At 39.2% G+C, this 57,671-nt stretch carries 62 protein-coding genes (2 of these 62 running past the window's edge); 1 reads left to right on the top strand and 61 read right to left on the bottom strand.

Going from position 1 to position 57,671, the window contains the following annotated elements:
- From fliR to FCJ93_RS02210, 54 genes are all read right to left on the bottom strand, one after another.
- Positions 1–569: the 5' portion of a flagellar biosynthetic protein FliR gene (fliR, locus tag FCJ93_RS02475; RefSeq protein ID WP_095308088.1), read on the bottom strand. The gene continues 208 nt to the left of window position 1, outside the view; the window shows 569 of its 777 coding nt (coding positions 1–569); its start codon is at positions 567–569; its stop codon lies off the left edge, out of view.
- Between the two features lie 4 nt (positions 570–573).
- Positions 574–843, bottom strand: a complete 270-nt coding sequence (fliQ, locus tag FCJ93_RS02470; RefSeq protein WP_095308086.1) for a flagellar biosynthesis protein FliQ — start codon at positions 841–843, stop codon at positions 574–576.
- Positions 844–929: 86 nt separating this feature from the next.
- Positions 930–1,595 (bottom strand): flagellar type III secretion system pore protein FliP, encoded by a 666-nt coding sequence (fliP, locus tag FCJ93_RS02465; RefSeq protein ID WP_095308084.1) that lies wholly within the window; start codon positions 1,593–1,595, stop codon positions 930–932.
- Entirely contained in the window at positions 1,592–2,263 is a 672-nt protein-coding gene (locus tag FCJ93_RS02460; RefSeq protein ID WP_095308082.1) for a flagellar biosynthetic protein FliO, read from the bottom strand. The genes fliP and FCJ93_RS02460 overlap by 4 nt, the downstream gene beginning before the upstream one ends.
- Before the next feature lie 73 nt (positions 2,264–2,336).
- The gene (locus FCJ93_RS02455) at positions 2,337–2,699 is read right to left on the bottom strand and encodes a response regulator (RefSeq protein WP_095308081.1); all 363 of its coding nucleotides are present in this window, start codon (positions 2,697–2,699) and stop codon (positions 2,337–2,339) included.
- A 19-nt stretch (positions 2,700–2,718) separates the two neighbouring features.
- On the bottom strand, positions 2,719–3,966 hold the full coding sequence (gene fliY, locus FCJ93_RS02450; protein ID WP_095308079.1) for a flagellar motor switch phosphatase FliY: 1,248 nt from the start codon (positions 3,964–3,966) through the stop codon (positions 2,719–2,721).
- Entirely contained in the window at positions 3,956–4,954 is a 999-nt protein-coding gene (gene fliM, locus FCJ93_RS02445; RefSeq protein WP_137742838.1) for a flagellar motor switch protein FliM, read from the bottom strand. The genes fliY and fliM overlap by 11 nt, the downstream gene beginning before the upstream one ends.
- A gap of 44 nt (positions 4,955–4,998) precedes the next feature.
- Positions 4,999–5,427, bottom strand: a complete 429-nt coding sequence (gene fliL / locus FCJ93_RS02440; protein WP_137742837.1) for a flagellar basal body-associated protein FliL — start codon at positions 5,425–5,427, stop codon at positions 4,999–5,001.
- Positions 5,417–5,638 carry a flagellar FlbD family protein gene (locus tag FCJ93_RS02435; RefSeq protein ID WP_095308074.1) on the bottom strand — a complete coding sequence of 74 codons (222 nt, stop codon included), beginning with the start codon at positions 5,636–5,638 and terminating at the stop codon, positions 5,417–5,419. The genes fliL and FCJ93_RS02435 overlap by 11 nt, the downstream gene beginning before the upstream one ends.
- 54 nt (positions 5,639–5,692) lie before the next feature.
- Positions 5,693–6,916, bottom strand: coding sequence for a flagellar hook protein FlgE (locus FCJ93_RS02430; protein WP_137742836.1), 1,224 nt, complete (start codon positions 6,914–6,916; stop codon positions 5,693–5,695).
- 74 nt (positions 6,917–6,990) lie between these two features.
- Positions 6,991–7,377 carry a TIGR02530 family flagellar biosynthesis protein gene (locus FCJ93_RS02425; protein WP_095308070.1) on the bottom strand — a complete coding sequence of 129 codons (387 nt, stop codon included), beginning with the start codon at positions 7,375–7,377 and terminating at the stop codon, positions 6,991–6,993.
- A gap of 14 nt (positions 7,378–7,391) precedes the next feature.
- Entirely contained in the window at positions 7,392–8,030 is a 639-nt protein-coding gene (gene flgD, locus FCJ93_RS02420) for a flagellar hook assembly protein FlgD (protein WP_095308068.1), read from the bottom strand.
- Positions 8,031–8,043: 13 nt separating this feature from the next.
- Positions 8,044–9,297 (bottom strand): flagellar hook-length control protein FliK, encoded by a 1,254-nt coding sequence (locus tag FCJ93_RS02415; RefSeq protein WP_095308066.1) that lies wholly within the window; start codon positions 9,295–9,297, stop codon positions 8,044–8,046.
- Between the two features lie 27 nt (positions 9,298–9,324).
- Complete coding sequence (locus tag FCJ93_RS02410; RefSeq protein ID WP_095308064.1) at positions 9,325–9,912, bottom strand: MotE family protein; 588 nt, start codon at positions 9,910–9,912, stop codon at positions 9,325–9,327.
- A gap of 8 nt (positions 9,913–9,920) precedes the next feature.
- A complete protein-coding gene (gene fliJ / locus FCJ93_RS02405) occupies positions 9,921–10,364 on the bottom strand; it encodes a flagellar export protein FliJ (protein WP_095308062.1) in 444 nt (147 codons plus the stop codon).
- The gene (fliI, locus tag FCJ93_RS02400) at positions 10,361–11,686 is read right to left on the bottom strand and encodes a flagellar protein export ATPase FliI (RefSeq protein ID WP_095308059.1); all 1,326 of its coding nucleotides are present in this window, start codon (positions 11,684–11,686) and stop codon (positions 10,361–10,363) included. The genes fliJ and fliI overlap by 4 nt, the downstream gene beginning before the upstream one ends.
- Position 11,687: 1 nt before the next feature.
- Complete coding sequence (fliH, locus tag FCJ93_RS02395; RefSeq protein ID WP_235879390.1) at positions 11,688–12,461, bottom strand: flagellar assembly protein FliH; 774 nt, start codon at positions 12,459–12,461, stop codon at positions 11,688–11,690.
- Positions 12,445–13,461, bottom strand: a complete 1,017-nt coding sequence (gene fliG, locus FCJ93_RS02390; protein WP_095308055.1) for a flagellar motor switch protein FliG — start codon at positions 13,459–13,461, stop codon at positions 12,445–12,447. Before fliG ends, fliH begins: the two co-directional genes overlap by 17 nt.
- A 12-nt stretch (positions 13,462–13,473) precedes the next feature.
- A complete protein-coding gene (fliF, locus tag FCJ93_RS02385; RefSeq protein WP_137742834.1) occupies positions 13,474–15,066 on the bottom strand; it encodes a flagellar basal-body MS-ring/collar protein FliF in 1,593 nt (530 codons plus the stop codon).
- A gap of 55 nt (positions 15,067–15,121) precedes the next feature.
- Positions 15,122–15,430: a flagellar hook-basal body complex protein FliE gene (fliE, locus tag FCJ93_RS02380; RefSeq protein WP_095308052.1), complete on the bottom strand. Its 309-nt coding sequence runs from the start codon at positions 15,428–15,430 to the stop codon at positions 15,122–15,124.
- Positions 15,431–15,445: 15 nt separating this feature from the next.
- Complete coding sequence (flgC, locus tag FCJ93_RS02375; protein ID WP_137742833.1) at positions 15,446–15,895, bottom strand: flagellar basal body rod protein FlgC; 450 nt, start codon at positions 15,893–15,895, stop codon at positions 15,446–15,448.
- A 2-nt stretch (positions 15,896–15,897) separates the two neighbouring features.
- Positions 15,898–16,293, bottom strand: a complete 396-nt coding sequence (flgB, locus tag FCJ93_RS02370) for a flagellar basal body rod protein FlgB (protein ID WP_137742832.1) — start codon at positions 16,291–16,293, stop codon at positions 15,898–15,900.
- A 730-nt stretch (positions 16,294–17,023) separates the two neighbouring features.
- Positions 17,024–17,803 carry a GTP-sensing pleiotropic transcriptional regulator CodY gene (codY, locus tag FCJ93_RS02365; protein WP_095308046.1) on the bottom strand — a complete coding sequence of 260 codons (780 nt, stop codon included), beginning with the start codon at positions 17,801–17,803 and terminating at the stop codon, positions 17,024–17,026.
- 138 nt (positions 17,804–17,941) lie between these two features.
- Entirely contained in the window at positions 17,942–19,348 is a 1,407-nt protein-coding gene (hslU, locus tag FCJ93_RS02360) for an HslU--HslV peptidase ATPase subunit (protein ID WP_095308044.1), read from the bottom strand.
- Positions 19,349–19,350: 2 nt separating this feature from the next.
- Positions 19,351–19,902, bottom strand: a complete 552-nt coding sequence (hslV, locus tag FCJ93_RS02355) for an ATP-dependent protease subunit HslV (RefSeq protein ID WP_095308042.1) — start codon at positions 19,900–19,902, stop codon at positions 19,351–19,353.
- A 24-nt stretch (positions 19,903–19,926) separates the two neighbouring features.
- Positions 19,927–20,829, bottom strand: a complete 903-nt coding sequence (xerC, locus tag FCJ93_RS02350) for a tyrosine recombinase XerC (RefSeq protein ID WP_095308040.1) — start codon at positions 20,827–20,829, stop codon at positions 19,927–19,929.
- Between the two features lie 261 nt (positions 20,830–21,090).
- Positions 21,091–23,169, bottom strand: a complete 2,079-nt coding sequence (gene topA, locus FCJ93_RS02345; RefSeq protein WP_137742831.1) for a type I DNA topoisomerase — start codon at positions 23,167–23,169, stop codon at positions 21,091–21,093.
- Between the two features lie 516 nt (positions 23,170–23,685).
- The gene (gene dprA / locus FCJ93_RS02340) at positions 23,686–24,546 is read right to left on the bottom strand and encodes a DNA-processing protein DprA (protein WP_137742830.1); all 861 of its coding nucleotides are present in this window, start codon (positions 24,544–24,546) and stop codon (positions 23,686–23,688) included.
- A gap of 249 nt (positions 24,547–24,795) precedes the next feature.
- A complete protein-coding gene (sucD, locus tag FCJ93_RS02335) occupies positions 24,796–25,698 on the bottom strand; it encodes a succinate--CoA ligase subunit alpha (protein WP_095308034.1) in 903 nt (300 codons plus the stop codon).
- Between the two features lie 113 nt (positions 25,699–25,811).
- Positions 25,812–26,972, bottom strand: coding sequence for an ADP-forming succinate--CoA ligase subunit beta (sucC, locus tag FCJ93_RS02330; protein ID WP_095308032.1), 1,161 nt, complete (start codon positions 26,970–26,972; stop codon positions 25,812–25,814).
- Positions 26,973–27,177: 205 nt separating this feature from the next.
- Positions 27,178–27,498: an EscU/YscU/HrcU family type III secretion system export apparatus switch protein gene (locus FCJ93_RS02325; RefSeq protein WP_095308030.1), complete on the bottom strand. Its 321-nt coding sequence runs from the start codon at positions 27,496–27,498 to the stop codon at positions 27,178–27,180.
- Positions 27,495–29,243: a hypothetical protein gene (locus tag FCJ93_RS02320; protein WP_137742829.1), complete on the bottom strand. Its 1,749-nt coding sequence runs from the start codon at positions 29,241–29,243 to the stop codon at positions 27,495–27,497. Before FCJ93_RS02320 ends, FCJ93_RS02325 begins: the two co-directional genes overlap by 4 nt.
- Before the next feature lie 13 nt (positions 29,244–29,256).
- Positions 29,257–30,027 (bottom strand): ribonuclease HII, encoded by a 771-nt coding sequence (locus FCJ93_RS02315; protein WP_137742828.1) that lies wholly within the window; start codon positions 30,025–30,027, stop codon positions 29,257–29,259.
- Positions 30,028–30,196: 169 nt separating this feature from the next.
- Positions 30,197–31,051, bottom strand: a complete 855-nt coding sequence (gene ylqF / locus FCJ93_RS02310) for a ribosome biogenesis GTPase YlqF (protein WP_137742827.1) — start codon at positions 31,049–31,051, stop codon at positions 30,197–30,199.
- A gap of 57 nt (positions 31,052–31,108) precedes the next feature.
- A complete protein-coding gene (gene lepB / locus FCJ93_RS02305) occupies positions 31,109–31,660 on the bottom strand; it encodes a signal peptidase I (RefSeq protein ID WP_095308022.1) in 552 nt (183 codons plus the stop codon).
- Positions 31,661–32,080: 420 nt separating this feature from the next.
- Positions 32,081–32,425, bottom strand: a complete 345-nt coding sequence (rplS, locus tag FCJ93_RS02300) for a 50S ribosomal protein L19 (protein WP_095308019.1) — start codon at positions 32,423–32,425, stop codon at positions 32,081–32,083.
- 136 nt (positions 32,426–32,561) lie between these two features.
- Entirely contained in the window at positions 32,562–33,302 is a 741-nt protein-coding gene (gene trmD, locus FCJ93_RS02295; RefSeq protein WP_170211193.1) for a tRNA (guanosine(37)-N1)-methyltransferase TrmD, read from the bottom strand.
- Entirely contained in the window at positions 33,302–33,820 is a 519-nt protein-coding gene (rimM, locus tag FCJ93_RS02290) for a ribosome maturation factor RimM (RefSeq protein ID WP_137742825.1), read from the bottom strand. The genes trmD and rimM overlap by 1 nt, the downstream gene beginning before the upstream one ends.
- 12 nt (positions 33,821–33,832) lie before the next feature.
- Positions 33,833–34,219 (bottom strand): YlqD family protein, encoded by a 387-nt coding sequence (locus tag FCJ93_RS02285; RefSeq protein ID WP_095308013.1) that lies wholly within the window; start codon positions 34,217–34,219, stop codon positions 33,833–33,835.
- A 135-nt stretch (positions 34,220–34,354) separates the two neighbouring features.
- Positions 34,355–34,585 carry a KH domain-containing protein gene (locus FCJ93_RS02280; protein WP_095308011.1) on the bottom strand — a complete coding sequence of 77 codons (231 nt, stop codon included), beginning with the start codon at positions 34,583–34,585 and terminating at the stop codon, positions 34,355–34,357.
- 5 nt (positions 34,586–34,590) lie between these two features.
- Entirely contained in the window at positions 34,591–34,863 is a 273-nt protein-coding gene (rpsP, locus tag FCJ93_RS02275) for a 30S ribosomal protein S16 (RefSeq protein WP_095308009.1), read from the bottom strand.
- A gap of 106 nt (positions 34,864–34,969) precedes the next feature.
- The gene (gene ffh / locus FCJ93_RS02270; protein ID WP_095308008.1) at positions 34,970–36,337 is read right to left on the bottom strand and encodes a signal recognition particle protein; all 1,368 of its coding nucleotides are present in this window, start codon (positions 36,335–36,337) and stop codon (positions 34,970–34,972) included.
- 11 nt (positions 36,338–36,348) lie between these two features.
- Positions 36,349–36,681: a putative DNA-binding protein gene (locus FCJ93_RS02265; protein WP_095308006.1), complete on the bottom strand. Its 333-nt coding sequence runs from the start codon at positions 36,679–36,681 to the stop codon at positions 36,349–36,351.
- 241 nt (positions 36,682–36,922) lie between these two features.
- Positions 36,923–37,915, bottom strand: coding sequence for a signal recognition particle-docking protein FtsY (gene ftsY / locus FCJ93_RS02260; RefSeq protein ID WP_095308004.1), 993 nt, complete (start codon positions 37,913–37,915; stop codon positions 36,923–36,925).
- A 29-nt stretch (positions 37,916–37,944) separates the two neighbouring features.
- Entirely contained in the window at positions 37,945–41,511 is a 3,567-nt protein-coding gene (gene smc / locus FCJ93_RS02255) for a chromosome segregation protein SMC (RefSeq protein ID WP_137742824.1), read from the bottom strand.
- Positions 41,512–41,582: 71 nt separating this feature from the next.
- The gene (rnc, locus tag FCJ93_RS02250; protein ID WP_137742823.1) at positions 41,583–42,323 is read right to left on the bottom strand and encodes a ribonuclease III; all 741 of its coding nucleotides are present in this window, start codon (positions 42,321–42,323) and stop codon (positions 41,583–41,585) included.
- A 172-nt stretch (positions 42,324–42,495) separates the two neighbouring features.
- Positions 42,496–42,729 carry an acyl carrier protein gene (gene acpP, locus FCJ93_RS02245; RefSeq protein ID WP_095307998.1) on the bottom strand — a complete coding sequence of 78 codons (234 nt, stop codon included), beginning with the start codon at positions 42,727–42,729 and terminating at the stop codon, positions 42,496–42,498.
- A 216-nt stretch (positions 42,730–42,945) separates the two neighbouring features.
- On the bottom strand, positions 42,946–43,689 hold the full coding sequence (gene fabG / locus FCJ93_RS02240; RefSeq protein ID WP_137742822.1) for a 3-oxoacyl-[acyl-carrier-protein] reductase: 744 nt from the start codon (positions 43,687–43,689) through the stop codon (positions 42,946–42,948).
- Positions 43,686–44,633, bottom strand: a complete 948-nt coding sequence (fabD, locus tag FCJ93_RS02235) for an ACP S-malonyltransferase (RefSeq protein WP_137742821.1) — start codon at positions 44,631–44,633, stop codon at positions 43,686–43,688. The genes fabG and fabD overlap by 4 nt, the downstream gene beginning before the upstream one ends.
- Before the next feature lie 21 nt (positions 44,634–44,654).
- The gene (gene plsX, locus FCJ93_RS02230; RefSeq protein WP_137742820.1) at positions 44,655–45,644 is read right to left on the bottom strand and encodes a phosphate acyltransferase PlsX; all 990 of its coding nucleotides are present in this window, start codon (positions 45,642–45,644) and stop codon (positions 44,655–44,657) included.
- Positions 45,645–45,684: 40 nt separating this feature from the next.
- On the bottom strand, positions 45,685–46,248 hold the full coding sequence (fapR, locus tag FCJ93_RS02225; protein WP_095307990.1) for a transcription factor FapR: 564 nt from the start codon (positions 46,246–46,248) through the stop codon (positions 45,685–45,687).
- A 117-nt stretch (positions 46,249–46,365) separates the two neighbouring features.
- On the bottom strand, positions 46,366–48,420 hold the full coding sequence (gene recG, locus FCJ93_RS02220) for an ATP-dependent DNA helicase RecG (RefSeq protein WP_137742884.1): 2,055 nt from the start codon (positions 48,418–48,420) through the stop codon (positions 46,366–46,368).
- 104 nt (positions 48,421–48,524) lie between these two features.
- Positions 48,525–50,198 carry a DAK2 domain-containing protein gene (locus tag FCJ93_RS02215; RefSeq protein ID WP_137742819.1) on the bottom strand — a complete coding sequence of 558 codons (1,674 nt, stop codon included), beginning with the start codon at positions 50,196–50,198 and terminating at the stop codon, positions 48,525–48,527.
- A 15-nt stretch (positions 50,199–50,213) separates the two neighbouring features.
- Positions 50,214–50,576: an Asp23/Gls24 family envelope stress response protein gene (locus FCJ93_RS02210; RefSeq protein ID WP_095307984.1), complete on the bottom strand. Its 363-nt coding sequence runs from the start codon at positions 50,574–50,576 to the stop codon at positions 50,214–50,216.
- Positions 50,577–51,023: 447 nt separating this feature from the next.
- Between FCJ93_RS02210 and rpmB the strand changes: the two genes are divergently transcribed.
- A complete protein-coding gene (gene rpmB, locus FCJ93_RS02205) occupies positions 51,024–51,212 on the top strand; it encodes a 50S ribosomal protein L28 (RefSeq protein WP_095307982.1) in 189 nt (62 codons plus the stop codon).
- Positions 51,213–51,401: 189 nt separating this feature from the next.
- On the opposite strand, the gene spoVM is transcribed toward rpmB, so the two are convergent.
- From spoVM to rlmN, 7 genes are all read right to left on the bottom strand, one after another.
- Entirely contained in the window at positions 51,402–51,482 is an 81-nt protein-coding gene (gene spoVM / locus FCJ93_RS02200; protein ID WP_017551496.1) for a stage V sporulation protein SpoVM, read from the bottom strand.
- 81 nt (positions 51,483–51,563) lie between these two features.
- Entirely contained in the window at positions 51,564–52,208 is a 645-nt protein-coding gene (locus tag FCJ93_RS02195; protein ID WP_137742818.1) for a thiamine diphosphokinase, read from the bottom strand.
- Positions 52,209–52,270: 62 nt separating this feature from the next.
- Positions 52,271–52,915 carry a ribulose-phosphate 3-epimerase gene (rpe, locus tag FCJ93_RS02190; RefSeq protein ID WP_137742817.1) on the bottom strand — a complete coding sequence of 215 codons (645 nt, stop codon included), beginning with the start codon at positions 52,913–52,915 and terminating at the stop codon, positions 52,271–52,273.
- Between the two features lie 2 nt (positions 52,916–52,917).
- Positions 52,918–53,802 (bottom strand): ribosome small subunit-dependent GTPase A, encoded by an 885-nt coding sequence (gene rsgA / locus FCJ93_RS02185; RefSeq protein ID WP_095307976.1) that lies wholly within the window; start codon positions 53,800–53,802, stop codon positions 52,918–52,920.
- A gap of 101 nt (positions 53,803–53,903) precedes the next feature.
- Positions 53,904–55,898 carry a Stk1 family PASTA domain-containing Ser/Thr kinase gene (pknB, locus tag FCJ93_RS02180; RefSeq protein WP_095307974.1) on the bottom strand — a complete coding sequence of 665 codons (1,995 nt, stop codon included), beginning with the start codon at positions 55,896–55,898 and terminating at the stop codon, positions 53,904–53,906.
- A 5-nt stretch (positions 55,899–55,903) separates the two neighbouring features.
- A complete protein-coding gene (locus tag FCJ93_RS02175) occupies positions 55,904–56,653 on the bottom strand; it encodes a Stp1/IreP family PP2C-type Ser/Thr phosphatase (protein ID WP_095308711.1) in 750 nt (249 codons plus the stop codon).
- Positions 56,654–56,661: 8 nt separating this feature from the next.
- Positions 56,662–57,671 carry the 3' portion of a 23S rRNA (adenine(2503)-C(2))-methyltransferase RlmN gene (rlmN, locus tag FCJ93_RS02170; protein ID WP_095307972.1) on the bottom strand. It continues 76 nt past the right edge of the window, so the window shows 1,010 of its 1,086 coding nt (coding positions 77–1,086); its start codon lies off the right edge, out of view; the stop codon is at positions 56,662–56,664.

Below are 57,671 nucleotides of genomic sequence, written 5' to 3'. Positions count from 1 at the left end.
CTCCCTACAACAGGTATAGCCATTTGTAAAGCAACCATAAACATGGAGCTAAAGGACTTAACCACATACTCAACCATGTTTTCATCCCCAAAAGGAATCCAAGCCTGATCTATAGGAATAAATTGATAACTATAGTACACACCATCAATTAAAAGATGGTGACCGTTTACACTCAGCAAAAAGAGCAGTGTAATAATGTAAAAATACTGTCCTGTTAAAGGGCTTTGTGCACCTGTTTGCGGATCAATGACGTTGGCAATGGCAAATCCCATTTGAAAATCTATAAACCCCCCAGCAATTTGAATAGCAGAAAGGATTAAATAAGCAATAAAGCCAACCAGTATGCCTACGAGCGCTTCTTTCATAATTAGCAAAAAGTAGGCACCATTTATTTCAAACAGCGGTGCTTCTACTGTATAAAACATAATCCAAGCAAGAAAAAAGCCGAGGCCGATTTTATGACTTGCAGGTATTGTTCGGTAAGAAAAAAGAGGCATCATCAAAAAAAATGATGTAACCCTAACAAAAATAAGTAAAAAAGCAGGAAATTCAGGAAGTAAATCTACCATAACATCAGCCTACAAACCTCGTTAAATTAGAAAAAATATCGTTCGCATAAGTAAGCATGCGACTTAACATCCACGGACCGAAGAAAACAATTCCTAGTAAGACAGCGACAATTTTAGGGACAAACGCTAATGTTTGTTCCTGGATTTGCGTCGTAGCTTGAAATACGCTGACGATTAAACCTACTATAAGAGCAAGCAATAGAAGTGGTCCACTAATCAATAGAACAATCCAAATCCCTTGTTCTGCGATTGAAATTACACTTTCTGGAGTCATCCAATTTCACCTTCTTTTTTTGCTTGTACAAATGAATATGATTAAAATGCTTACTTTCAAAGGTGTCAGCTTCTTAAACAAATTATTTAGAAGCTGTCCAATAGAGATTTCACAACTAAATACCAACCGTCTACCAGAACGAATAATAAAATTTTAAAAGGCAGTGAGATCATCACTGGTGGAAGCATCATCATCCCCATTGACATCAACACACTTGCCACGACCATGTCTATCACTAAAAAAGGAATAAAAATCATAAAACCAATTTGAAAAGCTGTCTTAATTTCACTTATCGCGAACGCCGGTATAAGTGTAGTAAGAGGGATATCTTCAATTGACTCCGGCCTTTCAGCCTGTGAATACTCTAAGAACAAAGCAAGATCCTTTTGCCTCGTATGCGCACTCATAAATTCCTTTAATGGCAGCGATGCCCTTTCATATGCTTCATCAAGGGTAATTTCTTCATTAAATAACGGTGTTAAAGCCTGTTGATTCACCTCACTAAAGGTAGGTGCCATAATAAAAAACGTTAAAAATAGAGATAAACCAATGATTACTTGGTTTGGTGGCATTTGCTGAGTGGCAAGCGCCGTTCTGACAAAGGAAAGAACAATCACAATTCTAGTGAATGAAGTCATCAGCACTAGAATACTTGGAGCCAAGGACATCACGGTTAGAAGTAGGATCAGTTTAACTGATGTTGAAACATTAGCAGGATCGCTATTGTTAAAAAATTCCATAAACTCATTCATTTCTCTTCTGACCCTTTCTTCTCCATTTCATCGTACATCTTCTTTCTTTGCTTTGTGATCTGATCTAACTGTGTTTTCAAGTGTGAAGAAAAAGAACGCTTTTCTTTTTCTTGATCCTGTTTTTGAAATGCTTTCGTTCTTTCAATTACCTTTGTCACAATATCGCTTGGACGAGCTAATTGTTCAATTTTGTGATTATGTTCCTCAATAATTTCTCGTGCTTCCTCTTCATCATCAATCTCTTTTAATAGTTGAATGTTTTCCCCCACACCAACTATAAGCAGCCTTTTGCCTACTTTAATAATCTGGACGGAGCGGTTTGAACCAACAGGTGCCCCACCAATATTTTGAATCAATTGCGTATCACGATAACCGTGGCTTTTTTTGTTTATAAACTTTAGTAAAAAATACAGAAGTGCGATCACAAATATGGTGGCCACAATCATTTTCATGAAGTCCCAAATCGTAATTCCCGCTGGGCCGCTTTCATCTACAGCCTCGTTGCTTGGAATCTCCTGTGGTTCAGATTCTTCCTCCACATTTTGTTGTTCTTGTTCAAACATATTTTTCACACTATCGTCTGGTTCTGCCTTAACCTCTGTATGAAATCCGATCACTAATACAACGGAAAGAAGAAGGATTTTGACGGATTGCTGAATTACTCGCAACTGGATGCACCTCTATATTTTGAATTCTAGTAGAGAAAGTATGGCGGCATGAAAGCCGCCCTTTAAATGAACACTATGCCAATGTTTTCGAAATCGCTTCAATAACTCGATCTGCTTGGAACGGTTTTACAATGAAGTCTTTTGCCCCAGCTTGGATAGCATCGATAACCATCGCCTGCTGCCCCATTGCTGAACACATAATTACCTTCGCACTTGGGTTTAATTTCTTAATTTCCTTCAACGCTGTAATTCCATCCATTTCCGGCATCGTGATATCCATCGTTACCAAGTCCGGATTCGTTTCTTGATACTTCTCAAGTGCCTGTGCACCATCAGCAGCTTCACCTACTACTTCAAAACCGTTTTTTGTTAAAATATCTTTAATCATCATCCGCATAAATGCTGCATCATCTACAATTAAAATTTTGTGCGCCATTAATCTTTTCCCCCATTGTTCATCTTAGTTTATTTAGTCGGTCTGTTTGACTAATGATATCTGTTACACGGACCCCAAAGTTTTCATCAATAACAACCACTTCACCCTTTGCGATTAAGCGATTATTTACTAATATGTCAACTGGTTCACCTGCCAGCTTGTCCAATTCAATAATTGATCCAGGAGATAGTTCAAGGATTTCCTTCACAGATCTTTTCGTTCTACCTAGCTCGACTGTTACTTGAAGCGGAATATCAAATAACATATTTAAATTTTTCGCCTCAGATTCTTGAAGCTGATACTGGTCAAAGCTAGAAAACATTGCTGGTTGTACTGTCGGCTGTGGACCGCTTTGATACTGCGCTCCGTAATGCTGTGGACCCGGTTGGTGATGGGCCATAGGCTGTTGCATTGGCGGAATTTGATATCCACCAGGCTGTGAACTTTGTTGTGAAGCTTCACTATACACTGGAGCCGACGCTTGTGCTCCAGCATTTACAGCGGCGCTTGCTGGTTGAGGCTGTTCATTATAGACAGCCGCTTCAGCGCTTGAAGCTGACTCTTCAGTCTTACTGCCAGATGGATTTAACAATTCTGCAACTAGCTCCTTGGCGAAACAGAGCGGTAACAACTGCATAATGCTGGAGTCGATAAGTTCTCCCACTCTCAACCTAAATGAAACCTTGACAAGCATATCATCTTTCGGTATTTTTTCAGTTCCTTCACCATGCTGAATATCCAACATATCAATTGTTGGTGGCGAAATGTCCACTTTTTTACTAAAGATTGTAGACATTGAAGTTGCTGAAGAACCCATCATTTGATTCATTGCCTCTTGAACAGCACTGAGTTGGATTTCTCCCAGTAACTCAGCAGGATTTAATCCATCTCCACCAAGCATTAAATCGGCAATAATGGCAGCATCCTCTTGTTTAACGACAAGTAGATTCGTTCCTGAGAAACCTTCTGTATATTTGACTTGAATCGCTACATAAGGGTGTGGAAACTCATCCTCTAAATCACTCTTTAAAATGACTGAAACGGTTGGTGTCGTAATATCAACTTTTTGATTTAATAATGTGGATAATGCCGTTGCCGAGCTCCCAAAAGAAATATTTCCAATTTCCCCTAAAGCATCTTGCTCCATTACTGTTAAATATTCTTCCACATTAACGTCTTCGTTTTTGGTGCTGTCTAGCTCTACATCATCTGTTCCTTTTAACAAAGCATCTATCTCATCTTGAGAGAGCATATCATCACTCACCATTATCGTCTCCCCCCTTCAATGTCTCTAATATTTGCACTGCAATTTTTTTATTGAGTTTTCCAGCTTGTCCCTTGAATTTTGGAACTTCAGCTATTTTAATCGTTAATGGATTTTCAATCGTTTGTTTTAATTCTATAACATCACCAACATCCATCATCAAGAAATCTTGAATCGTGATCTCGGCATTTCCCAATTCAACCGCAATAGGCAGATTGGCTCTTTTTAGTCGTTTTTCTAAAAGCTCGACTTCCTGAGGCTCTCTATCCTTTTTATCTGTCTGCATCCAATAATGGACAGAAAGCTTTGGTATTATCGGTTCTAAAACAACGTGAGGAATACAAATATTTATCATTCCTGTTGTTTCACCAATCGTGGTGTTAAGCGATATTACAACGACCGTCTCATTCGGTGAAACCATTTGTAAAAACTGAGGATTCACTTCAAAATCAGCCATTATTGGTTCAATCTCAGCGATTGTTTCCCAAGCTTCACGTAAGTATTCCAGAGAACGTTCAAACGTTGTCGTCATAATCTTTGTTTCAATTTCAGTTAAATTCTCAACTTTATTGATGCTGCTACCTTTCCCACCCATCATTCGATCCATCATTGCATAAGCAATGTTAGGATTCACTTCCATCAAGACTCGACCATCTAATGGGGGCACCTCAAATACATTTAAGATCGTCATTTTCGGTATGGAACGAATAAACTCCTCATATGGGATTTGATCAGCAGATGCAACTGAAATTTGAACATAGGTTCTCAATTGAGCGGAGAAAAAAGTTGTTAACAACCTGGCAAAATTTTCATGAATTCTTGTTAAGCTTCGAATCTGGTCTTTAGAAAATCTTAACGCTCTTTTAAAATCGTAAACTTTTACCTTTTTCTCGCTCGTCTCTTTCTTTAGTTCATCAGCATCCATTTCTCCTGTCGAAATGGCAGATAATAATGCATCAATTTCACTTTGTGATAAAACCTCTCCGGACACGAATCCTCACCTCCATTCACTTACATCTCAATTTTGTCGAAAAATTACGGGAGGAGTGATCCGGTGATGTATACTTTCTCCACTTTTCCAGACATCATCAATTCATTTATTTTTTCCTTCAACTCTTCTTCGAGAACTGTTTGCCCTTGTGATCCTTGAATCTCTTCTGAGCTTTTTTCAGATAATGTATGAATGATAATGTTTTTAACTTGAAAATCTCGTTTTTCCAATTCTTCCTTTGCTTTCTTACTGTCAGTTTGAATTTTGAATGAGATACGGATAAAATCATTTCCAGCTAAATTAGTCGTAATTTCTGGAATGTCCACCGAATACTCTAATAACTCATCAATTGTTGGTCCCGCGGTGTTTTCAGCCCCTGTTACCTTTAGAACGACTACAACAGCAACAGCTCCAACAAGAGTAATCGTAATTAGAATAATTAACATTATCATGACAAGCTTATTATTTTTCATGCTCTGGGCCCTCCAACTGTTGAACTCCTAATAGGTTGACAGTTTGATAGAACTTATTCACTAACTGTACGATTTCTTCCTCGGTTTCCTTCACAACATATTTATGACCATTTGACAGGGTAATCGTCGTATCAGGAAAGGATTCAATTGTTTCAATATAAATTGCATTAATGATATAAGGCTTTCCATTTAATCTTGTAACATTTATCACGGTAATATTCAGGACTGAAGACTTCTACCACTTCAGTCCTGTCCCTCCCTTACCCTATCGTTTTAAATTTACAAGCTCCTGCAGTATCTCATCAGATGTTGTAATAATACGCGTATTCGCTTGGAAGCTACGCTGGGCAACGATCATTTCTGTAAATTCCTCTGACAGGTCTACGTTTGACATCTCTAAGGCGCCTGATACCAATGAACCTCTTCCATCACCCGCTGCACCGATATTAGCAGCACCTGAGTTAATGGATTCCTGAAAGAGATTGTTTCCTGCTTTCGTAAGACCTGATGTATTGCTAAATTTAGCTAATGCCAAGCGACCCAGTGTCACAATTTCACCGTTTGAATACACACCGCTAATATCTCCTGATGCCCCGATATTAAAGCTATCCAGCTTTCCTTCTGTATTCCCGTTCGGGTTCACAATTGCTGTTGTCGGTCCAGAATTCATCGTTAAGCCGGCAAAATTAAGGGTAAGAGCTAAATTGTCTACAGTGGTAGCAGCTTGTCCATCGATATCCAAGTTAAAGGTTACTGGTGCTGTTGGATTCGTTAAATTACCATCCGCACCAAAGGTTAGTGTACCATCGCTAGTCGGGGCAGGATTTGCTTTTGGATCCTTATTAATGAAATACTCCCATCCCGTTGCCGTTCTTTTAAAATGAACATCAATGCTATGTGGATTTCCACCATTATCAATCACTCTAATCTGCTGAGTATAAACAGAATCTGTAATCGCATCTGCGGATAAATTCTCTGAAAATACGACATTGCTTGTAATCGTTGCTGGCATGACCGCATTAACATTTACCGCTACATCTCCATAAACATTTGTTAAATTGCCGTTAGCATCATATCGATAAGCTTGTACAGCTAAACCATCCCCATTTACTAGTGTACCGTTATCATCTAAGTAGAAGTTACCTGCTCTTGTATAGTATTGGGCGTTTCCTTGTCTTACAACGAAATAGCCGTCGCCATCAATCCCTACATCTAAAGAACGAGTCGTAGTTTGCAAGCTAGAGCCATCTTGAATCGTATCGATCGTTGCTAAAGTGGAACCGAGTCCTATTTGTTTAGGGTTGGTTCCTCCGCGTAAATCTGTGGCTGCAGAGGCTCCAGCAACCGTTTGACTCAGCATGTCCTTAAATGTTACACGGCTCTTTTTAAAACCATAAGTATTGACATTGGCAATATTATTTCCAATGACATCAAGCTTTGTTTGCGAGTTTTTCAAACCACTAATTCCAGAGTACATTGAACGTAGCATAAATAATTCTCCTTTCAATTAAGCTGCTTCAGTCATTCCGCAGCTTTGGCTTCCTATCTAGGTCCAGCCTTTAATTATTCGAGAACAATTGTTCCATTTATATTGGTGAAAATTTGTGATGTTGCTTCCTGACGATCCATTGCTGTAATGACTGTGTTATTTTTCGCACTGACAATTAATGCAGCTTCATCTAATAAAACTAATGATTCTTTTACTCCCATTTTCTTTGCTTCACTAACCTTTGCTTCAATTTGTTTCCAGCGTCTATCATCAATGTGAATATCCCGCTGCTGCAGTCTTTCCTTTGCATGTTTGCTTAACGTTAGCTTGTTGCTATCAATGATTGCCTGCTGTAAATGCTGGGAAAACACATTCCCACTCATTGATTTCAATTTTTTCGTCTGAACAGTTTGGGGAGTAATCGGTTGAGATTTTATGGGTCTAAAATCAAATTTATCCATCAATCAACCTTCTCCTATTGAATTTTTATCATTTGCGAGGAAGTGATTGTCGTATTACTATCATCATCTAAGTGAAATTGGATTTTTCCATCCTTTATCGACACTGATTTAATCGCGGCTGTTGCTTCTTCTTTGTTGCTACTTAAATAAGTCACTGTTTTACCTATCAGCATACTCGCTTGGATCAGATCGTAATCTTTTGCTATTTGTTCATTAAATTGTGAAATATTACCCGGTTCTAGCTTTGTTCCATCTTCTAAAATAAAGTACACATTGCCTTCCTTAAATTGAAGAGAAACTACTTTCCCCGTTCCTTCTAATATCTTGATTTCACCGTTTGCATTCTCTTCAAGTTTATGCCAAGTAATTTCTTTTCCTATAAATTGCCCATAAGAGATAAGGTTGCTCTCTTCTTGCGCATTTGCAACTTTTTGCATCAGTGAATTCATATTTGTCATTTGCTCCAATGAAGAAAACTGAGCCATCTGAGCAATGAATTCACGATCCTGCATGGGATTTGTTGGATCCTGATTTTGCAACTGGGTAATCAGCAATTTTAAGAAATCGTCTTTTCCCAATGTGTTGGAACCAGTTTTTTTCTGTTCATTTTTATAATTGGAATAGAGTAAAGAAGGTGCAATAGTATTTGACATATTTTTAACCTGCCTATACTTCAGTATTTAAGAGCGCCTCTTCAAAGGAAGTCATAAAAGAAGCCTCTTCTGTCTCGTTTTTGCCTTGCTCCTGTTGTTGTCTGTTTTCCTGTCCATTTTGCTGGGACTGTTGCTCTCGTCCAATAAATCTTTCCTGCTGTTGATTCAGTGCTTGGGAGATTTCAACGCGATCGACTTGAATATTTTGCGTGCCGAATGCCTGTTTTAAGCCATTCAAATGCGTCTCCAATGTTTCCTTCGCCAATTTTGTGGTAGTCATGATTTTTGCCACCAATCCGGCGTCACGTTGAATCAATTCGATTCGCAAAGCTCCTAAATGTTCTGGGTTGAGCTTAATTAAAAGTTTTTGAGTGCCAGCGTTATTGGAAAAATTACTTCTTGCAAGGATATTTTCAAATTGCTTGATTAACTCATTTGCCCCTGTTGGTCGTTCGCCTTGTTGCAAAGACAAAGTGAGTTGCTCAGCTTTTGACACTTGATGATATTGAATCATACCATGAACTGTCTCTGCTTTAGCAGCTAAATTCTTTGATTCAAGCCCCGCTTCACCTGTTTGCTTTGCCAGTGGCTGCTTGCTGTTAAGTTCCTGGGCCACTGCCGAAAATGTTCTAATTATATACTCTTGTCTATTTAATGGCGGTTTATTTTCACTATCTGCAGAAAGGAGAAGTTCAAGTCTTTTTGTAAATTGCTGCAATAGATCTTTCAATTTCCCGTGATCTGCAGACAATTTCTGTTCACCAGCAAGAAGTTCAAACATTTTTACAGTCTTAAGTATTTGAGCCATATCACCGCTTAATGAATTTCGCAACTCCTCTGACGTCATCGCATTCAATTGCCCTAAAACCGCTACTAAGTCCTCGATTCTCATAGCATTGGTCCCAAGAGACGCAACATCAATTCTCTCAGCCAACTGCGCAAGTGATAAATTTGGCAACAATACTTCTTCAATTAACTGAAATAATTCATCTTCGTGATGAACGGAAAGTGATTGATTCAACATGAGCAAACCCTCATCCAAATCAAGTACATCCTCGGTTTGCAAAAAAGCAATCAAATCCAGCAATTCTTCCTTCGAAAAAGATTGTAATAGCTTGTTCGCAGCAGCGGCCGAATCATCTGCCAAATTTGGCTCTTGCAAAAATGTCCCAACAAGTCCTTTAAAGCCAGTGACATTTTTAAAATTGCCTGCTTTCTGCGAAGATGAGGAAGAACTTAATATATTAACAGCTCCGATCTCCATCATTTCACCTCCTTTCGATCAATAAAATTGCTACTCATTAGTTAATAATTCCGTATACTTCGCCGCCTCCTCTGGAGATAAATTCTCCAATATAGCAGCTAAATTATCTGACTTAATATTTGATAAAATTTGCATTGCTTCTTGTTCTTGCATCTGTGAAATAATTGGGGCAGCTTTTTTCGCTGACATCGTTTCATAAGTCTTCACAATATCCTGAAAAGCACGTTTATTTTCTTCTTGAATCGCCAGAAGGTCGTCTATTTGCAGTTGAAGTTGTTCAATTTCTAGTTTATTTCGCTCAATTTCAGTATCTTTTCCTTCTAGCTCCTGCTGCAATTTTTCAATTTGTGCTTCTTTATCTTTAATTATCCCTTCAAGCTCAATGGTATCTGCTTCTAAATCTTCCATCGTTTTGCTTGGCTCCTCTTCCATCATTTGCGATAGAAAAGGGATCTTTTGACTGTATTCCTGAGCTTTTTCAAAAACATTAATGCCGGCAACTGAGAAAACAATTAATAGAACGACAATTAAAAATAATACTGGGATAACTCCGGTGTAAAGAAACCATTGGAATTTATTCGCTTTTTTTTCTTCTACTTCTTCTGCTATTTTTGCCATCAAATCACCTAACTTCCTCGGTTCATATAAAGCTGAATCGAGATATCATCCATTTGTTTATTCTCAATTGTTTTTAAGGAATTGAGGAAATGCTCAAAATCCTTTTCGCGAATTTTTTCAAATTTCTTTACTTCTATATTTTTTTCCATCAGTTTTTCCTGAAATAAATTCATTCGATTTCGGGCATTAATAACCATTTTTTGATAGTGGTTAATTGTCTTTTCTAAATTTCCAATAAATTGCTGGTGATGGCGGATTTCGACAATCGATAGACCGTTCTTAAGCTCTGCAGATTGAAAAGCCTCCAAATCTTCTTTTTTCCGTAATAATTCGTATAACTTTTCAGCGACTTCTTCAAATTTTTTTACTGCATCCTGATAAGTAAAGAGAGCCTCATCTTTCTCCCTTTCCTTCAAGGCTAATACTCTAGCAAACTTATATTGATAAGTCATCGGATATTCTCACCTTTTCCCATTAACTCATATAGAGCATTTAAGCTATCATGAAACGATGCCTTCTCATTCGTTTCCTGTTTTAAAAAGCTAATAATGTCTGGATACAAACGAATAGCTTCATCAATTTGTTTAGATGAACCTTTTTTATAAGCCCCAATATTAATTAGGTCTTCAGAATTAATATAAGTGCTTAAAAGTTCTCTAAGCTTTTCAGCTGATTTACGATGTTCTTCAGGAACAACATTGTTCATAACTCGACTTACACTTTTCAAAACGTTAATGGCAGGATACTGCCCTTTATTAGCCAGCTCTCGATCCAGGACAAAATGTCCATCAAGAATTCCGCGAACTGTATCAGCAATAGGCTCATTCATATCATCACCATCTACTAAAACGGTGTAGAAAGCCGTGATTGAGCCTAACATATTAGTACCGGTTCTTTCCAAAAGCTTTGGAAGTATCGCAAAAACAGATGGTGTATACCCTTTCGTTGTAGGCGGCTCACCAATGGCCAAACCGACTTCTCTCTGCGCCATTGCAACCCTCGTAACTGAATCCATCATCAGCATCACATTCAAACCGCGATCGCGAAAATACTCTGCAATAGCTGTTGCTGTGAATGCCCCTTTAATTCTCATTAATGCTGGTTGGTCAGAAGTGGCCACAATGACGATTGAACGCGCTAAGCCTTCTGGTCCCAGATCTCGTTCAATAAATTCTCGTACCTCGCGACCACGCTCTCCAATAAGTGCAATAACATTTAAATCAGCTTTCGTATTTCTAGCAATCATCCCCAGCAACGTACTCTTTCCGACTCCGCTACCGGCAAAGATCCCCACCCTTTGCCCCGTACCTACTGTTAATAGCGAATCAATCATACGAACACCGACTTCGATAGATTCAGAGATAGGAGGTCGTTTTAATGGATTGGGTGGCTGCTGCTCAGTCAATACAGGGGTCAACCCTTTTGGCAGTTCTTCTTCATCTAGCGGTTTTCCAAGCGAATCAAGAACACTGCCTATTAAACCTGGACCAATCTTAATTTCAAGAGGTTTATGGCTTGCTTCCACTAAACTTCCTGGAGAGATGTCATTAACCGTTGTATAGGGCATCAAAATAATGTTCTCATCTTTAAAGCCCACTACTTCAGCTTTAATTTTCCTTTTGTGTTTATGGCCGACATGAATATAGCAAACATCGCCAATCGAGCTTTCTGGACCCTGTGACTCAATCATCAGACCTACTACTCGCTTAACTCTACCGTAATGTTTATATGTATCTATCTGGTCAATTTGCTCTAATAAGTCAGCTAATTTCACATTATTCACTCTCCAGCAATTCGAATAACTTTGCTTTAATTTCCAAAAGCTGTTGATCTACACTTGCATCAATTCTTCCATTAGCTGATTCGATAATGCAGCTAAGCTCTGTTAAGTCTCCGTCTGGATAAATATAAAGTTCAGTTTCCTTCGGGAAAATTTTAATTAAATCTTCTTTTTGAGACAAGAGAAGCTCATAGTGTGCTGGGTGTACGTGCAATTGTATTTCACGATATTCCCTTGCTTCTTTCAGAGCCCGTTTCACAATACTTAGAAAATGGTCTGACTGCCCTTCGAGATGCTGACCAAGAATCCGTTCAGCCACTTTTAACGCAATGGCTAAAATAATTGGTTCAGATTCTTCAATCGTTCGATGATAATCTGTTTTGGAAAGGTTAACGGTTTCTCTGGCCTGTTCAATCAGCTCATGCATCTGCTGATAACCTTCTTCTTTACCTTGTAAAAAACCAGCCTCATAACCACTTTCCTGTGCTTGATTCGTTAATCTTACGACCTCTTCATCCCAATTGTTTCTTTCTTCCTGCAATTGAGCCTGCACTTGTTCTTGGAAAGCTCTAGCCTCTGCAACGATCCTGTTTGCCTCTTCCTTCGCTTCGTTCAAAATTTCTTTTTGCTGCATGGAGATTTCAATATCAGCCGCTTCAACGTCAACCTCTTCGTTTTCTACTTTAAAGCTTCGAATGGAAATCACTTTATTTTCCTGCTCTTCAACCTTAGACCAGCCAGATTTGATAAGCCTAGACAATGATATCATCTCCTCCGCCACGAGCGACGACGATCTCACCAGCTTCTTCTAGACGGCGAATGATTGCAACAATTCTTGATTGAGCTTCCTCAACGTCTCGAAGACGAACAGGCCCCATATATTCCATTTCATCTTTGAAGGTTTCGACCATTCGCGTTGACATGTTTTTATAAACAATGTTTTTCACTTCATCACTAGAAACTTTTAATGAAAGCATTAGATCCTCATTTTCACAATCACGAATAACTCTTTGAATAGCCCGATTATCAAGAGTAACAATGTCCTCAAATACAAACATCCGTTTCTTGATTTCCTCTGCCAACTCTGGATCCTGGATTTCCAATGCGTCTAAAATCGTTCTTTCCGTTGCTCTGTCTACCCCGTTAAGCACTTCAACCACGGCTTCGACCCCACCTGTTTGCGTATAGTCTTGGGTGACGGTTGAAGAGAGTTTCCGTTCCAAAATTTGCTCAACTTCATTAATGATTTCAGGTGATGTACTATCCATAACCGCAATCCTTCTCGCCACATCTGCCTGCATTTCCTGTGGTAGCTCTGACAGTATCTGCCCAGCTTGAGTAGCATCTAAATACGATAAAATCAAGGCGATCGTTTGCGGATGTTCATTTTGAATAAAATTGAGAATTTGCGCTGGATCAGCTTTTCTAGCAAAATCAAATGGTCGCACCTGCAAAGAAGAAGTTAATCTATTTATAATGACCGACGCCTGTTCAGAACCTAACGCTTTTTCAAGGACTGTTTTTGCATAGCCAATTCCACCTTGAGAAATATAATCCTGCGCCAGTGCAATGTTGTGAAATTCCTCCATGATCTCCTCTTTTGCTTGAGAGTCCACCTTTTTAACGGAGGAAATTTCCAATGTTAGTTTTTCAATTTCTTCTTCACTTAAATGCTTATATACAGACGCAGATACATCAGGGCCAAGTGATATGAGAAGAATGGCTGCTTTTTGTTTTCCTGTTAATTCTTTTTGCTCTCTAATTGCCAACTTTCAAACCTCCTAGTCTTCCGAGATCCACGTCCTTAATAGTTTCGCAAAGTCTTCTGGATTTTCTTTTGCCATTTTTTCTAGCTGCTTTCTTCTTAAGCTTCCTTCAGTTTCCTGTTCCTCATTTACATCAGGAATTTGAACTTGTGATTCTTCTTCAAATTCTTCCATCTCTTCTTCCTCACGCTTTTTACGCGCTCTTACGAATAGGAAGATTAGAAGAATAATAATTAAAAGTAACACTCCACCTAGCACATAAACCCACCAAGGGATCGCACTTTGTGGTTCTGTATTAAACTGTAGCTTGCCGTTAAATGGTTGTACGGAAACAACTACCTTGTCTTGGATGTCTTCATCCGTTAATTCTCCTTCAATTGTATCTTTATTAATTGTCGTTCTAACAATTGTACTTAACATCCTTGTGATATCGTCTACCCTCTCCTGCGGAAGTGAAGATTCATCATCTGCAATCGGAGGTTCAACCATTACTTGGATTCCTAAGTCTCTTATTTTATACGGACTTTCAATAATTTCTCTTCGGATCTTATTTACTTCATTATTAATCGTCTCTTCAATTCTTTCATAATCGCCATTTCCATATGCTCCCTCTTGATATGTACCGCCAAGGGTGTCGGCAGGGTCTTCACCTGCAGGAACACCACCCGCTCCAGCGCCATTACCAGTAAAAGTCTCAGTAATTTTTTGAGCACTTAAAGTGATTCCTTCCATGTTTTCTTCATCAACAGGTGTAACAAGATTTTCTTCACGATTTTCTTTTGTAAAATCGATGTCAGCAGTTACCGAAACAACCACTTTATCTTGACCCATTAACGTGCCAAGCATGCTTTGTACTTGGCGTTGCACATCACGTTCAATTTCTTTTTTAATTTCATTTTGTGCAGTGAATGTGTCACCTGAAGAATTTTCATTATTTTTTAGATCAAAGTACTCAAAATTTTGGTTCGAAATGACGATATTATCTGTAGGAAGATTTGGTACACTTTTTGAAACAAGATGGTACAAAGCATTGATTTGCTTTTCTTCAAATTGATAACCTGGAACTGTATTCAAAATAATCGCAGCCGTAGCCTCTTCATTTGCATCATTTACAAAGATCCCTTGTGTTGGAAGAGTAATCATCACTCTCGCATCTCTGACCCCTTCAACACCTTTAATTAAATTGGCTAACTCAGTTTGCATGGCGTCGAGCTTCATGACATTAAACTCATTATCCGTCATGCCAAATCCGGCATTTTGGCTAAAGAAGGAATAATCAATTCCACCTGTTTTTGGCAAACCTTCTGCTGCTAACTCCACTTTAAGAGAATCTGCCTGTTCCTGTGGAACACTAATTGTTGTTCCACCATCAGAGATTTCATACTTTATACCTTTACCGTCTAGATTTTCTTTAATGGTTCCAATTTCTGTTAAAGATAAATCTTTATATAAAGGAACCATATTTGTTCTTGTTGTAAAAAAAATGACCAAAGAAAGAATAATGACACCTAACAGAATAGATCCGATAATGATCATTTTGTATTGTTTAGAACGGCCATTCCAGTATTCTTTTAATTTGTTAATATATTTCTGAAACGAATCTGTCATTCTTATCCCCCGGCTATTCTGTCTAATTATCGAGAGGGCATAACCCCCTCAACTACTAAACTTGCATTCTCATAACTTCTTGATACGCTTCAATAACTTTGTTACGAATTTCCATTGTTGCTTGTAGTGTTATACTTGCTTTTTGGCTTGCAATCATCACTTGGTGTAAATCAACGTTTTCTCCCCGTGCAAGTTTTTCAGTCATAACATCTGATTGTACTTGGGCTTCATTGACTTTTTCAATTGATTGCTTAAGTACGGACGCAAAACTCTTCTGTGCCTCGTATGGTGTAACTGGAGAGGTTTTCACCTCATTGGTGACTGGAAGTACGCTCGACACATTCGGAAACGATATATTATTCATTTAAGAAGGCTCCTTTTATTTCCCTATTTCTAAAGCTTTCATCAGCATACCCTTTGAGGCATTCAACACTGTTACATTTGCTTCATAAGACCGGGTTGCACTAATCAGGTCAACCATCTCCCTTAACGGATCAACATTCGGCATCTGCACATAGCCAAATTCATCGGCATCGGGATGTTCAGGATCATATACTTCTTTGAAAGGGGAATCATCCTCGACAATCCTTGAAACTTTCACTCCATTTCCAGCTTCATTTTTATTCATTGCAACATTCAAAAATGAAGAAAAACCGCCTTCTTTCGGTTGAAGAACAACTGATTTACGACGATATGGAACCCATTCACCATTTACTTGAGTTGCTCTTGTAGAATCAACATTGGCCATATTCGATGAGATGACATCCATTCGCAGCCTTTGAGAGGTCAGCGCAGAAGCAGAAGTGTTTATACTATGAAAGATGGACATGATTACTTACCTCCTTTTATTACCGATTGCAAAGTCTGAAACTTTCCGCTAATTCTTTCTGTTAATGCATTGTAATAGATTTGATTTGTAGCTAAATCTGCCATTTCCTTATCAACATCCACGTTATTACCATTATTGTTATACGAAGTACGATTATTAGTTCTAATCATTACGTTTGACGAATCTTCTCCATGAAAATTAAAATGTCTGATATCCGTCCGCTTTGCTGTCATTGAAGCATTTTGTGCATCATTTAACGCAGATTTAAAGCTAGCTTCTTTAGCTTTATAATTAGGAGTGTCAGCATTTGAGATATTTTGAGCAATTACCTTTTGCTTTGTAGAAGAATAGTTTAAAGCACTCTCTAGTGTTGAAATCGTATTTGAAAACAGCTTCAATTTTTCTCACCACCATTATTATACTTAATCCGTGTTAAGGGATTTTGTTGAAGATTGTAATATTTAGAAGAATAATGTAATACATACTTAATTGTAATGAATAAGAAATAATATGTCTATGCAATAATCGTTAAAAAAAATGGGATATAGGACCTGTTTTCATTCATTTTGCATTGGGACTATATTATTTAAATCGTAAAAAGCTGATACTTTAGAATCATTATCATTATCCTTGATTATGACACATTTGCTACAAAAAGTGGGAGTTTTTTTAACAAAAATCGACTTTTTTCGCATAAAATCTTCAACAAATCGTTGTGTTAATATATTTATTAATTATGCATAAAAATGTAAACGTATTCATTTCCAAAAAATACAATTTTTCCGTGACTAAATTCATTAATAAGTAGCATTGTTCAACTGCTCCACAATTTTAATTTCCGGACTTAATTTTTACATGTGCTTTACAAACATTAGCTTTCTGAATGAATTGTATTAAAAAGAGGCAAGCTTTTGACTATATTCATTCCAAAACCACGGTCAGGAATAAAAGTATGAAGAGGCCTTTTAAAACATTTAACATTTCCAAATCCGGGCATTTCCGCTCCATGTACCTGTTTTCCGGAAAGCAATCGATTAAAGAAAAAGAGTGTAGACAAACTCGAAAATTCTCGAGTTTGTCTACACTCCGAAACAAAAAAAGATTTTTTGATGCAGCTTCTGTACTTAATTAATTTGCTCTAAGCTTATCAAGCTCAACGAGGAACTTGTCATTTAACACTTTAATATACGTTCCCTTCATTCCTAGTGAACGAGATTCAATTACTCCAGCACTTTCAAGTTTGCGAAGCGCATTGACAATTACTGAACGAGTGATTCCAACGCGGTCAGCAATTTTAGAAGCAACTAACAAACCTTCTTGCCCGTTTAGTTCTTCAAATATATGTTCAATTGCTTCCAGTTCACTATATGAAAGTGAGCTGATCGCCATTTGCACAACCGCTTTACTGCGAGCTTCTTCTTCAATTTCTTCCGCTTTTTCACGAAGAATTTCCATTCCTACAACTGTTGCTCCGTATTCCCCTAGAATAAGATCGTCATCATGGAATTGCTCCTGTAATCTAGCTAAAATTAATGTTCCCAGTCTTTCTCCACCGCCAATAATCGGCACAATTGTCGTCAAACCATTTTGAAATAATTCTTTATTCTCAACTGGGAAAGCAGTGTACTCACTATCAATATCAAGATTTGACGAGGTTTCTTTAATATTGAACAGATTGTTTGTATATTCTTCTGGGAACTGACGATCCTCAAGCATTTTAATCATACGATCGTTTTCAATTTTTTGATTAACTGCAAAGCCTAGCAATTTTCCTCGTCTGCTAACGATGAAGATATTCGCTTCAATCACTTCGCTTAAAGTTTCTGACATTTCCTTGAAGTTAACAGGCTTACCTGCAGCTTTTTGTAATAAAGCGTTAATTTTTCTTGTTTTTGTTAATAAATCCATTATTCTTCCTCCTATTTCCTTACAACCCTTGTTGCTTCGATTATTTTATTATTTTTTAAGATCAATTACAAAATATGTTGAAACTTAAACTAGGGGCAATTTGAACCCATTCTGGAGCCACTGTTTATAAAGAAGCTCCTATAAAATAAATTGACTTAAATCTTTATTTTTGGAAATAGCGCCTAACTTTTCTTCGACATATTGCGGTGTAATTGTAACTTTTTCCATTGTTATGTCTGGAGCCTCAAATGATAGATCCTCCAGTAACTTTTCAAGAATGGTGTGAAGTCTTCTCGCTCCAATATTGTCCGTATTTTGATTCACTTCAAATGCTACTTCCGCTATCTTACGAATAGCATCGTCAGAAAATTCAATTTGTATACCTTCCGTTTCTAACAATGCTTCATATTGTTTAATCAAGGCGTTATCTGGCTCAATTAAAATTTTAAAGAAATCATCAACCGTTAATTTCGTTAATTCAACACGAATTGGAAAGCGCCCTTGAAGCTCAGGAATCAAATCAGATGGTTTGGCAATATGGAATGCTCCAGCAGCCATGAATAAAATATGGTCCGTTTTAACTGAACCGTATTTGGTTACTACAGTAGAACCCTCAACAACAGGGAGGATGTCACGCTGTACACCTTCACGAGAGACATCTGCTGAAGAACCACCTTGATTCTTACTAGCAATCTTATCAATTTCATCAATAAAAATAATCCCTGATTGCTCTGCTCTAAGTACAGCCTCTTGTGTAACCTCATCCATATCAATTAACTTTTGAGCTTCTTCATTCGTTAAAACCTTTCTTGCCTCTTTCACAGTAAGTTTACGCTTTTTTCGTTTTTTAGGCATCAGACCACTTAAAGCATCTTGCATATTCATGCCCATTTGCTCCATGCCAGAGCCTTGGAGCATATCAAACATTGAAGGTTGTTGTTCTTCGACCTCCACCGTTACGATTTCGTTTTCTAAATCACCCATTGCTAATTTTTCTCTAACAATTTTTCTTTTTTCCTGAATGTTTGTTTCCTCTGTTGGATTTGGTTCCGGCTCTTGTTCAGACGAGCCTCCACCAAATAACATTTCAAGCGGATTTTTATAGTTGCTAGACTTTTTCGCTGATGGCACTAGTAAATCGACAAGTCTTCTATTCGCATTTTCTTCAGCCCGCTCTTTAACGCTTAACATTTTTTCTTCTTTCACAAGTCTGACAGACGTTTCAACTAAATCCCTGACCATCGATTCAACATCACGGCCTACGTAGCCAACCTCAGTAAACTTCGTTGCTTCCACCTTGACAAAGGGTGCCGAAACGAGCTTTGCCATTCGCCTAGCGATTTCCGTCTTACCAACCCCTGTTGGTCCAATCATTAAAATATTTTTCGGGTTGATTTCATCCCGTAGTTTTTCATCGAGCAAACTGCGGCGATAGCGGTTTCTTAAAGCGACAGCGACAGCTTTTTTAGCATCTTTTTGACCGACTATGTATTGATCCAAACGTTCTACAATTTGCCGTGGAGTTAAGTTTTTTTCTTTTGACACGTCTACATTCCTCCTAGCTCTTCAACAATTATATTTTCGTTCGTATAAACACATATCTCAGCAGCGATTTGGAGGGCAGCTTGAGCAATCTCCCTGGCAGTTAAATGTTCACCAGCGTAGCGCTTAAGGGATCTTCCAGCGGATAATGCGTAATTCCCTCCTGAACCAATGGCTAAGACTCCATCATCCGGTTCAATCACCTCTCCGGTCCCAGATACTAGCAGAATGCTTTCCTCATTCATCACAATCAGCATTGCTTCTAATCTCCGTAATACTTTATCGCTCCTCCACTGCTTCGCAAGCTCAACAGCTGCTCTTTGAAGATTTCCATTATATTCTTCTAGCTTGCTTTCAAACATCTCGAAAAGGGTAAAGGCGTCAGCAACCGAGCCGGCAAATCCCGCTAACACTTTGCCATTAAACAACTTTCTAACTTTCCTTGCTGTGTGCTTCATTACAACTGCATTGCCGAATGTAACTTGACCATCTCCCGCCATCGCACACTTGCCTTTATGTTGTACTGCGAAAATCGTGGTCGCATGAAATTGATTCATACAGATTCCTCCTATTTGGGTGTTTCATGCCCTCGGATGATGCTCCATATACGTCTTTTTCAAATAATCCTTTGTCACATGTGTATAGATTTGCGTTGATGATAAATTCTCATGACCAAGTAATTCCTGAACCGTCCTCATATCTGCCCCATTATTTAATAGATGGGTTGCAAATGAATGTCTCAACTTATGAGGGTGTATTTTCGAGTTTAATGATGATTGCTCAACAATTTTATTTAAAACCGTTCTCAACCCTCGAGTCGTTAGCGGTCCACCGCGAAAGTTAACAAGTAAAACATCATGTGACTGTTTATTTTGCTGCATAATCGCTTTACGTCCCTCTGTTATGTAGCGCTCCAAGGCCACTTCTGCAAAACTGCCAAAAGGAACGTAACGATCCTTTCTCCCTTTTCCATGTACCAGCAGCGTGGACAGTTCCATATCTATGTCCTGCAAGTGAATACTACAGCATTCACTTACCCTTATTCCGGTTGCGTAAAGTAACTCCAGTATTGCTCGATTTCTCTGACCAATTGGATCGCTAATGTCACAAGCTTGAAAAAGGATTGCCAATTCCTCTTCGTAAAAGAAATTCGGGAGCCTTTTGTCAACTTTTGGGATCGAAACCCCTGCAAATGGATTTTGGGAAGCTAACTTTTCTCTTAGCAAGAATTTATAGAAACTCCGCAGGCTTGAAATCTTTCTAGCAACAGACTTTCTTGATAATTTTTGATTGAATAATTTTGTCAGAAATAACCGAACATCCGAATACTCGACCTGCTCGAACTCCGTTATAGATTGTTCAGACATGAACAATCTAAAGTCTAATAGATCCCCATGATAATACTCGATCGTGTACTGGGAATAGTTCTTTTCAACTTGCAAGTATTGTAAAAACAGCCTTGTGACCACTTCGTCTTTACCCAACTTTATTCACCTCACAGGGCATAGCTATTCAATATTACCATACTAAATTTCCGTACGCAAGATAATTTACAAATTTTTCACAAAGTTCTGAATTATCCTTCGTAATTCTAAACAACATTCTTGCTTTTCTTTATTTTGTGATTCCTCCTGCATTTTATAATACGTTTGATAAATAATAAAGTTTCAAGTACTTTCCGAAAGTTTTTTTTGCAAAACTAGGCATATTTACGCACTTAAAAGAGTGAGCAAGCTGCTCACCCTTTAACTTTGTGGCTCTTCCTTGTAGTCGCAATTCACACATTGGACCTGAATTCCTTTTTTAAGCTTTTTTTCAACTAAGAGGCTTTCACATTTTGGACAGCTCCGAGGGAGCGGTTTATCCCAAGATATAAAATCACATTCTGGAAAACGATCACAGCCATAAAAAATACGTCGTTTTTTACTTTTTCTTTCTATGATATTTCCTTCATGACATTTTGGGCATTTAACACCAATCTCTTTAACAATTGGCTTTGTATTACGGCAATCTGGGAAATTGCTGCATGCCATAAATTTTCCATAGCGCCCCATCTTAAATACCATTGGACTGCCGCACTCTGTGCAGTCTTCTCCAGCGGGCTCATCTTTAATTTCGACTTCAGCCATTTCTTTCTCAGCCTTCTTTAATTGCTTCTCAAAGCCTTTATAGAAGTCATCGATGATTTCGACCCATCTTGTTTTACCTTCTTCAACATAATCAAGATCCTGCTCCATTTTCGCAGTGAACTCAACATCAAGAATTTCCGGAAAAAACTCCATAATTAATTGCAGGACGATTTCTCCCAGTTCTGTTGGCACGAAACGCTTATTATCGAGGGCAACATACCCTCTTTTTTGTATGGTGTCCAGTGTAGGTGCAAAGGTGGATGGCCGTCCTATCCCAAGCTCCTCTAAAGTTCTAACTAGACGCGCTTCAGTATAACGCGGAGGGGGCTGAGTAAAATGCTGCTTCGGTTCAATATCCTTTTTCAGCACTTCATCCCCCTCTTTAAGGTCAGGGAGCATATTATTCTTATTCTCTTCTGTTTGATCGTCTGTACCTTCAACATATACCTTCATAAAACCGGGGAACTTGATTTTTGAGCCTGTTGCTCGAAACAGCACATCACCATTTTTCAAATCAACACTCATTGTGTCCATAATTGCAGGAGCCATTTGACTTGCTACAAAACGCTCCCAAATTAAACGGTACAGCCTTAACTGATCACGGGACAAGTACTCCTTCATCGTGCTCGGTTCACGAAGTGTACTCGTTGGGCGAATCGCCTCATGGGCATCTTGGGTATTAGAATTTTTCTTTTCTTTCCGCTTTTCTGTTTGTAAAAAGGAGCTTCCATAAGCGGATTGAATAAATTCAGCCGCCTCATTTTGAGCGAGCTCTGAAACCCGTGTTGAATCCGTTCTCATATACGTGATTAAACCAACTGTCCCTTCTTTGCCCAAATCGATCCCTTCATATAATTGCTGGGCAAGCATCATCGTCTTTTTCGCACGGAAATTCAATTTGCGAGCAGCCTCTTGCTGTAATGATGATGTTGTAAAAGGAGCAGCAGGATTCCTTTTTCTTTCCTTTTTCGTAACTGAAGTTACAGTAAACTTGTTTCCTTTTACTTGTTCTAAAATTGCGTCAACCTCTTCTTTAGATTTCAGCTCTACCTTTTCTTTGCTAACTCCGTAAAAAGAAGCATCGAAGGTATCCTTTCCTTTTAAAAACTGGGCATCAATTGACCAATACTCCTCTGGCACAAAATCTTTTATTTCTTTCTCTCTGTCCATAATAAGTCGCACCGCTACCGATTGGACTCTCCCAGCACTTAACCCCTTTTTTACCTTTTTCCAAAGAAGAGGGCTAATATTATAACCAACGAGACGATCAAGAATTCTGCGCGCCTGCTGTGCATCGACTAGATTCATATTGATTGGACGCGGATGTTTAAACGACTCTTTAATCGCGTCTTTCGTTATTTCATTAAAAACAACGCGACAGTCTGAATGAATGTCCATATCTAGACTATGGGCAAGATGCCAAGCAATTGCTTCCCCTTCACGATCCGGGTCAGCCGCTAGAAAAACTTTCTTCGCTCTTTTAGCAGCAGTCTTTAACTCTTTTAAAACAGGTCCTTTGCCACGTATAGTTATATATTTCGGCTCGTAATTATGCTCAACATCAACACCTGTTTGGCTCTTTGGCAAATCACGAATATGCCCCATAGAGGCCTTTACTTTATATTTTTTTCCTAAATACTTCTCAATCGTTTTCGCCTTTGCCGGCGACTCAACGATTACAAGAAAATCAGACATCAATTGTCCTCCTTAAGAGGGATTATAAGATTTAAAATAATTTTTCAATGGGAAGTTTGTCCTTTTATCCATACATTTATCATTCATCCCATATTTATCAGCATTTCCCATCGAAATCATACATAAAGTCGCTTCATTTAAATTTTAAATATTCACTATTATTAAACAGATAAATATCAATTGTCAAGAATAGTATATTTTATCCATGCAAATACAAAACAAAAAAATATGTAATACCTGATGCAAAATGTATACCAGTTTTAAGATAATTTCAACCTTTTTTCGAAAAATTTATTTTTTGTTCATTTTCTAAAAAGGTGTTCAACATTGTAGCAGCATAGTTTGCTCAAAGGCTTTGTTATATGTCGGTGTTGATTTTGGGCTCATTTTCTTTCTGATTCCATGAAACCTTTCAGTATAACTGAAAGGCATGTGAAACTTTGGTTTCACATCCAATAAGCCAAAAATCATTTTATCAACAATTCTATTTAACAAAGCTTACTCGAAAAAAGCTTGCTAATAATTAAGCTCTTCTAATATATCTTTTCCGCTAAATACAAGTTTTGCGCCCTGCTGAATAAGTTCATTTGTTCCAGTGGATGTAGTGCTGAATATATTTCCTGGGAGTGCAAACACTTCTCTTCCCTCATTTACAGCTAAATTTGCTGTAATGAGCGAACCGCTTTTTTGCTTTGCTTCCACAATAAAGGTTCCATTGCTCATCCCACTAATAATACGATTTCTCAGCGGGAATTGCCACCTTAAAGGGAGCGAATGTGGCGGATATTCGGATAATACAAGCTGATTCCTCATCATTTCTATTGCTAATTCTTTATTTGTCTTAGGATAGATATGGAATAACCCTCCTGCGATAACTGCAATCGTCGTACCTCCAAGCCGCATTGATGTCTCGTGGGCAATGGTATCAATTCCAATTGCTAAACCACTAACAATGACGACCCCATCCTCAATCAAAGTTGGGAAGATCGCTTCAATTGCTTTTCTTCCATATTCAGTAGCATTTCTTGAACCGACAACAGCGAGCTTTAGCTGCCGCTGCAACAAGTCGATTCTTCCTTTCCCATACAGTACCCATGGAGGCTCATAAGTCTCCCGCAATATATCCGGATACTCATCATCAAAAAGGGTGATCATATGGATTTGATTTAATTCGTATTGGCGGATTTGTTCATAAATATAATGAGAGTGAAAGTTTTCAAGGAGTTTTTTTTGTAATTGAGGGAGAAAGGAAGGGAATTTCTTCTTTTCAAAAAGGGTGGACAGATCTGGATCATGTTTTAGCAATTGATAAATCGTCTTCCAGCCAATTCCTTTACAGTGGTGTAAGGAAACAAGCCTTCGTTTAAATTCATCCATATTATCACTCCTCTTTTTATTATGCAAAGCTTTATTGGATGTTGTGTTGATTTTTGGCTCTCTCTGATTCCATGAAGCGATGAAGAAAACTTATTTCTCACATCACAGACCTTTTTTGCATAACTGAACAACGTGGCAACCAAAGTTTCACACGAAATGAGAAAAATCGCTTAATCAACAATTTGGTTTAACAAATTTCTATTCAAAGCTAGCCCCTTCCTGCAGAAAGGACTAGCTTTGTGCATTTAATTAATGTGTTTTACATTTTTCATAAAGCCCTTGTTCTTTTAAAACTTTAATTAATGTTTCGCCCATAACTGAAGGAGTATCTGCTACGGCAATTCCACACTCATTCATAACGCGGATTTTTTCATCAGCGGTTCCTTTACCACCTGAAATGATTGCTCCTGCGTGGCCCATGCGCTTTCCGGGAGGAGCTGTACGACCACCGATAAATCCTACTACCGGTTTTGTCATATTGGCCTTCACCCATTCAGCTGCCTCTTCTTCAGCAGTACCACCGATCTCACCAATCATAATGACTGCATACGTTTCAGGATCTTCATTGAATGCTTTTAAAACATCAATAAAATTCGTGCCATTGACTGGATCTCCACCGATTCCCACTGCTGTCGTTTGACCGATACCAGCTTCTGTTAATTGATGCACAGCTTCATAAGTTAGTGTTCCGGAACGCGAAACAACTCCCACATGACCTTTCTTATGAATATAACCAGGCATTATTCCAATTTTGCATTCGTCAGCCGTAATTACACCCGGGCAGTTTGGCCCAACGAGACGGGTTTTCTTACCTTCCATATAACGTTTCACTTTAACCATATCTAGTACAGGAATATGTTCAGTGATACAAATCGCAAGCTCAAGCTCTGCATCCACCGCCTCAAGGATGGCGTCAGCTGCAAACGGCGCAGGTACATAAATAACTGAAGCAGTAGCGCCAGTTGCATCCACCGCTTCCTTAACCGTATTAAATACGGGCACGCCCTCTACCTCTTGACCGCCTTTGCCAGGTGAGGTTCCCCCCACAATTTTTGTTCCGTACTCCAGCATTTGTTTTGTATGAAAAAGGGCAGTAGAGCCTGTGATCCCTTGCACAATAACTTTTGTATCTTTATTAATAAATACGCTCACGAGATTTATCTCCTTTCTGATATCCGACTAACAACATGGGTAATTCGTCATTACCCACCGTACATTTTTAGCACATTACAAATAAAACGATTAAATTAATCGTGTTGAAGATATTATCCTACTAAATTAACAATCTTCTGTGCACCATCTGCCATTGAGTCAGCGGAAATAATTTCAATATCGGATTCAGCGAGAATCTTCTTGCCAATTTCCACATTAGTCCCTTCTAAACGAACTACTAATGGAACGCTGAGTCCAACCTGCTTCGCTGCCTCAACAACTCCAGTTGCGATCACATCACATTTCATAATGCCGCCAAAAATATTAACAAAAATGCCTTTTACGTTTTGATCAGAAAGGATGATCTTAAATGCCTCTGTTACTTTCTCCGCTGTAGCACCGCCACCAACATCTAGGAAATTGGCCGGTTCACCGCCGTAATGCTTCACGATGTCCATCGTTGCCATTGCAAGCCCAGCACCATTAACCATACATCCGATATTGCCATCGAGTGAAATATAGCTTAAATCATATTTAGATGCTTCAATTTCCTTCGGGTCTTCTTCTTCTAAATCACGGTATGCTAAAACATCCTTTCTTCGATAAAGGGCGTTTGAATCAAAGTTTAATTTCGCATCCAATGCCATAACATTTCCGTCCCCTGTAACGACAAGAGGGTTAATTTCAGCAATGGAGCAGTCTTTTTCAATATATGCTTGATAAAGACCCAACATAAATTTGACGGCTTTATTCACCAATTCCTTAGGAATATTGATATTAAAAGCAATTCGTCTTGCTTGGAATGGTTGTAAACCTACAACAGGGTCAATCTCTTCTTTAAAGATCTTTTCCGGAGTTTTCTCTGCAACTTCCTCAATTTCTGTTCCGCCTTCTTCAGAAGCCATTAGAACAACACGAGAAGTGGCACGATCCAATACTAGACCAACATAGTACTCCTTTTTAATATCGCAGCCTTCTTCAATCAATAAACGTTTTACTTCTTTTCCCTCTGGACCCGTTTGATGTGTGACAAGAGTCTTGCCGAGAATTTCGCTAGCATATGTACGAACTTCATCTAAGTTCTTAGCAACCTTTACACCGCCTGCTTTTCCACGTCCCCCAGCATGAATTTGTGCCTTAACAACACAAACTTGCGTTCCTAGTTCCTTCGCTGCACGAACAGCTTCTTCCACGGTGAAAGCCACTTTTCCGTTAGGAACGGATACCCCAAAGCTTTTGAGGATTTCCTTACCTTGGTACTCGTGAATATTCATTTCCCATCCTCCTTATTGTTGTAAAAGGATTTAAAAAACTTTGGTATCGTTACGACTATTACCAACCTTTTACTGACCAATCTTACTTCCTAAAATTAGACTGCGCTTTCATTTTATAAGACTAAAAATAAGTTGTCTACCATTATGCCAAAAATAATAATTTTCTTTCTAATCAATAAAATCTGAAATCACAATCACTCCATGATTATTTTTGTTTTTTGGCTATAGAAGAACTCTCCTTTTTCCCTGCCCCTGCCTCTCGGTTTGTTTTATAAATAAATGCAAACACCTCTGCCACTGCTTGATAGAGCTCTTCCGGAATTGTCTCATTTATATTAAGTTTGCTCAATAGTTCCACTAGAGCAGCATCTTCCTGAATAGGAACTTCATGCTTTGCTGCTTGTTCTAATATATTCTCAGCAATGAGCCCTTTCCCTTTTGCAATTACCCTCGGCGCATCCTTTGCTCCACTGTCGTAGCCTAAGGCTATCGCTTCTTTTCTCCGCTCCAGTTCCTCATTTTTCATATTCTAATATCAACTCCACTATAAGAACTAGATTGGTATTGCTGCTCTTTCTTCTTTATCCTTGGGACGTCTTCTACAGTTTGGCGAAAGGAAATACTTGTTAAAGTAAATCCTAAGTGATGGAGGTTTTCCTTCAAGCTGTCGATAAATGGTTCAGCGCTAACCTTTATTTTTTCAGTATCATTGATAATAGTCATATTCATGATCCGATTTTGAATTTGCATATCGACGATTAACTCATTGAGATGGTCTAACTCTAAATAAAAAAGCACTCGGCAAAATGCCGGATCAATTTCACCATTTTCTTTTTTTCGCCCACTCCATTGCACCGTCAAATCCGTTTTCTTTTCCCAAAAGGAAAGAGGAACTTGCATTACATAATGGTTAAGAGGAGACACTTCCTGCGATGAAAGCTGAACACCTGTGATTTTGTACAAAAGCTGTTCTGCTTCTCCCTTAGCTGTTCCAGACTGCTCCCCATTCACGAAACGGAGAAGAAGAGCTTTGAGGACGTCAAGCTTTTGCACATCGCCCGTTTTATCAAACATAGAGAGCGCGTATTTCGACTCATAATCAAAGCCTATCTTTCCTATTAGTGAACGAAGCATGTCCGCAACATTTTTACCTGAATCAAGCTTGATCAGTTCTTCATGCGCATCATTGGCGATTTTTTGTACCATCATCATTTCCTCTTTGGCAAATTGAAATGGAACTTTTTCTGGTATATTAGTAGGATTATCCAATAATTGCTGAAAAAATGGCATCGTTTGCGGAAACTTGCCATCGGAAGAAAATAAAGATACGATTTGTTTCAGAGTAAGCATGCCGTTATCCATTTCTCTAGCAAGAGCGGACTTAACAAGTATAGCTGTCAGTCCCGTTTGATTTTGGCGAAGCGCATCCTCTATTCGGCTTCTTTCGTTATTCCCTATAGAAGTTACACCAGCTTTATCGATTAGTTTGTTGGCAGCAAGTATAAGCAGTTCTCTTTCTTCTCTGTTATCAACTATAGAAAGTTTTTGCAATAGAGAGAAGGCAGTTCTAGAAGAAGTTATTCCTGAACTATTAAACCACTCTTTAAATAAATGGGCGGTTGCTCTTTCCGCCACTTTCTCCCTCCCCGTCTGTACCATTTCCTCAAGCAAACGGAGCAGTTGCTGCCCATCTTTTGTTATTTGTGCAGAAGAACTTAAATTGGCCCGTAACACGTCCATCAATTGATGCATTGGTTCATTTTTTACTGTTGCAAGCACACTGTTAAAAACCTCTTTTGTAAGCGGCAGCTGCCGCGACATCATTTCCTTTAATACCTCAAGTCTAGCTGGCTCTCTTTCATGCTCTTGCAGCAACCGCACCGCTGCTTGAGCTAGCTCTTTTGTAATAGGTAGCTTCTCTTTCAACAACAACTGGATGAGCTCTTTATGTTCATTCGTCTCAGATAGGCCCAACTGCTTTAACAGGCTAATTATCGGATGTTGATCGTGTCCGCCTGAATCATCAATTGGCAATACCTTTAAATGGATACGGCCATCATTCGAATGGATTTGAAACCAGTATTTTCCGCCAGATGATAAAGGAACTTCGAGTTTTGCAATCATTTTTTGGCTACCGACTTGCACTTCAGCTGTCTGATTAGGAAACAGCTTGCCAATTCGTCCATAAATAATTTGTCCTGGTTGAAAAGTATTTGTTTGCACACGTACATTCTGCTGTTTTTGCAAGGACTGAATAAAATTTGAAATCATCTTCTTAATCCTCTCATTTCATCATACTTTTAATCGGTTCAAAGCTCTTTCGATGATATGGGGTCATTCCATGTTTTTCTAGAGCTACGAGATGTTCTTTCGTTCCGTAGCCCATATTTCGTTCAAATTGGTAGAAAGGGTATTCGCTATGCAATTGCTTCATTATCGCATCTCTCATCACCTTTGCTATTATGGAGGCGGCAGCGATGGAAATACTGTTCGCATCACCTTTTATAATCGCTTGTGACGGATATGGCGTATCCAGTTTCATCGCATCTATTAACAAATACTCTGGTGCAAAAGGCATTGCCGCGATCGCAGATAACATCGCCTTTTTAGTTGCTTCATAAATATTTACTTGATCGATTTCTTCTGGCTGAATAATTCCGACTCCAACAGCAAGTGCATGTTCTTGTATATACGCATAGAACTCTTCACGTTTTGCTTCAGTCAACTTTTTTGAATCATCAAGACCTAATAGTTGAAAATCCTCCGGTAGGATTACAGATGAGGCAACGACGGGACCTGCAAGCGGGCCCCGCCCCACTTCATCAATTCCTGCGATTAACTTATATCCTTGCTTATAAAGGTTTCGTTCAATGCGAGACATGTGAGAGAATTTTTCCAGCGCCTGCTTTTTTTGTTGTAATTGCCGTCCGTACTTTTCGAGTAAACGTTGCACTCCTTTTCGAGCATCGGGCTTTATTTCTTCGAGAAAGGGATCATTCTCATCATTTATTTTTGCTAGTTTTTCTTCAATCTCTTTAATTGTATAAATCGTCAAGGTTAAATACCCCTTTTCTTAACACGTTCTTATCATATGTATCGGTTTGGTCAGAAAAAAATAAAGACCTTCAATTTGCTAAAGAAGGTCTTTACTTTTTACAGTTTTTAGTTTCACTATGGTCCTACTTTCACATAGAATAGTGGACTCGGCTGCTTTTAATAGTCATTTATTCCCCATATTGCGGTTTTTCGAATGAGAGTGGTCCCAACTGTTCTGAACGAATATCGCGAATGACAAGCTCTGCCACTTTGTCATAATCGACTTCGCCACCGCTCATAAGCGCTCCCCTTCTTTTACCGATTTCATTAAAAAGCGTTACAATTTCTTCTGGAATATGTTGTAGCTGATAACGCTCTTTTAAACGCTGTGGATATTCTTTCTCCAAGAAGCGCAAACCATAGATGCTAACATCTTGGAGATTTAAAATCGTATCTTTTATTGCTCCAGTAAGTGCAAGCTTTGATCCTACTTCCTGATCCTCAAATTTCGGCCACAAAATCCCAGGAGTATCTAATAATTCGAGTTCTTTTCCCACTTTAATCCATTGCTGCGCTTTGGTCACACCAGGAGTATTACCCGTTTTGGCAATATTCTTCTTTGCCAAGCGATTGATCAATGTTGATTTTCCAACATTTGGAATACCAACAATCATTGCTCTTATTGCCCTCGGTTTAACGCCTTTTGCCTGCATTCGAGCAAATTTTTCTGTCAGGATCCATTTAGAAGCGGAAACAATCTCCTTCATTCCTGTACCAGCCTGAGAATTAATTGCCAAAGCCTTTATTCCCTGTGCATCAAAAAAATGAATCCATTCCTTCGTTACTTCTTTATCAGCCATATCAGCTTTATTTAATAGAACCAGCCTTGGTTTATGTTGAATGATTTCATCTATCATCGGATTTCGAGAGGAATGGGGTATCCTCGCGTCAACTAGTTCAAAAATAATATCAACCAGCTTTAGCTTCTCTGTCACCTGCCGGCGCGCTTTCGCCATATGTCCTGGAAACCACTGTATCGTCATCGCAGCACCTCCTCCCTGAACGGCATATTTATTTGTTCCATACGATTTTTAGTTTTCCTATTTTACAATTCGAATATCATCTAATGGCCAATATATCATACTTGTATTACCTAAAACTTTTTCCATCGGAATTGTCCCGATATGACGACTATCTTTGCTATAGCGACGATTATCTCCCATCACAAATAAATGTCCCTCAGGAACAACCTCTTGGCCTGTAACTTCTTCAAGTGTAAATGGCTCTGTCAGAGGCCCATCAATGACTTGATTTTTAAAATCATCGAGATACGGTTCTTCATATGCTTCTCCGTTGACATATAGCGTGTCATTTCGATATTCAATCCTATCTCCCGGGAGACCGATTACTCTCTTTATGTAGTCCTTTTCCTCTGGTGCATGAAAAACAATGATGTCAAACCTTTCTGGTTTGCCAATCTTATAGCTGAATTTATTCACAATCATTCGATCCTGATCATGTAATGTCGGCATCATCGATAAACCATCTACTACGATAGGGGCGAATAAAAAATAGCGTATAAAAGCTGCTAGCACGACAGCAATAAGAAGTGCTTTTATCCATTCCCATAGTTCATTTTTTTTCTTAGCCACTTTCTCAATCCCCACCATTCTTAAAATACACTAAAATTACAAATCCCATATTATTAGAGTAAACTATGATAGCCAATGAAATCAAACAAAATAAGCCAGAGCGCCAACAGAAACGATTGCTTACGCTGCCTTTGCTATCGCTCAATTTCGCAAAGTTTTTTATCAGTAAAACGAGCTCTACTTTAATCAAGCCTTCAGAGCTTAGGATTTGTTATTTCTAAACATGCTATTATGTAATAGTAGAAAAAGCAGAAAAGATTGTCAAAAACATGCCTCCTAACAACAAAGGAGCCTGCAAGTAAAAATCCTTAATAGATCTTTACATAAACAAGCTCCTTCCATTGTTAGGCAGCCGAATCAATTTCAATTCTTCTGCTTTTTTTGTTTAGCTTCAAGCTAAAGTACTCTACACTTTTGGTATTATCGGATTTCTTTAATACGAGCTTTTTTACCACGTAGGTTACGTAGGTAGTAAAGTTTAGCACGGCGAACTTTACCGCGACGGATAACTTCAAGCTTCGCAATTTTTGGTGTGTGTACTGGGAATGTACGCTCAACGCCTACACCGTAAGAGATTTTACGAACTGTGAAAGTTTCGCTAATTCCACCACCACGACGCTTAATCACAACACCTTCAAATAACTGAATACGCTCACGAGTTCCCTCGACAACTTTAACGTGTACACGTACAGTGTCACCAGGACGGAAAGTAGGAAGATCAGTGCGAAGTTGTTCTTTTGTGATTTCTTCGATTAATTTTTGCATCGTTTTCAACTCCTTCCAACAGATGCTCATGCATCACTGTAGCTCATTAATTGCAGCGGAACATCGTTATAAGACAAAGACTTGCACATCTAAGTCACAAGAAGTATCATACCATAACGTTTAAGCAACTTCAAGCTTATTTTTTAAGGCTTTCTATTTCATGAAGCCATTTTTTTTGTTCATCTGTTAGTTCAACTTTTTCCAGAAGATCAGGCCTCCGTTCGTACGTTCTTCTTAACGATTCTTTTGCTCTCCATTCATCGATTAGGCGATGATTCCCGGAGATAAGTACGTCAGGGACCTTCATTCCACGAAAGTCGGCAGGCCTTGTATAGTGTGGATGCTCTAGCAAGCCGGTGCTAAAAGAATCTCTCATATGTGATTCTTCATTTCCAAGAACTTTCGGGAGCAGCCGGACAACGCTATCAATAATCACCATAGCCCCCAGCTCGCCACCAGTTAATACGTAATCACCGATCGATATTTCGTCAGTAATGACATGTTCTCGTATTCTTTCATCATAGCCTTCATAATGCCCACAAATAAAAATTAGATGCTTTTCTTGCGCCAATTCTTCTGCCATTTTTTGATTATAGGTTTTACCTTGTGGACAAAGAAGGATAACCCTTGGCTTATCACTCTCAGCCTGCTCTTTTAAATGGGTTACAGCGTCAAAAATAGGCTGTGGTTTCAACACCATGCCAGCACCGCCACCATACGGATAATCGTCAACCGTTTGATGTTTGTTATCGGCAAATGTACGAAAATTGACAACCTGATAGGAAACGGCCTTCTGTTCAGCAGCTTTTTTTAATATCGAGCTACCAAATACTCCTGGGAACATTTCTGGAAACAAGGAAAGGACATCAATTTTCATCATGATAGTAAACCTTCCATCGGTTCGATTAGAATTATTTGTTCTTTTACGTCTACCTTTTTTACAACCTGTTCAATATATGGAATCAATATATCTTTACCACTTTTCCCTTTGACGACCCAAACATCATTTGCCCCAGGAGTTAAGATTTCTCTCACCTTTCCAACCTCTTCTCCTCTTGTCGTAAATACGAGGCAGCCGATAATTTCATGAAAATAAAATTCATCCTCTTCCAATTCTGTTAGTTGATTTTCATGGATTTTTAAAATGCCGCCTTTCATCGGTTCCACTTCGTTCACATTTTCATAACCCTTAAAAGTTAATAAATCAAAATTTTTATGAACTCGATGTGTACCCACAATTAATTTCACTGGCTCCTTTGAATCCGGCATAAATAAATATAATTGATTGCCAGGAGCATATCGCTCTTCAGCGAAATCTGTTTTTGAAATAACACGAACTTCACCTTTAATTCCATGAGTATTTACAATTTTACCGACATTAAACCATTTTTCCAACAGTTATCACCTCTAACGAATTTCCGCAACGACGCCGTCTTTAATGACAATCGTTTTGCTCGTAGCAATGTCCTCCCAAGTGTCTCCAATTTTAACCTCTATGATCCCTTGAATTTCCTTTTCTTGCAATTCACTACCTAAAGGTAGCATATGTAATTGTTCTATTTGAAAATCGAGAAGCTTCATTTTTTCTTGGCGAGTATGCAGTTCCTTCTCAAATTGTTTTGTTAAATTTCCTAATGGATATTTTTTCGTCTTCTCTAGTTTTTTTAACTCAAATCGAAGCTGTTCACACTCTTTTTTTAACTGAAGCAAACTTTCTTCGTACTTCTGATGAAGCTCCGCTCTGCTTTTCTCTGTAAGCACTTGCTTGACGACAATTTTTTGAAGAATATTCATACTCTCTGCCTCCCTCATTTAATTATGAAAGGTTACTGCTAATAAAGTTTATATATAATTTTTCAAACATGCTCTTACAAAAAAAAGGAGGGGATTCTCCCTCCTTTTTGCTGTTATTCTTGTAGACTTAGAGCTTTACTCAACAATTTCTAAAAAGACTTTCTTCTGTCCAGTCGTTCCTGCGGCATAGACAACAGTTCGAATAGCTTTAGCAACTCGCCCTTGTTTTCCGATTACCTTCCCCATATCGCTTTTATTCACGTTTAGTTTATACGTAATCCGGTCAGACTCTTCCGCGACATCCACTAGAACATCCTCTGGAAAGTCCACAAGAGGCTTGACAATTGTTTCAATTAGCTCTTTCATACGTCTTACTTGCTGTACTTAGCGTTATGGAATTTTTCCATAATGCCTTGCTTAGAGAATAAGTTACGAACTGTGTCAGATGGCTTAGCACCGTCTTGTAACCATTTAAGAGCTAACTCTTCATTGATTTCTACAATAGCCGGCTCAGCTACTGGGTTATAAGTTCCAACTGTTTCAATGAAACGTCCATCACGAGGAGAACGTGAATCAGCTACTACGATACGATAAAAAGGAGATTTTTTTGCTCCCATACGTTTTAAACGAATTTTTACTGCCATAATTAATAGCACCTCCGAATAGTTTCACACAAGATAAAATAATAACAGATTGTTAAATAGTTTGTAAAGTGTTTTTTCTTGTCAGTTCATAAAATAATGTAAGATTTTATTGGAAAGGATTGAATGGCAGATTAAATCCACCTTTTTTCTTTCCTTTTTTCTTCCCTTTTTGCTGCATTCCTGTCATTTGTTTCATCATCTTTTTCATATCCTCGAACTGCTTTAATAAACGGTTCACCTCAGGGACTGATGTTCCGCTTCCTTTTGCAATTCTTTTTCTGCGACCTGCCGTAATGATTTCCGGATGAATTTTTTCCTCTTTCGTCATCGACTGGATGATGGCTTCGACATGGGTAATTTGCTTCTCGTCAATTTGCATATTGTTAAGACCTTTAATTTTGTTAGCGCCAGGCATCATCTTCAGAAGCTCGTCAAGAGGCCCCATATTGCGAACCTGACCAAGCTGCTCTAAAAAGTCATCTAAAGTAAAGGAAGCGGTTCGCATCTTTTTCTCCATTTCCCTTGCTTTTTCTTCATCGACATTTTCCTGCGCTTTTTCAATTAAAGTTAAAACATCTCCCATGCCAAGAATACGGGAGGCCATTCTTTCCGGATGAAAGGATTCTAACGCATCCAGTTTCTCCCCGAGACCAATAAATTTAATCGGGGTGTTCGTAACCGAACGAATGGAAAGGGCTGCACCACCACGTGTGTCCCCGTCAAGCTTTGTTAAAACTACTCCAGTTAACCCAAGCTGTTCGTTAAAGCTTGCAGCAACATTCACAGCATCCTGACCAGTCATGGCATCAACAACAAGGAAAATTTCATTCGGGTTTGCGAGCTCTTTAATTTCCTTTAACTCGCCCATCAAAGCCTCGTCGACATGAAGGCGACCAGCTGTATCAATTAAAACATAGTCATGATGGTCTTCCTTCGCTTTCGCAATCGCTTGTTTCGCAATTTCAACAGGACTCACCTGATCACCAAGTGAAAACACTGGCATATCAAGTTGTTTGCCAAGGGTTTCAAGCTGTTTAATTGCTGCAGGTCGATAAATATCCGCTGCTACAAGCAAAGGGGTTCGATTATATTTCTTGCGAAGTAAATTCGCGAGCTTTCCTGTCGTTGTCGTTTTTCCGGCACCCTGTAATCCCACCATCATGATGACAGTCGGCGGACGATTCGATACAGCAATCTTGCTTTCCTCGCCCCCCATAAGATTGGTGAGCTCCTCTTTCACCACTTTAATAACCTGTTGGCCAGGAGTTAAGCTTTTTAACACTTCTTGCCCGACAGCACGCTCGCTCACCTTTTTAACGAATTCCTTAACAACTTTGAAGTTAACATCCGCTTCTAATAAAGCAAGGCGAACCTCACGCATCATCTCTTTGACATCCGCTTCAGAGACTTTCCCTTTACCACGGATCTTTTGCATGGTACTTTGCAGTCGGTCGGCTAATCCTTCAAATGCCATCTTGCCGCCTCCTAATCCAATTTCTCAAGCTCGGCTACTGCTTCAAGCAACGCCTGCTTCGACGGAGCATCTTCATTTAATACTACTTTTATTTCATTCAGTAGCTTGCTCCGTCTTTGGAATTTATCGAATAAAAGTAGCTTTTCTTCATACTCCTCGAGCATCGCTTCTGTGCGCTTTATATTATCGTACACAGCCTGTCTACTCACACCGTATTCATCAGCAATTTCCCCTAAAGAGAAATCATCAAGATAGTAAAGAGACATATAGCTTTGCTGTTTTGGTGTTAACAAGGATTGGTAAAAATCATATAAATAATTGATTCGCGTCGTCTTTTCGAGCACACCGCATCCCTCCTTGTTAAGTGAAAAGCCTTTACATTGACAGTTTACACGCATCGATATGGGATGTCAACGTAGGTTTCCGGAATTATGATGAGTTTTTTAGGAATCATGCATTTTTTTTTCGAAATTGCGGCATGTTTTTCCGGAATTATTACCAGTTTTTCCGGAATTAAACGATTTTTTGCGAAAATCTAAAACCAAAACAAAATGCCCGGCACAGCAAATACCGAGCATCCGACTATTATTCTATCTCTTCTTTTTCCACTAAATCTGCAAATAAACCATAAACGTATTGCTCCGCATCAAATTCCTGCAGATCATCCATTTTTTCACCGAGACCCACGAATTTTACTGGAATGCCAAGCTCATTACGAATCGCTAGGACAATTCCTCCTTTCGCAGTACCATCTAATTTTGTCAATACAATTCCGCTTACATTTGTCGCTTCCTTGAAGGTCTTTGCTTGGATTAATGCATTTTGACCAGTCGTTGCATCAAGGACTAAAAGAACTTCATGCGGTGCATTTGGTACCTCTCTTTCAATGACACGCTTTACTTTTTCCAATTCCTTCATTAGATTAACCTTATTTTGCAGGCGTCCTGCTGTGTCGCAAATTAATATATCAGCATTTCTTGATTTCGCCGCTTGAACAGCATCAAACATAACCGCCGCTGGATCAGAACCTGCTCCCTGTTTTATGACATCGACTCCAACTCTTTCTCCCCATACCTCAAGCTGTTCGATTGCCCCTGCTCGGAAAGTGTCACCTGCTGCAAGAACAACCTTTTTGCCTTCAACTTTGAATTTGTGAGCAAGCTTTCCAATCGTCGTTGTTTTTCCAACGCCATTAACACCAACAAATAAAAGAACCGTCAATCCTTCAGCTTGAATGTTTAATCGCGAAGTCTCATCTTCCCCACCTTGATAAATTTCAACAAGCTTTTCAGAAATAACACCTTGCACTTCAGCAGGGTCTTGAATATTTTGCCGCTTTACTTCCATTTTCAATTCTTCAATTAACTCCATCACCGTTTCAAAGCCAACATCTGCTTGAATTAAAATCTCTTCAAGTTCTTCAAAAAAGTCTTCATCCACTTTGCGATAACGGGCGACGAGATCATTGACACGGCCTGAAAAACTGTCTCTCGTCTTCGTTAAGCCATCCTTAAATTTTTCTGTTACCGCATCGGTTTGCTTCGTAATCTTTTCCTTTAATTTCTTAAAAAAACTCATTTTTAATCATCCTTTACCATTTGCAATCTTCACGATTTTACTAGTTCATTCATTTCTTCTAGCCTTACAGACACTAATTTTGAAACACCCGACTCCTGCATGGTCACACCATACAGAACATCTGCACCTTCCATCGTACCTTTTCGATGGGTGATGACAATAAACTGCGTTTCATGACTATATCGTTTTAAGTATTGACTAAATCGATGAACGTTCGCCTCATCAAGAGCTGCTTCCACCTCATCCAATATACAAAACGGAACAGGTCTTACCTTTAATATCGAGAAAAGAAGGGCAATTGCTGTTAACGCTCTTTCTCCACCGGAAAGCAGGCCAAGGTTTTGCAGCTTCTTGCCTGGTGGCTGCGCCACAATTTCAACACCGGTATTTAATAAATCATCCGGATCAGTAAGGCGAAGATCAGCTCGTCCACCGCCAAAGAGCGCTTGGAAAACGTACTCGAAATGTGAACGAATTCCATAAAACGTCTGTTCAAAGCGTTTTTTCATTTCTTCATCCATTTCGCCAATCACTTGGAACAAGGTGTCCTTTGCCTCTTGAAGGTCGTTTTTCTGTTCCAATAAAAATTCATAGCGCTCTGAAACACGCTCGTATTCTTCAATTGCACCGAGATTGACAGTTCCTAATTCTTCGATTGCTAGCTTAATAAGCTTTACTTTCTTTCTCGCTTCATCGACAGGTATCGTTAATAAATATTCTTCCTTTGCCCCTTCATAGGAAAGCAAGTATTCCTCACGCAGGCGCGCTAAGCGATTTTCAAGTTCCACATCAAGACGTGTTAACTTCACTTCTTCATCCTTTAATACCCCAATTAACCCTTTATGCTGACGCTTTAATTCTTTCACTTCAAGCTCCGCATCCTCCACTTGATTATGAAGTTGAAGACGCTCCTCGCGCCGGGCAGAGATTAACTTCATCGTCTCATTTTTATCCTGAGCCTTACGATTTGCTGCTTCTTCCAAATGTTCCTCTCCAGATGTACTATCAGTCATTTCTGTTGAAAGCAACTGTAGATCCTCGGAGATCGTTGCAAAGGCTTCCTTATTTTCTTCAAGCTCAAACGTCGTTTTCGTAAGTTTTTCACGTGCATTGCGTGATTGTTCATTTTTCGCTGCAAGCTTGACCTTCAATTCGCTAATTTCCTCGACCAGTGCTTCTTTAGATGAAATTTGTGAATTTTTTTGCTCTGTCAATAAAGTGATTTCTTTATCCAATTTAGCTTTTTCTTTCTCAGAAACAGCTAAAAGATTTGTTAATTCCACTTTTCGAGCCGAAAGTTTTTCTTTTTCTTCCCCATACTGAGAAATATTCATATCGTACAAGGCAAGTTTTTCATTCATATTCTTTTCTTCTAACTCAACCTCACGTAGCTCTCCTTTTATGGATTGCTCCAGCAAACGGAGTTCTTCCCCATTTCTTCGGAGCTCTTCAAGGTGAGCTTCTTGCGCTTGAATATTGGATTTAACTTGCTTAACTTGCTCTTCTTTAACAGCAGTTTGCTGCTCCATTTCCCCAAGCTTTGCAATTAATCCCTCTAGCTCACCCTTTCTACTTAAAAGAGAAGACGACTTTTGCTTTAGGGCACCACCAGTCATCGCTCCACCAGCGTTAACAACGTCACCATCCAAAGTAACGAAACGACAGCGATACTGAAGAATTCTTGCCATTTCATTAGCACCTTTAAGGTCTTTTGTAATTACGACATTGCCAAGGAGACTTGAAATCACTTGACCATATTTCTCATCATGGCGAATAAGCTCGGCAGCTATACCGACATAGGCTGGGTGTCCACTTATCGATTGCTGCTGTTGAGTGGACAATGATTTTCCTTTAATTACATTTAACGGTAAAAATGTCGCCCTTCCAAACGAATTCTTCTTTAAATATTGGATGGCATGACGGCCGCTCTCTTCGCCAGCTACAACCACATGTTGCATCGCACCGCCAAGCGCCGTTTCAATTGCGACCTCATATTCTTTTGGAACTTGAATAAGCTCGGCAATGGCTCCTTCAATACCAGAGAGCTTGCTGTCTCTTGCTTTTAAAATCTCTTTAACACCCTGGAAAAACCCGGAATAATCTTCTTCCATCTCTTCCAACATATCTTTTCTTGATTTCGCCTTTTGCAAATATTGATAAGCTTGATAGAGAGTTTTTTCTTGCTTGTCATATTGATTGCGCAAATTTTCAAGCTTATTTTGCTCATTTCTGAAAATATGCACCTGCTGCTCCAGCTCTTTTTGCACTTCCGTTAATTTCGCAAGAATACCTGCTCGTTTATTTTCAATAAGGCGGCGTTCTTCTAGATATTTCTCGTTGTCCTCTTCCAAACGCTTGCTGCGATGATCTTGTTGTCCAAGCTGCGCCTCAACATTTTGCAATTCATTTTTATATGTGGCCTGCTGATTCAAAATTTCAATATAATCACTCTTCAAAGATTCAATTGTCTCTTCAATATTTTCACTGAAAAGCTTTAATTGCTTCTGCTTCTCGACTAAGGTTTCCTCAATCTCAGCTGCTTCATTTTCAAGGGTCGCCGCCACCGCTTCTTGCTCTGCTTTTTCCCTTTCCAGTTCATCTATCTTCAATGATAATGTTTGAATATTCTTTTCAAGTTGCTCTTTATTTTGCTTTGCGTTCTTTTTTCTTTCCTTTAAAACTTCCTTCCGTCCTTCAAGTTTTTCTAATTCTTCACTGGCATGAAGGAGAACGGTTTGAAGATCATTGATCGATTCATCTAATGCAGCAATTTGCTCTCTCATTTCCACTACTTTTGCTTCTTTTGTTTGTAAAGTAGAAGACAACTGCATTTCGACTTGTTTATGATTTTCTAATTGGGCCGATAATTGCTCCCACTTTCCATGCAAATCTTCAATCTCATAAACGGTAAGAGCTACCTCAATTTTTTCAAGCTCCTCCTTTTGCTGAAGATAATCTTTTGCAATAGAAGCTTGAATTTTTAATGGCTCCACTTGCCCTTCAAGTTCATGAATAATATCATTAACACGATTTAAATTTTCCTGTGTTTCTGAAAGCTTCCCTTCCGCTTTCTTCTTTCTCGTTTTATATTTTAAAACTCCGGCCGCTTCTTCAAAAATCGTTCTTCTTTCTTCAGCTTTACTATTGAGAATTTCTTCAACTCTTCCTTGACTGATGATTGAAAACGCTTCTCGACCGAGGCCGGAATCCATAAATAAATCAACAATATCTTTAAGGCGACAGCTTTGTTTATTAATAAAGAACTCACTATCTCCAGAGCGATAAACTCTTCTTGTTACACTTACCTCTTGATAATCAATCGGCAGAAATTGATCCTCATTTTCTAAAGTTAAAGTAACTTCAGCAAAGTTCAGTGGTTTTCTCGAATCGCTACCTGCAAAAATGATATCTTCCATTTTTGCTCCACGAAGGGATTTAGCTGATTGTTCTCCAAGCACCCAACGGATTGCGTCCGTAATATTGCTTTTACCACTTCCGTTAGGTCCAACAACTGCTGTCACACCAGGGACAAAGTCGACCCCAATGCGTTCAGCAAAAGATTTAAACCCTACTACATCCAAACGTTTAAGATGCACGTTTGTATCCCCCTTCGATCCTTATCATCTATCGGTTACACTTGCAAAAATATCCTCTTGTAATCTTAATTCTACAGATGTGCTTTTAGTTTTTCGAGAGCCATTTGGGCCGCATGCTGCTCTGCTTCTTTTTTTGATCTACCTGTACCTACTCCTACTTCCTCCCCATTCAAAGACACCTGGGAAATGAACTCCCGATTATGAGCGGGTCCTTTTTCTTGCAAGACTTTGTATTCTATTAATCCAGATCCGTCTCTCTGTACATGCTCTTGCAATTGACTTTTAAAATCCATCACATGAGAAAAAGCACCAGCATCAATTTTCGGAAATACAACCTTCTCTAAAAATTGCACAACTGCATCAATTCCTTTATCCAAAAACAAAGCACCAATAAACGCTTCAAATACATCAGCTAACAATGCGGGTCTCGTTCTTCCTCCAGTCATCTCTTCCCCTTTGCCTAACAGCACATACTCGCCAAAGGTGAGCTCGTTAGCAAATGATACTAAAGAAGGCTCACAAACAACAGCTGCTCGCAGCTTTGTAAGCTCTCCTTCACTCATTGTTGGATACTTATTATAAAGAAATTGAGACACTGTTAATTCAAGAACTGCATCTCCTAAAAACTCCAGCCTTTCATTGTCATCATAAGGCTTTTTGCGATGCTCATTCACATATGATGAATGAGTAAAAGCTTGTATAAGTAATTTTACATTGGTAAAATGCACACCTATTTTATCTTGAAAGTCTTTAAACTGTCTATCCCTATTTCGTAATGTCCATTTGTCCTTATCTTTACCACTTTTACGCATCCTGCATCCACCTTGCTATATTTTTACATTCTAGATTCAAGTGTACTTTTATTTCCTTTAAAACGCAAAGAAATTCTTTAAATGCCTATCATCATGAAGGAGCTTTTTTAATCCAAAGCTCTTTCTATAGAAGAAAGCCCCGTTAAAAACGGAGCTTTTAAAAGACCTTGCATTATGAATTGGCTTGTATGTAATTAACTGCGTCACCAACTGTTTGGATTTTTTCAGCATCATCGTCAGAAATTTCCATATCAAACTCATCCTCTAATTCCATAACTAGTTCAACGACATCTAGTGAATCCGCACCAAGATCTTCTTTGAAAGTTGCTTCAAGTTTTACTTGAGATTCTTCCACACCAAGGCGGTCAACGATAATTTTTGTTACTCTTTCTAATACTTCTGCCATGCTTGTTCACCTCCCCTCAAGCCATTATAGATGATTTTATTTTAAATTAAAATCTCGTTTTCACTTTTTTAAGGATAAATCTTTATCTTGCATGGTTGCGAATGTCTCCACTTCCCCTTAAATGTTTCGGCTATTTCCCGCCTCTTAAAATTACATCACCAATGCAACTTTATATAATATAGCTTTCAAACATTTGGGTACTCCGTTGGTTTCGTTTTACATGATCATTCCGCCGTCAACATGTAAAGTTTGACCAGTCATGTAACGGCTCTCTTCTGAAGCTAAGAAAGCGACAACTTTTGCAATATCTTGCGGTTCACCGAGACGAGCAAGTGGAATTTGCTTTAGCATCTCTGCCTTCATCTCTTCATTTAATTGATCCGTCATATCTGTCGTAATGAAGCCTGGCGCAACTGCATTAACAGTAATTCCTCGTGATGCCAATTCCTTCGCAGTCGTTTTAGTTAGACCAATCACCCCTGCTTTGGCGGCAACATAATTCGCTTGTCCAGCATTTCCGCCTACGCCCACGATCGAGGAAATATTAATGATTCTCCCGCTTCTCTGCTTCATCATTTGACGAGTGACCGCTTTTGTACAAAGAAAGACACCTTTTAAATTTGTATCAATAACTGCATCCCAGTCTTCTTCCTTCATACGCATAAGCAGATTATCTCGAGTGATGCCAGCGTTGTTGACTAATATATCAATACTTCCAAATTGCTCTATTACTCGTTTCATCATATTAGAAACAGCATCTCCATCTGCAACATCTGCCTGGACAGCAAATGCTTCGCGTCCTAAAGATTTGATTTCATCCACGACGTCATTTGCCATCTTTTCACTACCAGCATAATTTACCGCTACATTGGCGCCTTGTCTTGCCAGTTCCAATGCTATTTCTCTTCCAATTCCCCTTGATGCACCTGTTACTAAGGCATTTTTCCCTTCAATCTTCATTGTACTCCCTCCTTCATTGCTTCATACACAGTCTTAAAGTTTTCTTCATCTGAAACAGCATAGGTTGCAACCGTACGATCGATTTTTCTCACTAATCCTGATAGAATCTTTCCAGGACCAATTTCAATAAAAGTATCAACACCAAGTCCGATCATTCTTTTCACTGTATCTTCCCATTGAACGGGGGAATATAATTGCTCAATCAATTTATTTTTGATTTCACTTGGCTCTACCATCTCCGTTGCCGATACATTTGCGATAACAGGTATGGTTGCTTTTTCAATTTTCACTTCATCGAGGACAGCCGCTAATTTAGCAGACGCTGGCTTCATTAAACTTGAATGAAACGGCCCACTGACCTCAAGAGGAAGAACTCTCTTGGCCCCAGCTTCTTTCGCTTTAATGGAAGCTAATTCGACCCCTCTGCGAGAGCCGGAAATCACGATCTGACCAGGACAATTTATGTTCGCCAATTGAACAGGATGTCCCCCAGTCGTGACCTCTGCCGTAACTTGCTCGAGTTCGTTGCGCTCTAACCCAAGTACCGCTGCCATTGTCCCTTCTCGATTAGGAACGGCTTCCTCCATAAATTCTCCTCTTCTTCGAACAGCATATACCCCATCTTCAAATGAAAACGCGCCAGCTGCAACAAGAGCTGTGTATTCACCCAAACTATGGCCGGCAACATAATCGGCTTTAATGTTAGCCTGCTTAAAATAATGTAAGATTGCAATGCTCGTCGTTAACAATGCTGGTTGGGCATAAGTTGTTAATGTCAGTTTTTCCTGCGGGCCTTCAAAAATGATGTCTGAAAGTGCAAAGCCTAATCTTTCATCCGCTTTTTGAAAAATAGCCTTCACAGATTTATCTTTTTGTGCAAGTGTTTGTCCCATTCCAACCGTCTGGGAACCTTGTCCTGGAAATATAAAAGCAATTTTCCCCATTAAAAATCTCCTTTCGGTAGATTAATTCGATTTTTCTTCGAGCGTTTCTTTAATTGTTTGAATCACTTCTTTTTGAACCATTTCACGGGTTTGACGCACTGCATTATAAAGTGAGTTTGCATCTGAAGAGCCATGTGCTTTAATGACAGGTGCCTTTAAACCAAATAATCCAGCACCACCATACTCAGAGTAATCCATTTTTGCCTTTAAAGCTCTTAAATTAGGCATTAAAACAGCAGCGGCAAGCTTCGATTTTAAATCACTTGAAAGAACGGTCTTCAACATATTAAATACTGACATCGCTGTTCCTTCGATCGTTTTCAATACCATATTGCCAGTAAATCCGTCCGTGACTACTACATCAGCAACACCATCTAATAAATCTCGAGCCTCGACGTTGCCAATGAAATGAAGGTTAGAGTTCTGCAACAGCTCAAATGCCTGCTTCGTCAGCTCATTGCCCTTTTTCTCTTCCGTTCCAATGTTTAAAAGTCCAACACGCGGATTTGCAACGCCTCTCACCTTGTCGCAATAGATCGAGCCCATTATTGCGTTTTGTAATAAGTACTCTGCTTTTGCGTCAACGTTCGCTCCGACGTCAAGTAATAAAAATCCTTCTCCGCCAATTGTTGGCAGGGTCGGGGAGAGGGCAGGCCGATCAATTCCTTCTATACGGCCAACAACAAATAATCCTGCCGCCATTAATGCGCCTGTATTCCCAGCCGAAATACAGCCATCAGCCTCTCCATCGGCGACAAGCTTCGCAGCAAGCACCATGGACGCGTTCTTTTTTCTTCTCACTGCACGAACAGGTTCATCCGTTCCTAAAATCACTTCTTCGGTATGTACAATCGAAATTCTTCCTTCATTTGAAAGATACTCCTTAATCTTCCTTTCATCACCAACTAAGATGATTTCCAAGTCAGAAAAGGCCTCAATGGCCTTCATTGCTCCAAGAACAATTTCCTTTGGGGCGTGATCTCCACCCATAGCATCAATGGCTAATTTCATTATGCCTCATTCCTTATATTCAGTTTAGTAAAACAATGATTTAGGCATGCGAGCGATACATTTCAAAATCACCTTTAAAAACAATCTCACTGTTTACATAACTTGTTACTTCAACGAGTGTGCGTCCAGTCTCTTCATCAATATTAAGCACCTTCGCTTTCGCGACCACTCTTTCACTTTCTTTTACTGAGCGGGTAAAACGAATATTCGCTTTAGCTGTTAAAGCGAGTTCATCATTGATCACAGCAACCGCCAGTGAATTAGCTTGAGCAAATAAATGGTGCCCTCTAGCAATTTGATTTCGTTTGAATACATGTTCTTTTTTTATATCTAAGATAGAAATCGCTGACTGATCTAAATCCATATCAATGATTTCCCCAATTACTTCATCAATTGGTAAAGAGCGAACCTCATCCTCAAATGTTCTTTCTGCAACATTTTTGATGCGCTCTCTAAGCTCAGGGATCGATAACTCTAACCGATCTAATCTGATCGTTTGCACACTTACGGAAAATTTATCTGCCAGTTCTTCATCTGTGATAAACGGATTTTCCTTGATTGTCTCTGTTAACAGCGCTTGCCGTTCTCTTTTATTTCTTCTCATTTATGACACCGTCCAAGATATTAAGACTAGGTACTAATAGTAGTATATGATTAAAAAATACAGATTGCAAGAAAGAATTCTTCCAGTAATCTATTCTAGCAATGCTACCAAAGCACTTTAGTCCAGCTTTTCACCTTTTAATACTTCTGATTTATGAAGATAATCTCGTAATGCAGCATAACTAGGAGAATGCCAAAATTCCTCTGATTGAATCATCATCGCCGCATCGTTTCTTGCTGTTTCTAATGTGCGGTAATCGTGGACCATATCTGCTAATTTAAACTCTGGCACACCGCTTTGCTTTTTTCCAAAAAAATCACCGGGACCTCTTAACTCCAGATCCTTTTCACTTAAGACAAAGCCATCGTTCGTCTCAGTCATAATTTGCATACGTTCTTTTCCAATCTCTGTTTTTGGATTGGCAAGCAATATACAATAAGATTGCTCACTCCCCCTGCCGACACGCCCGCGAAGCTGGTGCAGTTGCGCCAAACCGAAACGTTCTGCATCATAAATGACCATGAGCGTTGCATTCGGCACATTAACTCCGACTTCCACAACTGTTGTGGAAACAAGAACCTGAAGTTCATTTTGGCTGAAAGCCTTCATGACTGTATCTTTTTCATCAGCATTTAAGCGACCGTGCATTAATCCAATCTGATAACGGCCATCAAAGTAAGTCATAAGAGCAGCGTGAACATCTATCGCATTTTGAACATCAAGCTTTTCAGACTCTTCGATCAATGGACAAATAACGTAAGCCTGCCTACCCTTTGCTAACTCTTTTTCCATAAACGCCAATACTCGTTCAAGCATTTCATGTTTCGCCCAATAAGTTTCAATTGTTTTTCTTCCAACAGGCATTTCATCAATGACAGAAACATCCATTTCACCAAAGACAGTGATCGCAAGCGTTCTCGGAATTGGAGTAGCTGTCATAAAGAGCACATCGGGATTTTCGCCTTTTTCGCGCAGGATTTTCCTTTGCTCGACGCCAAAGCGATGTTGTTCATCAGTGATAACTAGACCAAGTTTATGAAAATGCACCTCATCTTGAATTAAAGCATGCGTGCCGATCAAAACATCAATTTCACCCAATTGCAGCCGTTCAAGGATTTCTTTTCTTTTCTTTCCTTTCACAGAACTTGTTAAAAGTTCACATTGAATATTAAATGCTTGCAGCAAGCCAATAAGCGATTCTGCATGCTGCTCTGCCAAAATCTCAGTCGGCACCATCAAAGCTCCTTGAAAACCAGCAGAAATACTAGCAAATAACGCAATCGCCGCGACGACTGTTTTTCCTGAACCAACATCACCTTGAAGGAGTCTGCTCATCCGATACGGGGACTTCATATCTGCTAAAATTTCGTTGACAACTCTTTTTTGGGCATTGGTCAACGGGAAAGGCAGCGAATGGAGAAAACCTTTGAGTTTTTTTAAATCATAGCTTTGCATGACACCTTGTGATTGTTCTCTCTCAAACTTTCGTAAAGCCTGCATTTTCAATTGAAAATACAGAAATTCCTCGTAAACAATCCTTCTTCTAGCCTGCTTTATGTCATCATCATCAGAAGGAAAATGAATCATTTTTATTGATTCTTTTCGGCTGGGAAGACGATATTTTGCGAGAAGGTGCTGAGGCAAAGTTTCATTGATTTTGTCACCGTACTGTTGAAAAGCTAATTGCAGAAAACGGCGTATTCCTTTAACAGTTATCGTTCCTTTTACATGATAAACAGGTGAGAGCATCTCTTTTTGATTTGAAGGTCCTAATTGCATTTCAGACGCTGTAATAGTGCGTCGATGCATATCCCATTTTCCTGTCACTTGAATCGTTTCGTTAAGGACTATTTTCTTCTTTAAATATGGCTGATTAAAAAAGATTACTTGGATTAAAAAATGGTCAACGAGCAATTTAACGGTCAGACGCGACTTCTTTCTACCATAATAAACGAGGGATGGTTCACTTTGCACCTTTCCTTCCAACGTTAATCTTTCTTCGTGCTTCACTTCGGTTAAATCCTTGAGACGGTAATCCTCATAACGAAAGGGATAATGCTCAAGCAAATCTTCAATTGAATATATGTTCATCTCAGCTAAGGCAACAGCAGTTTCGTCACCAATCCCTTTTATTGCAGTAATGGATTGTTTTAAACGATGAACCCCACTCATCATTGCACTCCTCCTTTACTTAAAGATAATCACAAAAGCATGACTAAATTAGCCATGCTTTTTGTAAGTATTTAGAAGGTTATTGAAGTAACATTGGCTCATATTTACTCAATGGAGAAAATAAATGCGTACAATGGTTGTTTTCCATCATGCACTTCAATTTCAACATCTTCAAATTGTTGCGAAACGAAATCTGTCACTGCTTCGACATCTTCGTCTGTTGCATCCTCACCTTTTAAAATGGTTAAGATTTCAGAATCTTCATCAAGCATATTTTTTAATAGTTCAATAGCTGCCTTCGCTCTGTCCTTATCCTTCAAGACGATTTTACCGTCGGCGATCCCCATGTAGTCATCTTTGGCAATTTCAATGCCATCGATATTCGTGTCACGAACAGCATAGGTGATTTGTCCAGTTTTCACATGTGCTAACGCCTCCGACATTCCGTCTTTATTAGCTTCAAGATCCGCTGTTGGATTAAAGGCAAGAAGCGCTGCTAAGCCCTGTGGAACTGTCTTTGATGGAACGACAATGACATCTTCCTCAGAAACCTCAGCTGCCTGCTCAGCAGCCATAATAATATTTTTATTATTAGGCAAAATGATAATTTTTTCCGCATGGATCTCTTTGATTGCCTTTACAATGTCCTCTGTACTAGGATTCATTGTTTGTCCGCCTTCAATTACAGCATGGGCACCAATACTTCTAAACAGCTCAGCTATCCCGCTGCCCATTGAAACCGTTACAATCCCGTACTCGAGCTTTTCCTTGTGTTTAGGCGGAGCCTCTGCCCTATGCTGCTCCCCAACGATATTGGTATGCTGTTCACGCATATTTTCAATTTTCATATTGATTAAGCTACCATATTTTTGACCGTAAGATAAAACATTTCCCGGTTGCTCCGAGTGAATATGTACTTTTACAACGTTTTCATCCGCTATTACTAAAAGTGAATCTCCATATTCACTTAAATCCTGACGAAAGTTTTCCTCAGAAAAAGGATTATGCGAAAGCTTTTCAGGTTCAAATTTCACCATGAACTCTGTACAGTATCCAAATTCTATATCTTCTGTATTCATATGACCCTGAACGCTCATATGGTGCTCAGCACTAACAAGCTCATCCATATTTGGTAGGTCAGATAGATTATCTGGCAATTGCTCCCCTTTTAAATTCGCCAAGAAACCTTCATAAACAAAAACAAGACCTTGACCGCCACTATCGACAACCCCAACTTCTTTTAGAACTGGAAGCAAATCTGGTGTTCTTTTTAAAGATGCTTTTGCTTCTTTAACGACCGCTTCCATAATCTTCACAATATCATCGCTTTTTTCTGCCGCTTCAACTGCCCGTTTTGCTGCATCCTTAGCGACGGTAAGAATGGTACCTTCAACAGGCTTCATTACTGCCTTGTAAGCTGTTTGCACCCCTGCTTCAAACGCTTGGGCAAACTCGGAAGCGTTTATTTCACTTTTTTGTTCAACATATTTTGAGAACCCACGAAATAATTGGGATAGAATAACCCCTGAGTTACCTCGAGCTCCCATTAGGAGACCTTTTGATAGAGCAAGACCAACACGCCCGATATGGTCCTGAACATTATTTCTAACTTCTTTCGCGCCAGAAGTCATCGATAAGTTCATATTCGTTCCAGTATCTCCATCTGGAACAGGAAAAACGTTTAATGCATCCACATATTTAGCATTTGTGGACAAGTGGTTCGCCCCTACGGCAACCATTTCTGCAAAACGTTTTCCGTCTAAAGTTTTCATAGACACTAAACTTCCTCCTCACTACGGGTTCGTAACACGAACGCCCTGAACAAATATATTTACCGATTCCACACTAAGTCCGACTGTCTTGTCCAATATATATCTTACTTTAGACTGAACATTGTGGGCTACCTCGGAAATTTTCGTTCCATAACTGACGATAATATACATGTCAATATGCACATCATCATTTTCTTGGCGCACGATGACACCACGTGTGAAATTATCCCTACGCAGTATATCCGTTAATCCATCTTTAATTTGATGTTTTGACGCCATTCCTACTATACCATAACAGTCAACTGCCGCTCCACCTGCAATTGTAGCAATCACATCGTTCGAGATATCAATTTGTCCGTAGCTCGTTTTCAATTCAATGGACACAGGTCTTCCCCCTTTGGAAATTAATCCGTATTGAATGCTTTTATGAATTCGAATCCGGTAAACTCATTCAACTGTTGATTTCAACATATTTCACTACTTCGTAAAACATGCACTTGCTTTTATGCAATTTAATTCAACTACAGTCATTTTACTATAATGATTTCAAATTTGAAAGTCTACAGAAAACTCTTCATAAAAAGGTCGAATGAATCAGCATCAACTTTCGGCCGCATATTTTATTATCAATTAGCTGTCAAGGTAATATTCTTGAAACTCTTTTATATCCCTATTGCATTCCGTATGTTTGTATGATAAATTATTAAAGTATCTTTTAATGGTCGAAAAATGTTTTGTAATTTTTCGCATTAAATTAAAAACGGCAAGATTCATTGCGCAGGATGTATAGGTTGAAATGATACGCCTTTCATAGTAAGGGGGGAAATAAATATGCCACGTAAATGTGTAATCACTGGTAAAAAAACAACTTCAGGTAATGCACGTTCTCACGCTATGAACGCTAACAAGCGTACATGGGGAGCAAACCTTCAAAAAGTTCGTATTCTTGTGAACGGTAAGCCTAAGCGTGTTTGGGTTTCTGCAAGAGCACTTAAATCAGGTAAAGTTGAACGTGTATAAGAAGAATGAGAGCATCCATGCAGATGCTCTTCAGTTTGTCGACAAAAGGGGTTCGGAATGTGTGACCATTCCGAACCCCTTTTGTCGACAAACTGAGACTATAGACAAACTTGCTTTCTCAAGTTTGTCTATAGTCTGACATCTCATTTTTATGAGGTGCGCATCATTTGCTTTTAAAGATGATCTACATTAGCCCTTTTTGAATGTTCCCAGCATGGCCCGGACAATACCACCAAGAAATTTCGGAAGTTTAATTGTATAAAATTTCATCATGTCCCTCCTTACCATCTCACGCATACAGCATTATTCCTAAGTAATGCATTACTATTATATTCTTACAAAAAAAATTAGTTAATCATTGCTTCTTATCACCAATAATATGCCCTTCGTAAAAGAAAAAGTACCATTATCATCAATAAGTTCATTACTTATACATAATGTAGAAGTTAACGGAATATGCCGATCATTTAGCGGATATTTAAATCCAGTGAGCGTGAGGCCAGACACTGCGCTTAAAAACGGAATAAAAGATATGTATTTTTTCTGCTCATCTTTTTCTATGCGATAACTTCCAGGTCCTTTAGCAAATATAATATTTTTCTTATCAATTATTTCTATAGCCGCATTCACATGATTTAGTAAAGGTCTTAACATTAATTGCACATTGCCTAAAAAATGATCAAGCCTTCCTCCCGTGCCGGCAAAAATACGAATTTTTTCTGCGCACTGCTCCAGTGCCCAATTAATAGCAAGTTCCATATCAGGCTCGTCCTTTTCCGCTCTAAACGTTTGGATATTTTTCACTTTTGAGCGGATCATGGTCCATTCTTCATCCGTTACTGAATCAAAATCGCCAAAAGCATAGGCCGGCTCAATTCCATGGCTTATGAGGCGCAATACACCTTTATCTACCCCAACCCAGATGGAATGATCGTTAAACTCTGCAAGATCAGGCAGATGCTCTTCTGGTCCACCTGCAACAATATTAATGTACATTTCTCCACCCCCTGCTTAATTATAAAAAACTACGAAAAAAGTCAGCTATGCTGCAGCTGACTTTATCCTCGTAACCCTTCAATTGCTTGCTTTCGGTCCGATTTATTATAGATCGCAGATCCTGCAACGAGTACATTCGCCCCCGCATCAATGCATAATTTTGCAGTCTCCTCATTTACCCCACCATCAACTTCTATTTCAGTTTCCAAACCTCTCGCTCTCACCAAGTCCCTTACTTCTTTGATTTTTGGCAAAACGGAATGGATGAACTTTTGACCGCCAAAGCCAGGGTTAACTGTCATTAACAGAACGATGTCCACATCGTCAATAATCGGTTTAATCGTTTCAATCGATGTGGCTGGATTTAAAACTACTCCGGCTTTGACACCGCAAGACTTGATGTTTTGAATGGTACGGTGAAGATGCCTTGATGCTTCTACATGAACCGTCAGAAAATCTGCTCCAGCTCTTGCAAACGCCTCTACATATTGGTCAGGGTTTTCAATCATTAAATGAACATCTAACGGAAGGCTAGTGACAGGTCTTATCGCTTCAACAATCAGAGGTCCAATTGTAATGTTAGGTACAAAATGACCATCCATAACATCAACATGGATATAGTCTGCCCCGCCATTTTCTACATCTTTAATCTCTTCTCCTAGTTTGGAAAAATCTGCGGATAAAATCGAAGGTGCAATTTTCACCATTGCTAATACCTCGGCTTTCTCTCTTTTATTTCTTGCAAAAACTGCTTGTAATGCTCATAGCGGTATTCGGGAATATCGCCGGATTCGACCGCTGTTTTAACGGCACATTTCGGCTCTTGCATATGCAAACAGCCTCTGAATTTACAAGATTCACTTGCTGTCTCTATCTCTGGAAAACAATAATTTAAATCTTCCATTTCAAGCTCCATAAATTCCAATGAACTAAATCCAGGAGTATCTGCTACTAAGCCGGCACCAATTTCAATTAACTCTACATGCCTCGTTGTATGCTTACCACGTCCCAAATGGGTTGAAATATCATTTGTCTCCAATTTAAGATCCGGTTTCAAAACATTTAATAATGAAGACTTTCCCACTCCAGATTGCCCGGCAAAAACCGAAATTTCACCCTCTAATAAGGGCAGTAATTTTTCTACTCCGTCTTCCGTAGCAGAAGAGGTAAAAAGGACATGATAACCAGCTTTTTCATAGTCCCTGCCGTAGTTCAAAATTCGTTCTCTTTCCTCTTCATTGACCAAATCCATTTTCGAAACACAAATAATCGGACGGATTCGATTATATTCAATGAGGACAAGGAAACGATCGAGCAAAGCTGTGCTAAAGTCAGGCTCAACTGCAGAAAAAATCAAAATAGCTTGATCAACATTGGCGATCGGAGGTCGAACGAGTTCGTTTTTTCGTTCTTTAATTTCTAGAATATACCCTTCCTGATCATTATCTGCTTGGAAAAGAACTTCATCACCAACAAGAGGGCTCACCTTTTTTTTGCGAAATACCCCACGCCCCCTGCATTGAATGACTTTTTTTTCATCTGTTAAAACATAATAAAACCCTGCTAACGCTTTAATAATTTTGCCCTCAGGCATAAATACACTCCTTTATTAAAGTATTCTTAAGTCAGGAAGGAATGTTCTTCCTTCACATTTAAGAAATACCAGTCGAGTTAACAAGGGGAATTTCCCCTTGTCTACTCCTGTGGATACGGTACGGATTTGTCAATGATGACTCGGCCATCAACAATTACCTTGTAGCCTGCTTTCCGATCATGGGCAACTTTTAAAGTAATTTTTATCGTTCGAGGTTCCATCATTTCAAACGAATCATATGGTACTGTACTGCTATTGATCATATCCTCCACAAATATTTGTACTGTCTGTGGTTTACCATCTTCAGCTGGCTCATATGGAATTGTTACCTCTTCAACAACATCCTTTGGTGGAATTTCTCTTTTCCCTTTCGAAATAGTTACTGAAACTTTGTCGCCTTTTTTCAGTTCCGTACCCGCTCTCGGATTTTGCGAGATGACAAGTCCTTCAGCGACCGAATCATGAAACTCTTCCCGTGCAATGTCAACAACCAAACCAACTGAAGCTGCATACTCTTCCAAGCCTTTGGCATTATAGCCCGATAGATCTTTTAAGCTAACAATTTCCGGCCCTTTACTCACAGTAAATTCAAGGATCGTCTCCTCTGGTACAACTTCGTCCCCTGGCGTATACGATTGCTCAATAATAATACCCGCAGGTACTTCATCATCATGTACTTCAGTCGGAATAATGTCCTTGAAGTTTTGATCCTCCAACAGTTGCAAAACATCTTCAATAGCTCGGCCACGATAATCTAATAATTCGACTTTTTCCTTTCCAGTGCTCACATAAATATCAATCGCGGTTCCTTCTTTCTGTAATTGACCAGCCTTTGGATCTGTCTTAATTACATGCCCTTCTTCAATTTCTTCATCAGGCAATTCAATCGTTTCACCGACCACGAAGCCAACCTTTTCAAGCTCCGCCATCGCCTCTTCTAATTCCATCGTCGCTACATCAGGAACCTCAATTTCGTCAGGTGCCAGCAGATCAGGAAGAATTGTTACCGCTGAAATAAACAGTATAATAAGGACAACAAACACAGAAACTAAAATGACGGGCCATTTCTTACGCTTCTTTTTCTGCTTGTCTTTCTTCTTCGTCTTTTTTTCAGCTGGTTCATCTTGCTCTTTTGCAGGATCAGCCTTGGCGGTTTCTTTGCCATGGACAATAGTCTCATCCAAATTGCCGTACGGTCGATCATTTGTAATAATGGGAATTGCTTTCGTCGCATCATTATCCTCAGGGATCGTAAAGCGTTCCTCATCCATCCGTGCAGGGTCGAGCGCTGTTCTTAAGTCTTGCTCCATATCTTCCGCACTATCATAACGATGAAAAGGGTCTTTCGCAGTTGCTTTTAAGACGATATTTTCAACACTTTGCGGGATCGATGGATACCAGCGTCGGATCGATGGAGTTTCTGATTGAAGATGCTTTAAAGCAATAGAGACGGCTGACTCTCCTGAAAATGGCAACCTCCCCGTTAACAGTTCAAATAACACGATTCCAAGGGAGTAAACATCGGATTTTTTATTCGCCATCCCTCCCCGCGCTTGTTCCGGCGATAAATAATGAACCGAGCCTAAAACGGAATTAGTCTGTGTAATACTTGTTGCACTTAAGGCCATCGCAATCCCGAAATCAGTGATCTTCACATTTCCTTCCCGATCAATCAAAATATTGTGAGGCTTTATATCACGGTGGATAATGTGATTTTGATGAGCGTGAGAAATGGCAGAAGTGAGTTGCTGCATAATATCCAGTGCCGTTTCCACTCTTACCGGAGAATGCTGTTGAATATATTGCTTTAACGTCTGTCCATCCACGTATTCCATCACGATATAGTAAATTGAATCTTCTTCGCCCACATCGTAAATATTAACAATATTAGGATGTGCTAAGCTTGTCGCTGATTGGGCCTCACGATGAAAACGGCGAATAAACTCCTCATCATTTGAAAAATCAAGACGGAGTACTTTCACAGCAACATCCCGATCGAGAATCATGTCATGTGCTAAGTAGACATTCGCCATTCCACCTCCGCCTATCATATCGAGGATCTTATAGCGGCCACTTATTCTTTTACCGATTAACATTTACATCACCCTCTTTCATGACCTTGATCAAATTCTAAAATGACTAGGGTGATATTGTCTTCGCCACCGTTTTCATTAGCAAGGTTGACTAGCGTAGTTGCTTTTTCTTCTATCGCTTCCTCGCCCTTCAATATCCGCTTCATCTCATCATTGCTCACTTTATTGGAAAGACCGTCAGAACATAATAGGAGATAATCCTCTTCTTCAAACATAATTGTTTTAAGATCAATTTTTACATCTAATTCTGTTCCAAGAGCGCGTAAGATCACGTTCTTTCTAGGATGATGCTCTGCATCCTCTTCCGAAATTTGTCCTGTTCGAACCAGCTCATTTACCAATGTATGATCTTCTGTTAATTGCTGAAAACCACTCGAATTTAATATGTAACTGCGACTATCACCAACATGGGCAATCGTCGTAAAAAGCTCCGTTACAATGACAGCCTCAATTGTAGTTCCCATTCCGTCGCATTCTTTATTCGCCTGTGCATGTTCGAAAATTTTGTTATTAACTTTTACAATATTAGTCCTTAACCAGCTTTCAGCCTGATCGGCTGTTGCAATTTCTTCTGCCTGCTCCCATAAAGCCTGCAGGGATGTAACGGCAAGTTCACTTGCAACATCCCCTGCGCGATGACCACCCATCCCATCAGCAACAATAGCGAGGTGCTGACCATTCTTATTTTCAAACACCCCGCCATTATCCTCATTATTCTGGCGCACTCTCCCTTTGTCAGTCATAAAAATGGACTTCACTTTACCAGTCACCTCGTCTCCTCTTTTCGCTCCTTTGCACGTAGTTGTCCACATGCAGCATCAATATCATGTCCTTGTTCTCTTCTTATTGTTACGTTGACACCATGCTGCTTTAATGTTTTTTCAAATAAGAAAATTTGTTCCTTTGGAGTTCTTACATAGTCTCTTTCAGGCACATAATTAACTGGAATTAAATTGACATGACATTTGATTCCTTTGATTAGTTTTGCAAGCTCTTCCGCATGCTCCACTTGGTCATTGACGCCACCGAATAATCCATATTCGAAGCTGACCCTTCGACCTGTTTTGTTAATATAATACTTAACAGCTTCCATTAAATCTGGCAGCTTATAAGCACGGTTAATCGGCATTAACCTACTTCTGATCTCCGTATTTGGCGCATGAAGAGAAATGGCAAAATTGATTTGTAAGTTTTCGTCTGCAAATTTATAGATCTTAGGAATAATTCCACTTGTTGAAACCGTTATATGGCGAGCACCAATGTTCAAGCCTTTGTCATGATTGATAATCTTTAAAAAGGACATCATCGAATCAAAGTTATCAAACGGTTCACCAATTCCCATAATGACAACAGAGCTGACGCGCTCATCCGTTTCGTCTAGAGCCTGTTGCACCTTTACCACTTGGGAAACAATTTCACCCGCTTCGAGATTTCTTTTTAACCCACCTAAAGTTGAAGCGCAAAATGTACAACCAATTCTACATCCGACTTGTGTCGTAACACAAACTGAATTACCATATTCATGGCGCATGAGGACCGTCTCAATTGAATATCCATCATGAAGCTCAAACAAAAATTTAATCGTTCCATCTGAAGATGTTTGCTGAATCAATGTATTTAATGTTGTGATCGTGAAATGCTCAGCAAGCTTTTCCCGTAAACCTTTTGAAAGATTCGTCATGTCCTCAAAGGTCGTGATTCTTTTTGTATAAAGCCAGTCAAAAATTTGTTCTCCTCTAAATCCCTTTTCGTTCCGTTCCACTAACCATTCTTTCA

Source organism: Robertmurraya siralis, from assembly GCF_005502275.1.
GTDB lineage: Bacteria > Bacillota > Bacilli > Bacillales > Cytobacillaceae > Robertmurraya > Robertmurraya siralis.
This window is presented reverse-complemented; position numbering and strand designations above follow the sequence as displayed.

Bases quoted from the DNA above. Each gene is read 5' to 3' on its own strand.
- fliQ (WP_095308086.1), bottom strand. From the start codon at position 843: ATGACTCCAGAAAGTGTAATTTCAATCGCAGAACAAGGGATTTGGATT.
- fliP (WP_095308084.1), bottom strand. From the start codon at position 1,595: ATGAATGAGTTTATGGAATTTTTTAACAATAGCGATCCTGCTAATGTT.
- FCJ93_RS02455 (WP_095308081.1), bottom strand. From the start codon at position 2,699: ATGGCGCACAAAATTTTAATTGTAGATGATGCAGCATTTATGCGGATG.
- fliY (WP_095308079.1), bottom strand. From the start codon at position 3,966: ATGGTGAGTGATGATATGCTCTCTCAAGATGAGATAGATGCTTTGTTA.
- fliL (WP_137742837.1), bottom strand. From the start codon at position 5,427: ATGAAAAATAATAAGCTTGTCATGATAATGTTAATTATTCTAATTACG.
- FCJ93_RS02430 (WP_137742836.1), bottom strand. From the start codon at position 6,916: ATGCTACGTTCAATGTACTCTGGAATTAGTGGTTTGAAAAACTCGCAA.
- FCJ93_RS02425 (WP_095308070.1), bottom strand. From the start codon at position 7,377: ATGGATAAATTTGATTTTAGACCCATAAAATCTCAACCGATTACTCCC.
- flgD (WP_095308068.1), bottom strand. From the start codon at position 8,030: ATGTCAAATACTATTGCACCTTCTTTACTCTATTCCAATTATAAAAAT.
- FCJ93_RS02415 (WP_095308066.1), bottom strand. From the start codon at position 9,297: ATGATGGAGATCGGAGCTGTTAATATATTAAGTTCTTCCTCATCTTCG.
- FCJ93_RS02410 (WP_095308064.1), bottom strand. From the start codon at position 9,912: ATGGCAAAAATAGCAGAAGAAGTAGAAGAAAAAAAAGCGAATAAATTC.
- fliJ (WP_095308062.1), bottom strand. From the start codon at position 10,364: ATGACTTATCAATATAAGTTTGCTAGAGTATTAGCCTTGAAGGAAAGG.
- fliH (WP_235879390.1), bottom strand. From the start codon at position 12,461: ATGATATCATTGTCTAGGCTTATCAAATCTGGCTGGTCTAAGGTTGAA.
- fliF (WP_137742834.1), bottom strand. From the start codon at position 15,066: ATGACAGATTCGTTTCAGAAATATATTAACAAATTAAAAGAATACTGG.
- fliE (WP_095308052.1), bottom strand. From the start codon at position 15,430: ATGAATAATATATCGTTTCCGAATGTGTCGAGCGTACTTCCAGTCACC.
- flgC (WP_137742833.1), bottom strand. From the start codon at position 15,895: ATGTCCATCTTTCATAGTATAAACACTTCTGCTTCTGCGCTGACCTCT.
- codY (WP_095308046.1), bottom strand. From the start codon at position 17,803: ATGGATTTATTAACAAAAACAAGAAAAATTAACGCTTTATTACAAAAA.
- hslV (WP_095308042.1), bottom strand. From the start codon at position 19,902: ATGAATCAATTTCATGCGACCACGATTTTCGCAGTACAACATAAAGGC.
- topA (WP_137742831.1), bottom strand. From the start codon at position 23,169: ATGTCTGATTTTCTTGTAATCGTTGAGTCGCCGGCAAAGGCGAAAACG.
- dprA (WP_137742830.1), bottom strand. From the start codon at position 24,546: ATGGATGAATTTAAACGAAGGCTTGTTTCCTTACACCACTGTAAAGGA.
- sucC (WP_095308032.1), bottom strand. From the start codon at position 26,972: ATGAATATTCACGAGTACCAAGGTAAGGAAATCCTCAAAAGCTTTGGG.
- FCJ93_RS02325 (WP_095308030.1), bottom strand. From the start codon at position 27,498: ATGAAAAATGAGGAACTGGAGCGGAGAAAAGAAGCGATAGCCTTAGGC.
- FCJ93_RS02320 (WP_137742829.1), bottom strand. From the start codon at position 29,243: ATGATTTCAAATTTTATTCAGTCCTTGCAAAAACAGCAGAATGTACGT.
- ylqF (WP_137742827.1), bottom strand. From the start codon at position 31,051: ATGACGATACAGTGGTTTCCAGGACATATGGCGAAAGCGCGCCGGCAG.
- rplS (WP_095308019.1), bottom strand. From the start codon at position 32,425: ATGCAAAAATTAATCGAAGAAATCACAAAAGAACAACTTCGCACTGAT.
- trmD (WP_170211193.1), bottom strand. From the start codon at position 33,302: ATGAAAATTGATGTCCTTTCCTTGTTTCCAGAAATGTTCCCAGGAGTA.
- FCJ93_RS02285 (WP_095308013.1), bottom strand. From the start codon at position 34,219: ATGAATATTCTTCAAAAAATTGTCGTCAAGCAAGTGCTTACAGAGAAA.
- FCJ93_RS02280 (WP_095308011.1), bottom strand. From the start codon at position 34,585: ATGAAAGAGCTAATTGAAACAATTGTCAAGCCTCTTGTGGACTTTCCA.
- rpsP (WP_095308009.1), bottom strand. From the start codon at position 34,863: ATGGCAGTAAAAATTCGTTTAAAACGTATGGGAGCAAAAAAATCTCCT.
- ffh (WP_095308008.1), bottom strand. From the start codon at position 36,337: ATGGCATTTGAAGGATTAGCCGACCGACTGCAAAGTACCATGCAAAAG.
- ftsY (WP_095308004.1), bottom strand. From the start codon at position 37,915: ATGAGTTTTTTTAAGAAATTAAAGGAAAAGATTACGAAGCAAACCGAT.
- rnc (WP_137742823.1), bottom strand. From the start codon at position 42,323: ATGCGTAAAAGTGGTAAAGATAAGGACAAATGGACATTACGAAATAGG.
- acpP (WP_095307998.1), bottom strand. From the start codon at position 42,729: ATGGCAGAAGTATTAGAAAGAGTAACAAAAATTATCGTTGACCGCCTT.
- fabG (WP_137742822.1), bottom strand. From the start codon at position 43,689: ATGAAGATTGAAGGGAAAAATGCCTTAGTAACAGGTGCATCAAGGGGA.
- fabD (WP_137742821.1), bottom strand. From the start codon at position 44,633: ATGGGGAAAATTGCTTTTATATTTCCAGGACAAGGTTCCCAGACGGTT.
- plsX (WP_137742820.1), bottom strand. From the start codon at position 45,644: ATGAAATTAGCCATTGATGCTATGGGTGGAGATCACGCCCCAAAGGAA.
- fapR (WP_095307990.1), bottom strand. From the start codon at position 46,248: ATGAGAAGAAATAAAAGAGAACGGCAAGCGCTGTTAACAGAGACAATC.
- recG (WP_137742884.1), bottom strand. From the start codon at position 48,420: ATGAGTGGGGTTCATCGTTTAAAACAATCCATTACTGCAATAAAAGGG.
- rpmB (WP_095307982.1), top strand. From the start codon at position 51,024: ATGCCACGTAAATGTGTAATCACTGGTAAAAAAACAACTTCAGGTAAT.
- spoVM (WP_017551496.1), bottom strand. From the start codon at position 51,482: ATGAAATTTTATACAATTAAACTTCCGAAATTTCTTGGTGGTATTGTC.
- FCJ93_RS02195 (WP_137742818.1), bottom strand. From the start codon at position 52,208: ATGTACATTAATATTGTTGCAGGTGGACCAGAAGAGCATCTGCCTGAT.
- rpe (WP_137742817.1), bottom strand. From the start codon at position 52,915: ATGGTGAAAATTGCACCTTCGATTTTATCCGCAGATTTTTCCAAACTA.
- rsgA (WP_095307976.1), bottom strand. From the start codon at position 53,802: ATGCCTGAGGGCAAAATTATTAAAGCGTTAGCAGGGTTTTATTATGTT.
- pknB (WP_095307974.1), bottom strand. From the start codon at position 55,898: ATGTTAATCGGTAAAAGAATAAGTGGCCGCTATAAGATCCTCGATATG.